53 protein-coding genes and 6 tRNA genes (2 of these 59 running past the window's edge) are annotated in these 57671 nt (G+C 21.4%); 31 read left to right on the forward strand and 28 right to left on the reverse strand.

The window, feature by feature from the left end:
- Positions 1-223, forward strand: the final stretch of a protein-coding gene (gene ptsG / locus M3Y47_RS00755) for a PTS glucose transporter subunit IIBC (protein ID WP_252839581.1). Its footprint begins 1217 nt before the window's first position; 223 of the gene's 1440 nt are visible here — the last part of the coding sequence; the start codon falls outside the window, past its left edge; the stop codon is at positions 221-223.
- 58 nt (positions 224-281) lie between these two features.
- Positions 282-623, forward strand: a complete 342-nt coding sequence (locus tag M3Y47_RS00760) for a histidine triad nucleotide-binding protein (RefSeq protein ID WP_252839582.1) — start codon at positions 282-284, stop codon at positions 621-623.
- Between the two features lie 239 nt (positions 624-862).
- Here M3Y47_RS00760 and M3Y47_RS00765 read toward each other — a convergent pair whose 3' ends face one another.
- The 5 genes from M3Y47_RS00765 to M3Y47_RS00785 all read right to left on the reverse strand — a co-directional run bounded on the left by M3Y47_RS00765 (position 863) and on the right by M3Y47_RS00785 (position 9102).
- Positions 863-1990, reverse strand: a complete 1128-nt coding sequence (locus tag M3Y47_RS00765; RefSeq protein ID WP_252839583.1) for a porin — start codon at positions 1988-1990, stop codon at positions 863-865.
- Positions 1991-2133: 143 nt separating this feature from the next.
- Positions 2134-3495, reverse strand: a complete 1362-nt coding sequence (asnS, locus tag M3Y47_RS00770; protein WP_252839584.1) for an asparagine--tRNA ligase — start codon at positions 3493-3495, stop codon at positions 2134-2136.
- A 144-nt stretch (positions 3496-3639) separates the two neighbouring features.
- The gene (gene trhO / locus M3Y47_RS00775; protein WP_252839585.1) at positions 3640-4587 is read right to left on the reverse strand and encodes an oxygen-dependent tRNA uridine(34) hydroxylase TrhO; all 948 of its coding nucleotides are present in this window, start codon (positions 4585-4587) and stop codon (positions 3640-3642) included.
- Positions 4588-4635: 48 nt separating this feature from the next.
- Entirely contained in the window at positions 4636-7494 is a 2859-nt protein-coding gene (locus M3Y47_RS00780) for a valine--tRNA ligase (RefSeq protein ID WP_252839586.1), read from the reverse strand.
- Between the two features lie 99 nt (positions 7495-7593).
- Positions 7594-9102 carry a leucyl aminopeptidase gene (locus M3Y47_RS00785; RefSeq protein WP_252839587.1) on the reverse strand — a complete coding sequence of 503 codons (1509 nt, stop codon included), beginning with the start codon at positions 9100-9102 and terminating at the stop codon, positions 7594-7596.
- A 294-nt stretch (positions 9103-9396) separates the two neighbouring features.
- Between M3Y47_RS00785 and argF the strand changes: the two genes are divergently transcribed.
- Together argF and M3Y47_RS00795 are read left to right on the forward strand one after the other, a co-directional pair.
- Entirely contained in the window at positions 9397-10419 is a 1023-nt protein-coding gene (gene argF / locus M3Y47_RS00790) for an ornithine carbamoyltransferase (protein WP_252839588.1), read from the forward strand.
- Between the two features lie 104 nt (positions 10420-10523).
- A complete protein-coding gene (locus tag M3Y47_RS00795; protein ID WP_434475809.1) occupies positions 10524-10907 on the forward strand; it encodes a Rid family detoxifying hydrolase in 384 nt (127 codons plus the stop codon).
- A 90-nt stretch (positions 10908-10997) separates the two neighbouring features.
- Here M3Y47_RS00795 and M3Y47_RS00800 read toward each other — a convergent pair whose 3' ends face one another.
- The 12 genes from M3Y47_RS00800 to greA all read right to left on the reverse strand — a co-directional run bounded on the left by M3Y47_RS00800 (position 10998) and on the right by greA (position 24963).
- Positions 10998-12809: a DEAD/DEAH box helicase gene (locus M3Y47_RS00800; protein ID WP_252839590.1), complete on the reverse strand. Its 1812-nt coding sequence runs from the start codon at positions 12807-12809 to the stop codon at positions 10998-11000.
- Positions 12810-13135: 326 nt separating this feature from the next.
- Positions 13136-15214 (reverse strand): polyribonucleotide nucleotidyltransferase, encoded by a 2079-nt coding sequence (gene pnp, locus M3Y47_RS00805; RefSeq protein WP_252839591.1) that lies wholly within the window; start codon positions 15212-15214, stop codon positions 13136-13138.
- 157 nt (positions 15215-15371) lie between these two features.
- Complete coding sequence (gene rpsO, locus M3Y47_RS00810) at positions 15372-15641, reverse strand: 30S ribosomal protein S15 (RefSeq protein ID WP_252839592.1); 270 nt, start codon at positions 15639-15641, stop codon at positions 15372-15374.
- Between the two features lie 57 nt (positions 15642-15698).
- Positions 15699-16628, reverse strand: coding sequence for a tRNA pseudouridine(55) synthase TruB (gene truB / locus M3Y47_RS00815; protein WP_252839593.1), 930 nt, complete (start codon positions 16626-16628; stop codon positions 15699-15701).
- A gap of 34 nt (positions 16629-16662) precedes the next feature.
- On the reverse strand, positions 16663-17028 hold the full coding sequence (gene rbfA / locus M3Y47_RS00820) for a 30S ribosome-binding factor RbfA (RefSeq protein ID WP_252839594.1): 366 nt from the start codon (positions 17026-17028) through the stop codon (positions 16663-16665).
- 20 nt (positions 17029-17048) lie between these two features.
- Positions 17049-19208: a translation initiation factor IF-2 gene (gene infB, locus M3Y47_RS00825; protein ID WP_252839595.1), complete on the reverse strand. Its 2160-nt coding sequence runs from the start codon at positions 19206-19208 to the stop codon at positions 17049-17051.
- A gap of 250 nt (positions 19209-19458) precedes the next feature.
- Positions 19459-20937 (reverse strand): transcription termination factor NusA, encoded by a 1479-nt coding sequence (gene nusA / locus M3Y47_RS00830; RefSeq protein WP_252839596.1) that lies wholly within the window; start codon positions 20935-20937, stop codon positions 19459-19461.
- 242 nt (positions 20938-21179) lie between these two features.
- Positions 21180-21269, reverse strand: a tRNA-Leu gene (locus M3Y47_RS00835).
- A gap of 49 nt (positions 21270-21318) precedes the next feature.
- A complete protein-coding gene (secG, locus tag M3Y47_RS02240) occupies positions 21319-21558 on the reverse strand; it encodes a preprotein translocase subunit SecG (RefSeq protein ID WP_284622218.1) in 240 nt (79 codons plus the stop codon).
- 220 nt (positions 21559-21778) lie between these two features.
- On the reverse strand, positions 21779-23572 hold the full coding sequence (ftsH, locus tag M3Y47_RS00840; RefSeq protein ID WP_252839634.1) for an ATP-dependent zinc metalloprotease FtsH: 1794 nt from the start codon (positions 23570-23572) through the stop codon (positions 21779-21781).
- A 50-nt stretch (positions 23573-23622) separates the two neighbouring features.
- The gene (locus tag M3Y47_RS00845; RefSeq protein WP_252839597.1) at positions 23623-24261 is read right to left on the reverse strand and encodes an RlmE family RNA methyltransferase; all 639 of its coding nucleotides are present in this window, start codon (positions 24259-24261) and stop codon (positions 23623-23625) included.
- 222 nt (positions 24262-24483) lie between these two features.
- Positions 24484-24963: a transcription elongation factor GreA gene (gene greA / locus M3Y47_RS00850; RefSeq protein ID WP_252839598.1), complete on the reverse strand. Its 480-nt coding sequence runs from the start codon at positions 24961-24963 to the stop codon at positions 24484-24486.
- A gap of 277 nt (positions 24964-25240) precedes the next feature.
- Between greA and M3Y47_RS00855 the strand changes: the two genes are divergently transcribed.
- From M3Y47_RS00855 to cgtA, 4 genes are all read left to right on the forward strand, one after another.
- Complete coding sequence (locus M3Y47_RS00855) at positions 25241-25495, forward strand: BolA/IbaG family iron-sulfur metabolism protein (protein ID WP_252839599.1); 255 nt, start codon at positions 25241-25243, stop codon at positions 25493-25495.
- A gap of 238 nt (positions 25496-25733) precedes the next feature.
- Positions 25734-26060, forward strand: coding sequence for a 50S ribosomal protein L21 (gene rplU / locus M3Y47_RS00860; protein WP_252839600.1), 327 nt, complete (start codon positions 25734-25736; stop codon positions 26058-26060).
- 2 nt (positions 26061-26062) lie between these two features.
- Positions 26063-26317, forward strand: coding sequence for a 50S ribosomal protein L27 (gene rpmA, locus M3Y47_RS00865; protein ID WP_252839601.1), 255 nt, complete (start codon positions 26063-26065; stop codon positions 26315-26317).
- Positions 26318-26417: 100 nt separating this feature from the next.
- Entirely contained in the window at positions 26418-27416 is a 999-nt protein-coding gene (gene cgtA, locus M3Y47_RS00870; protein WP_252839602.1) for an Obg family GTPase CgtA, read from the forward strand.
- Between the two features lie 142 nt (positions 27417-27558).
- Here cgtA and rpsI read toward each other — a convergent pair whose 3' ends face one another.
- Positions 27559-27951: a 30S ribosomal protein S9 gene (gene rpsI, locus M3Y47_RS00875; RefSeq protein WP_252839603.1), complete on the reverse strand. Its 393-nt coding sequence runs from the start codon at positions 27949-27951 to the stop codon at positions 27559-27561.
- Between the two features lie 17 nt (positions 27952-27968).
- Positions 27969-28397 (reverse strand): 50S ribosomal protein L13, encoded by a 429-nt coding sequence (rplM, locus tag M3Y47_RS00880; RefSeq protein ID WP_252839635.1) that lies wholly within the window; start codon positions 28395-28397, stop codon positions 27969-27971.
- A 237-nt stretch (positions 28398-28634) separates the two neighbouring features.
- Between rplM and M3Y47_RS00885 the strand changes: the two genes are divergently transcribed.
- The 7 genes from M3Y47_RS00885 to rplS all read left to right on the forward strand — a co-directional run bounded on the left by M3Y47_RS00885 (position 28635) and on the right by rplS (position 32863).
- Positions 28635-29042, forward strand: coding sequence for a chorismate mutase (locus M3Y47_RS00885; protein WP_252839604.1), 408 nt, complete (start codon positions 28635-28637; stop codon positions 29040-29042).
- Positions 29039-29479: a prephenate dehydratase domain-containing protein gene (locus tag M3Y47_RS02245; RefSeq protein ID WP_350030243.1), complete on the forward strand. Its 441-nt coding sequence runs from the start codon at positions 29039-29041 to the stop codon at positions 29477-29479. Before M3Y47_RS00885 ends, M3Y47_RS02245 begins: the two co-directional genes overlap by 4 nt.
- 100 nt (positions 29480-29579) lie before the next feature.
- Complete coding sequence (ffh, locus tag M3Y47_RS00890; RefSeq protein WP_252839605.1) at positions 29580-30923, forward strand: signal recognition particle protein; 1344 nt, start codon at positions 29580-29582, stop codon at positions 30921-30923.
- Between the two features lie 57 nt (positions 30924-30980).
- Positions 30981-31220 (forward strand): 30S ribosomal protein S16, encoded by a 240-nt coding sequence (gene rpsP / locus M3Y47_RS00895; RefSeq protein ID WP_252839606.1) that lies wholly within the window; start codon positions 30981-30983, stop codon positions 31218-31220.
- A 32-nt stretch (positions 31221-31252) separates the two neighbouring features.
- The gene (rimM, locus tag M3Y47_RS00900; protein WP_252839607.1) at positions 31253-31756 is read left to right on the forward strand and encodes a ribosome maturation factor RimM; all 504 of its coding nucleotides are present in this window, start codon (positions 31253-31255) and stop codon (positions 31754-31756) included.
- A gap of 52 nt (positions 31757-31808) precedes the next feature.
- Positions 31809-32498 (forward strand): tRNA (guanosine(37)-N1)-methyltransferase TrmD, encoded by a 690-nt coding sequence (trmD, locus tag M3Y47_RS00905; RefSeq protein WP_436835289.1) that lies wholly within the window; start codon positions 31809-31811, stop codon positions 32496-32498.
- A gap of 20 nt (positions 32499-32518) precedes the next feature.
- Entirely contained in the window at positions 32519-32863 is a 345-nt protein-coding gene (gene rplS, locus M3Y47_RS00910; protein ID WP_252839609.1) for a 50S ribosomal protein L19, read from the forward strand.
- Between the two features lie 94 nt (positions 32864-32957).
- Here the strand turns inward: rplS and tldD are convergent, their stop codons facing one another.
- Positions 32958-34406: a metalloprotease TldD gene (gene tldD, locus M3Y47_RS00915; protein ID WP_252839610.1), complete on the reverse strand. Its 1449-nt coding sequence runs from the start codon at positions 34404-34406 to the stop codon at positions 32958-32960.
- A gap of 154 nt (positions 34407-34560) precedes the next feature.
- On the opposite strand from tldD, the gene aroQ reads away from it, so the two are divergent.
- A complete protein-coding gene (gene aroQ / locus M3Y47_RS00920) occupies positions 34561-35007 on the forward strand; it encodes a type II 3-dehydroquinate dehydratase (RefSeq protein ID WP_252839611.1) in 447 nt (148 codons plus the stop codon).
- Between the two features lie 167 nt (positions 35008-35174).
- Here the strand turns inward: aroQ and M3Y47_RS00925 are convergent, their stop codons facing one another.
- Positions 35175-36113 (reverse strand): RluA family pseudouridine synthase, encoded by a 939-nt coding sequence (locus tag M3Y47_RS00925; protein ID WP_252839612.1) that lies wholly within the window; start codon positions 36111-36113, stop codon positions 35175-35177.
- Positions 36114-36328: 215 nt separating this feature from the next.
- Between M3Y47_RS00925 and alaS the strand changes: the two genes are divergently transcribed.
- The 5 genes from alaS to M3Y47_RS00950 all read left to right on the forward strand — a co-directional run bounded on the left by alaS (position 36329) and on the right by M3Y47_RS00950 (position 40494).
- A complete protein-coding gene (gene alaS, locus M3Y47_RS00930) occupies positions 36329-38965 on the forward strand; it encodes an alanine--tRNA ligase (protein ID WP_252839613.1) in 2637 nt (878 codons plus the stop codon).
- Between the two features lie 143 nt (positions 38966-39108).
- Complete coding sequence (gene csrA / locus M3Y47_RS00935; protein WP_252839614.1) at positions 39109-39285, forward strand: carbon storage regulator CsrA; 177 nt, start codon at positions 39109-39111, stop codon at positions 39283-39285.
- Positions 39286-39454: 169 nt separating this feature from the next.
- Positions 39455-39543: transfer RNA gene (locus M3Y47_RS00940), tRNA-Ser, on the forward strand.
- Between the two features lie 55 nt (positions 39544-39598).
- Positions 39599-39672, forward strand: a tRNA-Arg gene (locus M3Y47_RS00945).
- 90 nt (positions 39673-39762) lie between these two features.
- Complete coding sequence (locus M3Y47_RS00950; protein WP_252839615.1) at positions 39763-40494, forward strand: 16S rRNA (uracil(1498)-N(3))-methyltransferase; 732 nt, start codon at positions 39763-39765, stop codon at positions 40492-40494.
- Between the two features lie 82 nt (positions 40495-40576).
- On the opposite strand, the gene rpiA is transcribed toward M3Y47_RS00950, so the two are convergent.
- The 4 genes from rpiA to M3Y47_RS00970 all read right to left on the reverse strand — a co-directional run bounded on the left by rpiA (position 40577) and on the right by M3Y47_RS00970 (position 41775).
- Positions 40577-41239 carry a ribose-5-phosphate isomerase RpiA gene (gene rpiA / locus M3Y47_RS00955; protein WP_252839616.1) on the reverse strand — a complete coding sequence of 221 codons (663 nt, stop codon included), beginning with the start codon at positions 41237-41239 and terminating at the stop codon, positions 40577-40579.
- A gap of 241 nt (positions 41240-41480) precedes the next feature.
- Positions 41481-41553: transfer RNA gene (locus M3Y47_RS00960), tRNA-Gln, on the reverse strand.
- A gap of 24 nt (positions 41554-41577) precedes the next feature.
- Positions 41578-41663 (reverse strand) — tRNA-Leu (locus M3Y47_RS00965).
- 38 nt (positions 41664-41701) lie between these two features.
- A tRNA-Met gene (locus M3Y47_RS00970) sits at positions 41702-41775 on the reverse strand.
- 257 nt (positions 41776-42032) lie between these two features.
- On the opposite strand from M3Y47_RS00970, the gene M3Y47_RS00975 reads away from it, so the two are divergent.
- The 3 genes from M3Y47_RS00975 to M3Y47_RS00985 all read left to right on the forward strand — a co-directional run bounded on the left by M3Y47_RS00975 (position 42033) and on the right by M3Y47_RS00985 (position 46455).
- Entirely contained in the window at positions 42033-43688 is a 1656-nt protein-coding gene (locus M3Y47_RS00975) for a glutamine--tRNA ligase/YqeY domain fusion protein (RefSeq protein ID WP_252839617.1), read from the forward strand.
- A gap of 472 nt (positions 43689-44160) precedes the next feature.
- Positions 44161-45462 carry a phosphopyruvate hydratase gene (gene eno, locus M3Y47_RS00980; protein WP_252839618.1) on the forward strand — a complete coding sequence of 434 codons (1302 nt, stop codon included), beginning with the start codon at positions 44161-44163 and terminating at the stop codon, positions 45460-45462.
- 99 nt (positions 45463-45561) lie between these two features.
- Positions 45562-46455 (forward strand): 5'-3' exonuclease, encoded by an 894-nt coding sequence (locus tag M3Y47_RS00985; RefSeq protein WP_252839619.1) that lies wholly within the window; start codon positions 45562-45564, stop codon positions 46453-46455.
- Positions 46456-46480: 25 nt separating this feature from the next.
- Here the strand turns inward: M3Y47_RS00985 and yihA are convergent, their stop codons facing one another.
- Positions 46481-47110: a ribosome biogenesis GTP-binding protein YihA/YsxC gene (yihA, locus tag M3Y47_RS00990; RefSeq protein ID WP_252839620.1), complete on the reverse strand. Its 630-nt coding sequence runs from the start codon at positions 47108-47110 to the stop codon at positions 46481-46483.
- Positions 47111-47317: 207 nt separating this feature from the next.
- On the opposite strand from yihA, the gene typA reads away from it, so the two are divergent.
- Positions 47318-49144, forward strand: a complete 1827-nt coding sequence (typA, locus tag M3Y47_RS00995; RefSeq protein WP_252839621.1) for a translational GTPase TypA — start codon at positions 47318-47320, stop codon at positions 49142-49144.
- Here the strand turns inward: typA and gmk are convergent.
- Positions 49130-49759, reverse strand: a complete 630-nt coding sequence (gene gmk, locus M3Y47_RS01000) for a guanylate kinase (protein ID WP_252839622.1) — start codon at positions 49757-49759, stop codon at positions 49130-49132. The genes typA and gmk overlap by 15 nt on opposite strands.
- 89 nt (positions 49760-49848) lie before the next feature.
- Positions 49849-50808 carry a tRNA-modifying protein YgfZ gene (gene ygfZ, locus M3Y47_RS01005; RefSeq protein ID WP_252839623.1) on the reverse strand — a complete coding sequence of 320 codons (960 nt, stop codon included), beginning with the start codon at positions 50806-50808 and terminating at the stop codon, positions 49849-49851.
- A gap of 258 nt (positions 50809-51066) precedes the next feature.
- Here ygfZ and prfB point away from each other — a divergent pair.
- From prfB to M3Y47_RS01035, 6 genes are all read left to right on the forward strand, one after another.
- Positions 51067-52124 (forward strand): peptide chain release factor 2 gene (gene prfB, locus M3Y47_RS01010; RefSeq protein ID WP_252839636.1). Its coding sequence is split into 2 segments (ribosomal slippage): positions 51067-51964 and positions 51964-52124, totalling 1059 coding nucleotides; the frame shifts between segments, so codons are not numbered across the junction.
- Positions 52125-52127: 3 nt separating this feature from the next.
- Positions 52128-53639 carry a lysine--tRNA ligase gene (gene lysS, locus M3Y47_RS01015; RefSeq protein WP_252839624.1) on the forward strand — a complete coding sequence of 504 codons (1512 nt, stop codon included), beginning with the start codon at positions 52128-52130 and terminating at the stop codon, positions 53637-53639.
- A 33-nt stretch (positions 53640-53672) separates the two neighbouring features.
- Complete coding sequence (lysA, locus tag M3Y47_RS01020) at positions 53673-54911, forward strand: diaminopimelate decarboxylase (protein WP_252839625.1); 1239 nt, start codon at positions 53673-53675, stop codon at positions 54909-54911.
- A gap of 342 nt (positions 54912-55253) precedes the next feature.
- The gene (gene miaB, locus M3Y47_RS01025) at positions 55254-56543 is read left to right on the forward strand and encodes a tRNA (N6-isopentenyl adenosine(37)-C2)-methylthiotransferase MiaB (RefSeq protein WP_252839626.1); all 1290 of its coding nucleotides are present in this window, start codon (positions 55254-55256) and stop codon (positions 56541-56543) included.
- Positions 56544-56579: 36 nt separating this feature from the next.
- On the forward strand, positions 56580-57032 hold the full coding sequence (gene ybeY, locus M3Y47_RS01030) for an rRNA maturation RNase YbeY (RefSeq protein WP_252839627.1): 453 nt from the start codon (positions 56580-56582) through the stop codon (positions 57030-57032).
- 80 nt (positions 57033-57112) lie between these two features.
- Positions 57113-57671 carry the 5' portion of a CBS domain-containing protein gene (locus M3Y47_RS01035; protein ID WP_252839628.1) on the forward strand. The gene runs 59 nt beyond the window's last position, so only the first 559 of its 618 coding nucleotides appear in the window; it begins with the start codon at positions 57113-57115; its stop codon lies off the right edge, out of view.

The raw sequence follows: 57671 nt of genomic DNA on the forward strand, positions 1-57671 counted from the left end.
AATTATAAAATATTTAGGAGGTAAAAATAATATCACGAATATAGATGCATGTATTACTAGATTACGAATAACAGTAATAAATTCTCATTTAATAAATAAAGAAAGTTTAGAATCTTTAGGAGCATCAGGAGTTTTTATTTCTGGTTCAGGTATTCAAATAGTCTTTGGAACAAAATCAGATTATATTAAAACTTTAATAGAAAAATATATTAAAAAAAATTAAAAAAACAAAAAAAAAATAAGAAATAATTCTTTAAAAATATTGGAAATAAAAAAATTATATGAATAAAAAAAATATTTTTGAAAACATTTTAAAAAAAAAAATTCCTGCAAATATTCTTTATCAAGATAAAAAAGTAACAGCTTTTACAGACATTTCTCCAAAAGCTCCTGTACATATTTTAGTTATTCCCAATTTTTTTATTAAAAATCTTAATGAAATTAATAAAAAAAATTTAAATATCTTAAGTCATATGATGTACGTTTCAATTAAACTTGCTAAAATAAATAATATTCATGAATCAGGTTATAGAATAATAATAAATTGTAATAAAAATAGTGGACAAGAAATTCAATATCTACATATTCATATACTAGGAGGAAAAAAATTAAAAAAAATATAAAAAAGAACATAAATAATAAATAAATAATTGTAATAAGTTTGTAAGAAATTTATTTCTTACAAACTATTACAAAAGAATTATTCTTTGATAGAAAAAAATAATAGAACTTCTATTCTTTATATGAATTTTTTATAATTCATAAATAAAACTTTTTAATAAAATTCTATGCTGTATTTAAAAAATATTTATTGCAAAAATTTTTAAAAAAATATCTTTTATATATATCTTTATTATACAAACTAAAAAGTATATTTAAAACCCATTCCAAAAGTATTTTCAGAATAATGCAAATACTCTCTATCCGGAGTATCAGAATCTTTCATAAAATTTATTTTGTAATGAAAATTAGCAATAAAATTAGGATGCAACGTATAGTTAACAATGACATTGAAATGATTATTTAATGTTACAGGATTAGAAACAACTAAATTACGCATATAATCATATTTTGTTCCAGAAGATTTCACATATCCTAAAGATGCTTTAACTCCATTTTGAAAATCATACTGTCCAACAACTTCAAATGTGTCTAATAAGTCATATCTTACAGAATCTTTCATATAAGGAAAAGCTGATTCTTTTAAATAACCGTAAAAACCTGAAAGAGTAATATTTTGTATATTATAATTACAACCTATTGCATAAGATTTTGCCCAATGACTTGTTAAATCTGCTCTATTTCTAGAATTATCATATGGACTAAAGAAAGTTGAACCAATTATTGTTAATCCATAATCATTAACATATTTTAAAGAAGCGCCCCATGAATCATTATATTTATTACTTAAATAATAATTTTGTCTTTGATAATGCGTCTGATGTTGAAGAGTTAAACCAAAATCTTTCATAGATCCAAAAAGTGATTTCATTTTATAAGTTAAAACACCATCTGCACGACCAACTAAAAAATTGTTATCTTCATGTAATACTAAATTTTCCGTTTCATCAAAAAATTTTTCAGTAAACTGCTTAGAATAATGTATAACTCCATAATTTCTTCCATAATCTAATGTTCCAAACATACCTAAATCTAATCCAACATATGATAAACTAATACAATTATCAGTTGGATGACTATAACTATTTGGATTATATCGTGTAAATTTTGGAAGATATTCAAATCTTGCATATCCTGCTACAAAAGGATTAATATAGTGTTTAGTAAATATTCCAAACTTAATATTCGAATAATTTCCTAAAGAATTTAAAATCAATGGATCACTAGTATGAGAAGTAAAGTAAAGTGGATTAATATGATAATAAAAATTTATGCGATGCCCATGTTTATAATATATCTCTCTAGCATGAACATTTCCAGAATACAAACACAAAGGAATTAATATCGCTAAAGAACGATGATTTATCATGATAAATATCACTCCCTTATTGTCTTGTAAAATGTAACAAATTGAAAAAAATTTTTTTAATATTTTTTTGTTTAAAATATATATTAATATTTTTTTAAAAAAATTTCATGTTTTCAAAAAAAAAAATTTTTTTTAAAAAAATATTAAAAATCAGCATTTCGAACAGTTCTTGGAAAAGGAATCACATCTTTTATATTTTGTATTCCCGTAATATACATAATTAACCTTTCTAAACCTAAACCAAAACCAGAATGAGGAACCGTTCCATATAACCTTAATTCTCTATACCATTTATAATCATCTTTGCTTAAATTCAATTCTTTTATTCTTTGATCTAAATATTCTACTCTTTCTTCTCTTTCTGATCCACCTATTATTTCTCCTATGTCAGGAAACAAAATATCTATAGCAGAAACAGTTTTTTTATCATCATTTATTCTCATATAAAATGGTTTAATTTCTTTAGGATAATTTTTAATAATTACAGGCTCTTTAAAATATTCATTTACAAGAAATTTTTCATGATCTGTAGATAACTCTATTCCATAAAATATAGGTTGTGAAAACAAACTTTTATTTTTTTTTAAAATTTCTATTGCTTCTAAATATTCAACTTTTTTAATCGTTGATTTGATAAAATTTTTTAATCTCTTAATCACTTTTAATTTTAAAACATTTTGTAAAAAAAATAAATCATTATAATTTTTTTTTAAAATAATCTTAAAAAGATATTTCAAAATTTTTTCAATTAATTCAATAATATTTTCTAAATTAGAAAACGCTAATTCTACTTCAAGCATCCAAAATTCAGATAAATGACGTGTAGTATTTGAATTTTCTGCACGAAATATTGGTCCAAAAGTATAAACTTTAGATAAAGAACAAGCATACGCTTCAATTGTTAATTGTCCAGAAACTGTTAAAAAAACATTTTTTCCAAAAAAATTATTTGAGTCAATATTTTTATTGAGAACAGAAAACATATCTCCTGCTCCTTCTGCATTTAAAGATGTAATAATCGGAGAAGAAACCCAATAAAAATTATTTTTATAAAAAAAATTATGAATTGATTGAAATACAGTACTTCTAATTCTTGCAATTGCTCCAATAATATTCGTTCTCGGTCTTAAATGAGCGAATTTACGTAAATGCTCCATTGTATGTTTTTTTGCTGACATAGGATAAGTGTCAGAATTTTTAAGCCATCCAATTACATTAAGTTTTAAAACATGAATTTCAAATTTCTGTTTTAAGTTCAATGAACTTACTAATTTTCCTTCAACATGTATAGAACATCCAGAAGTTAATTTTAAAACATCGTTACGATTTATCAAATTATTTTTTATAACTAATTGCAATGTATTTAAACATGAACCATCATAAATATCAATAAAAAATAAATTAGATTGAGAACTTCTTTTATTTTTTACCCAACCTTTAATTTGAATGTTTTTACCGATAATAATTTTGTCTTCAAAAATATCTTTTATAAATACATGCAACATACAATTTCCTTCAGAAATAATATTTATATATTAATCTCAATTTTTAAAAAATTTATAATAATATTATAATACAAATCTCTTGTATTTAAATAAATATTTTTCTTATATATAAATTTATTTTTAAAAGATATAAATAAAAAAAAATTATAATAAAGATTGATGAAAAATATGAAAACATTTTTTTGAACAAAAAGATTTATATTTTTTAGAACATGAAATACATTGTATAAATAATAAATTACATTTCGAATTCATACAATTAACATAATAATCTGATTTATTCAAACATTGATTACAATGAGACAGAATTTTTTTAGAAATATATTCTCTTAATCTATAATCAAAAACAAAATTTTTTCCAAAAAATTTAATAGGTATATTATTATTTTTACATTCATTAATATATCCTATAATTCCTCCAAAAATTTGATAAACTTTTTTATATCCTTTATTATAAATTAATGAAGCGGCTTTCTCACATCTAATTCCTCCTGTGCAGTATAAAACTATTTTTTTGTTTTTATAAAAATTAATATAATTCAAAAGACTTTTTAATTGGTCACGAAATGTGAATGTATATGTTGAAATAGAATTTTTAAAATGACCAATTCGATATTCATAATAATTCCTCATATCGAAAAAAATTACATTTTTTTTTTTTAAATATTTATTTACTTGCTTTGCATGTAAATATTTTTTTTTATATATTTTTTGGAAAAAATTATTTTTTAATCCATCCGATACAATTTTTTTTTTAATTTTGATTTTTAATTTAGAAAAAGATCGAGATGTATTGTCTATTCCAATATTAATATTAATATTATTTAATTGTGGATCTAATTGAGAAATAAAATATTTCATTTTGTTAAAAAATTTTTTTAAAATATCACCTTGAGCATTAATTCCTTCATGTGATATATAAATACGCCCAAAAATATTTAACTCATTAAAACATTTTTCTAATTTATTCTTAAATAATAAAGGTTCATCAATATAAAAATATCTATAAAAAGAAAAATTAATTCTTAAATATTCTTTAAAAGAATTATTTATAAATTTTTTATTAGTAATAAAATTTATTATACCAGACATATATAATTTCCATAACATATAAAATAATATAAAAAATTTTAAAAATATTTATAATGATAATAACAAATTTTTATAATCTTTTAAATTTTGTAAATTTTTTCTAAAAGTATTTAATTTTTTTTTCTGAGCAAAAATTATATTTTTTGGTGCATATTTTAAAAAATTTTTATTTAATACTTTTTTTTCAAAAATATATTTTTTTCGTAAGAGAAGATTAATTTTTTTTTCTATTTTCTGTAATTCATCTTGTTTATTTAAAACATCTTTCATAGGAAATAATATTTCAGATTCACCTATATCTCTAATCAGAGAACTGTGTAAAATATTTTTATTTTTTTCAGAAAAAAATTTTATATCTTTTAAATACATAATTTTTTTTAAAAAAAATTGATTTTTTTTTAAAAAACATAAAAATTTATAATTACTATTTTTAAATATAACAGGAATTTCTTTATTATACTTTATTTTAATTAAACTTCTTATTGATCTAACTGTGGTAAAAATTTTTTTTAAATACAGCATGTTTTTTATAGATTTTATATAAAAAAGTTTTTTTTCATAAATTGGAAATATTTCATTAGTAATACTTCTAAAATTAGAAATATCTTTTAAAAGATTTATTTTATTCCAAATATACTCAGTAATAAAAGGAAGGAAAGGATGAGATAATTTTAATAAACATTCTAAAACATAGAATAAAACATATTGAGTATTTTGTTTGTTTTTTAAAAAATTTTCTTTTATAATTATTTTTGAAATTTCTAAATACCAGTCACAAAATTTATTCCATATAAAATCATATATCAAATAAGAAACAATATCAAATCTATAATTTTCAATAAATTTTTTATATTTTTTAATTAATATTTGTAATTCAGATATAATCCATTGATCTAAAAAAGACAATTTTATATCAAATATTTTAATGTTTTTTTCATTTTTATGAAAATTTTTTATAACAAAAACACTTGCATTCCATATTTTATTACAAAAATTTCGATATCCCTGTAGACGATTCATATCCCAAGAAATATTTCTAGAATGATTAGAAAGTGAAGTACATGTAAAACGTAAAGCATCTGCTCCAAAAGCTTTTATTCCATTTGGAAATAGTTTACTTATATTCTTTGATATGACATCATTTTCTTGTAAATTATTTTTTACTTTTTTATTTATTAAGTTTTTTAAACTAATACCATCAATTAAATCAATAGGATCAACAATATTTCCTTGAGATTTTGACATTTTATTGCCTTTATCATCCCGGATTAATCCAGTAATATAAACATTCTGAAAAGGAATTGGAATTTTTTTTTTGTTCTTTAAAATATTTGTAGTTAGCATAATCATACGAGCAATCCAAAAAAAAATAATGTCAAAACCACTAACAACAACATCTGTTGGATGGAAAATTTTTAATGCTTTAGTATTTTTAGGCCAACCTAAAGCAAGAAAAGTCCATAGTCCAGATGAAAACCATGTATCTAAAACATCTTTTTCCTGTTTAAGAAAAATTTCTTTAGATAAATTATTTTTTTTTCTAATATCTTCTTCATTTTTTCCAACATATATATTTTTTTTTATGTCATACCATATAGGTAACCTATGACCCCACCATAATTGTCTTGAAATACACCAATCTTCTAAATTATACATCCAAGATAAATACATTTTTTTATATTTTTTTGGAAAAAATTTAATTTCTTTATTCTGAACAGCTAATATAGCTTTTTTAGACAAAATAGATGTTTTTAAAAACCATTGGTTTGTTAACATAGGTTCTAAAATAGTCCCACTTCTTTCTCCATATGGAATAATTGATTTTATTAATTTATTTTTTGTAATAAAATTATTACTCTCTAATAACTCTAAAATTTTCTTTCGTGCTAAAAATCTATCTAAAAGTTGAAATTCTTTTAAAACAAATCTACTATATACTTTCTTTTTTTCCCCTTTATAATTATATATTAATAATTTTCGTCTTATTCTCCCATCTTTATGAAAAATTTTAATTATCGGAAGAAAATTTTTAATACCTATCTTATAATCAAGAAAATCATGTGCAGGAGAAATTTTTACACAACCAGTTCCCTTTTCTATTTCAATTTCTTGATCACAAATAATAGGAATAACTCTTTGAATGATAGGAACAATAACTTTTAGTCCAACATATTTCATATATCTTGTATCATTAGAATTAACAGCTATTGCAGAATCTCCAAAAATTGTTTCTGGTCTTGTAGTTGCTACTACAAGATAATTTTTCCCTTGATAAAAAATATTTTTATCTAAAAAAAAATATTTTATATACCACATTTTCGTTAAAACATCTTTATTTTTGACTTCTAAATCTGATATTACAGTTTGTAATTGTATATCATAATTAACAATTTTCTTTTTCTTATAAATTAATTTTTTATTATATAACATTAAAAATGCTTTTCTAACACCATAAGAAATATCTGGATCTAAAGTGAATTTTTCGCGTGACCAATCTATTGAGTTTCCTAAACGTTTCATTTGATAAAAAATTTTCTTTTTATATTTTAAAACCCATTTCCATGCTTTTTTTAAAAAATATTTTCTATTGTATTCTTTTTTTAATTTACCTTGTTTTTTATATATTTTTTTTTCTATTAATAACTGTGTAGCTATTCCAGCATGATCAATCCCAACTTGCCATAAAGTATTTTTTCCATTCATTTTATTATAGCGAATTAAAACATCCATAATAGTTTGCTGAAATGCATGACCCATATGTAATACTCCAGTAATATTTGGAGGAGGCATCATAATACAAAAAGATTTTTTCGATGATTGATCATACAATGTTTTAAAACATTTATTTTTTTCCCAAAGGTGATATAATTTTTTTTCAATCAATTTAGGATTATATTTTTTTTTCATTTTGTTTTATTATTTATCTTCTTATATAGTAAAATTAAGTTAATAAAGTTTTTTAAATTTATTTTTCAAGTATATTAATAAAAATTCAAATATAAAAAATTATAATTTTTTATATTTTTTTAAAATATTTAAAAAATATTGACATATTAACGTTACAGGTTTTCCAGTAGCAGATTTTTTTTTTCCTGAATTCCAAGCTGTTCCTGCTATATCTAAATGCAACCATTTATATTTTTTTGCGAAATATGATAAAAAATAAGATGCTGTACTTGCTCCGGCATATTTTTCTCCTATATTTGATAAGTCAGCTACATTCGACTGTAAATATTTCTTATACACTTTAAATTTCGGTAAATTCCATACTTTGTCATTTATATTTTTACTAGCTTTCTTAATTTTTTTCGCTAAATTTTTGTTATTAGAAAATAATCCACTTGCAGCATTACCTAAAGTTGCTACGCAAGATCCAGTTAAAGTAGCAATATCAATTACTATTTTAGGATTAAAACGTTCTACATATGTTAAAATATCACATAATATTAATCTTCCTTCAGCATCAGTATTTAAAATTTCTATAGTTTTTTTAGACATGGTAGAGATAATATCTCCTGGTTTATAAGAATTACCATTAATCATATTTTCACAAGTTCCAATAATACCAATAACATTTAATGGCAAGTTAAGTTCTGCAAGAAATTTCATTATTCCTATGACCGATGCTGCACCACACATATCATATTTCATTTCATCCATAAGGTATGAAGATTTAATAGAAATACCTCCTGAATCAAAAGTAACTCCTTTTCCTATTAAAACAAAAGGACGATGGTTTATTGCATCTTTATTTTTATAATACATAATAGACATATATGCTTTTTGAGAAGATCCTCGAGCAACTGTCAAAAAAGCATTCATACCTAATTTTTTAATATCTTCCTGATTAAATATTTTTACTTCAACATTTTTTTTATATTTTTTAAATATTTTGTAAGATTTTTTTACTAAGTATTTCGGTGTGCAAATATTAGAAGGAGTATTACTAATATCTTTGGTTAACTTTATTCCTTTAGAAATAGATAAACCGTGAAAAACTGCTTTTTTAAAATCTAATAAATGTTTTTTAATATTTATTTTTATAAAAATTTTTTTAACAAAAATATATTTTTTTATTTCTGTCTTATATTTATTAAAAAGATAAAAAACTTCTGTATATGAATCTATAATATTTCTTATTTTCCAATATATGTTCTTTTTATAATATTGAAAATCAGAAATATTGATATAAATATATTCTATGGAATTTTCTTGACATAAAATAAAAATTTTTTTTATTATTGAAAAAAATGAATTTCTACAAAATTTATTTTTATTTCCACAATTTATTAAAATTACACGATTATATTTAGATTTCAAATCTGTATATAATAAAATTATTTTTCCAAAATTTTTTTTCCAATCATTAATCTTTAATATATTTTTTATATCATATGTTATATATTTATTTATTTTATGGAAAATAGAAAAATAATTTTCATCTTCATATATTCCAAAAACAATGCAATTATTTTTTAATATTTTATAAGTTTTTTCATATTGAATAATTTCCATTTAATTTCCTTAAAATACAATATTTTAAAAAAAATTTTTCATGTTATATATTTGATATACATTAAATTATTTTATCTTATTCTAATAAGAAATAATATTTAAAAATATTATTTTTATAAAATTATTAAAAATTTCATTTTCATAAAATAATTTGAAGATATTTATTTAATATAAATTAATAGATAATTTTTCATCTTTTTAATATAATAAACTGAAATGTTCATGCATCATATATATTAATATATATGTTATGAAAACTTAACTAAAAAAAATTTTTAATTAATTAGAGAAAATATGAATTCATGTTACTTAAAAAACCTATTAAGATTATGCGATTTCTGTAAAGAAGATATTTTATTTTTAATAAAATATGCAAAAAAATTAAAATTTAAAAAAAAAATTAATAAAGAAAAAAAATTATTAAAAAATAAGAATATTGTTTTACTCTTTGAAAAAGAATCTACAAGAACTCGATGTTCATTTGAAATCGCTGCCTTTAATCAAGGAGCAAAAACAACATATTTAGGACCTGGGAATACACATTTAGGTTATAAAGAATCCATCGAAGATACAGCTATAACATTAGGAAAGATATATGACGGAATAATTTATCGTGGACATCAACATACTAATATAGAAAAACTTGCACAATATGCAAAAATTCCAGTTTGGAATGGATTAACAGAATCTTTTCATCCAACTCAAATTTTATCTGATTTATTAACAATACAAGAAATTTTTATAAATACTCCGTTAAAAAAAATAAAAATTGCATATATTGGAGATGCTAGAAATAATATTGCAAATTCTCTTGTAGAAGCATCACAAATATTAAATTTTAATTTAACATTAGTTTCTCCAAAAAAATATTTTCAAAAAGAAGAATTTTTTAAAAGATATAATGTGAATAATTCTTATCCAAAAAATATTTTATATACAGAAGATATTGAAAAAGGAGTGAAAAAAGTTGATTTAATATATACAGATGTTTGGATCTCAATGGGTGAAAAAATTGAATTACAAGAAAAAAAAATTGAACTTTTAAAAAATTATCAAGTAAATCAAAAAGTACTACGACTTACTGAAAATCCACTAATTAAAGTCTTTCACTGTCTTCCAGCTTTACATGATCAAAAAACAAAATTTGGAAAAAAAATTATTAAAAAGTTTAATTTAAAAAATGGAATAGAAATTTCACATGATGTATTTGAATCTAACAAAAAAATTATTTTTCAACAATCGGAAAATCGAATACATATAGCAAAAGCTTTATTGATAAATTGTTTAATAAATAATTTTAATAAAAAAATTAAATAATTTTTTTATTAATAAAAAAAAATCTCAAAATATATTTTTATTTAAAAAAAAATAAAATATTTATATTTCAATCATTGTCGATAAAACTAATTATGAAAAACTTTATGCAAATTTATACTAAAAAAGCACCACCAGTACTTGGCCCATATTCTCAAGGAATAAAAATAAATAACTTATTAATAACTTCTGGACAAATTCCTATTAATCCGAAAACTAAAATGATTCCAAAAAAAATATTTGATCAAACAACATTAGTATTAGAAAATATTAAATCTATAATTTTAGCATCTAATTTTCATATCAAAAATATTGTTAAAACAACAATTTTTACAACTCGTTTAGATAAAATTCATAAAATTAATGGTGCATATGAAAATTTTTTTATTAAAAACAAAGTTTCTATTTTCCCTGCTCGATCATGCGTAGAAGTATCTAAACTTCCTTTAAACGTAAAAATTGAAATTGAAGCTATATCTTATAAAAAATAAAATTTATTAAAGAGTGCACAATTTTATTTTTATTGATAAGTGCGCTCTTTAATTAAATATTTTTTAAAATAATTATATTTTTAAAAAAGTTTATTTTTTAAAATGTACTTTTGATTTCATCAAATATGATCTTTTTGTACGAAAATTTTTTATATGCTGGGAACGTTGAAGAATTTTATTTGGAAAATTATTTTTATAGAAAATACGTTTTTTACTTTTTATATTATAATTTGATTTATTATATGACTTTAAGGATTTTAACAACCTTAAATTAATAAATTTATTAAAAATTTTCGTTGTGTTAAAGTTTTCTAAAATTCCCTTTTGAGATAAGTACTTTGGTAATTCTATTGTAGAATAAGAAGAAAATATATTAATATTACCAATTTCTTTATTATTTAAATTTCCCTCATTAGCAATTGCTCCGACAATATGTCTTACTTCAATTTTATCATTTTTTCCTAAATCTAATTTATAAATATCCATATTCTTTTGATAAAAATTTTTAATATGCTTATTTTTATTATAAAGATTTTTTCTACGCTCATTATTAGTCCAACGAGTTCTAATTTTAGGAATTTTAATATCTTCTTGAACGATTAAAACACGTTCTCCTTGAGCTATCTTTAATAAAGCTGCAGCTAAATTATCAATGCTAACTGGATTCTCTTGATTAATTTTTTTTAATAAAGATTTGTAACTTTCTAAATCTTTACTTTTTAATTCTTTCTGTATTTTTTTAGACACATCATTTAAACGACGTTGACATAATAATTTTGAATTTGGTAAACATACTTCCTTGATAGATTGTCTCATAGTTCTTTCAATATTTTTTAACAATCTCATTTCTCTATATTCAACAAACATTAAAGCTTTTCCCTTTCTTCCAGCTCTTCCTGTACGTCCAATTCTATGAACATAGGATTCTACATCCATAGGTATATCATAATTAATAACAAAACTAATACGATCTACATCTAAACCTCTAGCAGCAACATCTGTTGCAATTAAAATGTCTAAATTTCCATTTTTTAATCGATCTAATGTTTTTTCTCTCAGTGTTTGATTCATATCTCCATTCAATGCAGCGCTATTATATCCATTTCTTTCTAGAACTTCAGATACTTCAACCGTAGCATTTTTAGTACGTACAAAAATAATTGCGGCTGAAAAATCTTCTGTTTCAAGAAATCTAATCAATCCATCAGTTTTTTTACCATGAACTAACCAATACATTTGATTAATATCAGGTTTATTTCTAATATTTGATTGAATTTTGATTTCTTTTGGATTCTTCATAAATTTTAGAGATATTTTCTTAATTGGATTAGGCATAGTTGCAGAAAATAAAGCAGTTTGACGTACTTTTGGTATTTGCAAAAGAATATCTTCGACATCTTCAAGAAATCCCATTCTTAACATTTCGTCAGCTTCATCTAATACTAAATAATTTAAACGAGAAAAATTTACAGTTTTTCTTTTTAAGTGATCTAAAAGTCTTCCTGGAGTTCCTACAATAATTTGCACACCTTGTCTTAAAGATCTTAACTGTAAATCATATCTTTGACCTCCATATAAAGGAAGTACTCTAACTCCATAAAGATATTTTGCAAATAAAGAAAAAGCTGAAGATACTTGTATCGCTAATTCACGCGTAGGAGTTAAAACTAAAACTTGAGGTGATTTTAAAAACTTATTCAATTTCTGCAATATAGGTAAAGCAAAAGCTGCAGTTTTCCCACTTCCTGTTTGCGCTGTTCCTAAAACATCATTTCCTTTCATTAAATATGGAATGCATTTTTTCTGAATTGGAGAAGGTTCTTTATAGCCTATTTCTGTTAAAACTTTTAAAATTAAATTATTTAACCCGAAATCTGAAAATTTATTTTGATTACAAATCATGTAACACATATACCTCATTTGATTAATAAGAAATTAAGTATATAAATTTATAAATAAATATTTTTTTTTATATTAATAAATATACTAAATCAAAAATTACATTTAATTTTTTTTAAAACATATTCTTTTAATTCTACCAATTATTTGATAAAAATAAAATATTTCACTAAACTTAATACATTTCACAAATAAAACATAAAATATAATATAAAAAATTCATAATTTTCTTTACATTAAAAGTAAATGTGAAAAGATAAAAAATTTATAAACTCTATAAAAAATAGAATTATAAAATTCTATTTTTCAATAATCTTTATCGTATACTATTAAATATTTTTCATAGTTAATCTCAATCTTTTTTGTCTATCTATATCTAAAACTTTAACTTTCACCACTTGATTCACTTGCAAACAATCATTAACTCTTTCTATATGACTTTTAGAAATTTGAGAAATATGAACTAATCCTTCTTTTCCTATTCCTATAGAAACAAATGCTCCAAAATCTACTATTCTTGTTACTTTTCCGGTATATATTTTTCCTATTTCTATTTCAGAAGTAATCTCTTGAATCCTACGAATAGCATCTTTTGCTTTTTCTTTAATAATAGCTGAAATTTTTACCATACCATTGTCTTCTATCTCAATTGTTGTTCCTGTTTCTTCTGTTAACATACGTATAATAGAGCCACCTTTTCCGATAACATCTTTTATTTTTTCTGGATTAATTTTAATAATATGAACACGCGGCGCAAATCTAGAAATTTTTTTGTTAGGAGCATTAATTGTTTCTGACATTTTCTGTAAAATAAATAAAAGAGCAATATTTGCCTTTTTTAGAGATTCTTGAATTATTTTATGAGATACTCCTTCAATTTTCATATCCATTTGAATCGCAGTAATTCCTATTTTACTCCCAGAAACTTTAAAATCCATATCACCAAAATGATCTTCATCTCCTAGAATATCTGTCAAAACAACATAATTCTGATTCTCTTTGATTAATCCCATAGCAATTCCAGCAATCGGTTCTTTTATTGGAACTCCAGCATCCATTAAAGCTAAAGAAGCTCCGCAAACAGAAGCCATAGATGAAGAACCATTGGATTCTGTAATTTCAGAAACTATACGTATAGTATATGGAAAAATATCTACAGTAGGCATAACAGGTAATATACTTTTTTTAGCTAATCTTCCATGTCCAACTTCTCTTCTTTTAGGAGAATTAATAACTCCTATTTCTCCAACAGAATAAGGTGGAAAATTATAATGAAATAAAAAATTATCAGTTTTATCACCTAATAATTCGTCTAAATTTTGAGCATCTCTTGAAGTTCCAAGAGTAACAGAAACTAAAGACTGAGTTTCTCCACGAGTAAATAAAGAAGAACCATGCGTTCTATGTAAAACATTTGTCTTCATATCTAAATCTCGTATCATATCCTGACTTCGACCATCAATTCTTAAATTATTTTTTAAAATATTTTGTCGAACTAAATTTCTTTCAATGTCTAAAAAAATTCGATTTGCCTGAAAAACATCAAAATCTAAATTTTTAGATAAAAAATAATTAATAACAGATTCTTTATAAATTTTTAATTTTCTAATTCTTTTTTTTTTACTAAAAATTGCATATAAATCTTGAATTTTTTTTTTAGACATTTGATAAATTTTTTTATATATTACACTATTAAAAGAAAAATCAATATGTTTCCATTTCTTTTTTTTAATCGAAAACAATAAATTCTTCATATTTTTAATTAATTTTTTTTGTTTTCGAAATCCATATATCAAACCATTAAAAATAATATCTGCACATAATTGCTGTGCTTCTCCTTCAATCATTAAAATATTTTTCTCTGTTCCGGAAACAATTAAATCTAATGTACTAAATTTCATTTCATCTGTTGTTGGATTTAAAACATATTTATTTTTAATAAATCCAATACGAGCAGCACCAATCATATTATTTACAGGTATTCCAGAAATATATAATGCAGCAGAAACTCCAATCATAGAAACAATATCTGGATTAATTTTCGGATTTAGTGAAACTACAGTAGCAATAATCTGTACTTCATGATGAAAATTTTTTGGAAAAATAGCACGAATAGGTCTATCTATCAATCTTCCAATTAATATTTCATTTTCACTAGGACGACCTTCTCTTCTAAAAAAACCTCCTGGTATTCTTCCTGCTGCATAAGTTCTTTCTTGATAATTTACAGTTAAAGGTAAAAAATTTTTTTCCTCGGGCAATTCTGTTTGTCCAACTATTGTTATAAGAACTGAAGTATCATCAATGCTAACCATAACAGAAGAAGTTGCTTGTCGTGCAATTAAACCAGTTTCTAAAGTCACAATATGTTTGCCATATTTAAATTTAAAAATAAGTGGATTGAGCAAAATAAATGTCCTTTAAATCAATTTTTAAAATATTTATGTAAAAATTCTTAAATTTATTTTTGTGAATTATTGGCAATTCAAAGGGCTATTTCGTGCCCTTGAATAATTTTATTTTTTTTTCTATTAAAAAAGATTATAAAAAATCACTGTTATAAATTTATCGACGAATTTTTAGATTTTGAATAATAAAATTATATTTTTTTATAGATTTTTCTTTTAAAAAATCTAATAATTTTCTACGTTTTGAAACCATTTTTAATAAACCTCTACGTCCTGAATAATCTTTTTTATGATTAATAAAATGATTTTGTAAATAATTAATTTTATTGGTTAAAATAGCAATTTGTACCATAGTATTCCCACTATCTGAATCATTTTTTCCATAATTAGAAATTATTTCTTGTATATTCAGCTGTAATGTATTCATATTTTTCCTATTTATTAATAAAAAATAGCAAATTTACATTTTTATTACACAAATACTTTATTTCGATGTATGAAAATTCATTAATCGATAAGGAAATAAATATTTATTTTTTTTAATTTTTCCTAAACCAAAAAAAACTCCTTTTTTGTTCATCATACATACTAAACAAGATTTTAAATTTTTAAATAATTTTATTGATTGACCATTTTTTATACGCAAGTGTTCATCTTTCGATAAAAATACTTTTTGAAAAGTAGATAACATAGAATGAATAGGGATAATTAAATTTTTCAATTTATGTAAAAAATCTTTCTTGTATTTTTGTTGTAAAAAATTTAATTGATCAAAAGTAATAGATTGATTGATTGAATAAGAAGAAATTTGGATACGTCTTAAAAATATTACATGAGCACCACATTTTAATAATTTTCCTAAATCTCTTATTATAGAACGAATATATGTTCCAGAAGAACACAAAATCTCTAGTTCAATAATTTTTTCTTTACGATATATATTATTTAACTGATAAACATTAATTACTCTACTTTTTATAGGAACAGATATACCCTTTCTAGCATATTTATATAATGGCTGTCCTTTGTATTTTATAGCAGAATAAATAGGTGGAACTTGAACTATTTCTCCACGAAAATTATCCAATACAGATTCATAAAAATCAGAATCAAAATTAATTTTACAAATTTTTTCTACAAATCCATCAGAATCTGCAGTCGAAGTATTTTCACCTAATTTAGCAATAACACGATACTTTTTATTTGCTTGTATAAGATATTTTGAAAATTTTGTTGCTTCTCCAAAACAAATTGGAAGAAGACCAGTAGCTAATGGATCTAAAGATCCGGTATGACCTGCTTTCTTAATATAAAAAAATTTTTTTGTTAATTGTAAAGCTTGATTTGAAGAAATTCCAGTAGGCTTATCTAATAAAAAAATCCCATGAACATTTCTCATTTTATTAAAAAACATTCATAAACCTTATATATTTTAAATTAAGAAAATTTTATTTTTTTGAACATTTTAATAAATTAGAAATTTTTTCACCATCAATAAAAGAAGAATCATAAAAAAATTTTATTTTTGGAACAACTCTTAAATTCAATCTTTTACTTAATAAAAATCTTATATAATTAGATGCATTATTCAAAATTTTTAAAGAAAAAATTGTAAAAGAATGATTTTTTTTATGACAGGAAATAAAAACTTTAGCATATGTATAATCTTTAGAAAGAATTATATCAGAAATAGTAGAGAAACGATTAATACGAGGATCATTAATATATTTTTGAATAATACATGCAATCGCTTTTTTAATTTCTTCAGAAATTCTCTGTAATCTATGAAAATTTTTATACACTTTATCATCCATTATTTATAAATTCAAATATTTTAATTTCTTTTTATTTTTTCTATTTTATATACTTCTATTATATCATTAACGCGAATATCGTTATAGTTCTTTATCCCAATACCGCATTCAATACCACGACGAACTTTTTTCACATCTTCTTTAAAACGTCTAATAGACTCTAATTCACCTTCATATATCACTATATTATTTCTTAAAATTCTAATTGGATCTTTTCTTTCAATAATACCGTCAGTTACCATGCATCCTGCAATTAATCCAAATTTTGGAGATTGAAAAACACTTCTAACTTCAGCTAAACCTACTATCTTATTTTTGTATTTTGGAGATAACATTCCATAAATGGAAGATTTCACTTCATTAATTAAAGTATATATTACAGAATAATACCTTAAATCTAAATCTTCTTTTTCAATAATCTTTTTCGCTGAAAGATCTGCTCTAACATTAAATCCAATAATTATTGCATTTGAAGAACTAGCTAAAGATGCATCATTTTCATTAATTCCTCCGACAGAAGAATGAATTAAATGCACTTGAACTTCTTCATGTGATATTTCTCGAAGAGAATGAGATATTGCTTCTAAAGAACCCTTTGAATTTGTTTTTAAAATAATATTTAATGTAGTTATTTTATTTTTATTAATATCTTCAAATAAGTTTTCAAGATTAATTTTTTTTTGTTTGGAAAATTTTCTTAATTTATTTTTTTCTTTCCTATATAAAGAAACCTCTTTAGCTTGTTTTTCACTATTGACAACCTTTAAAATTTCACCAGAAACAGGTAATCCAGATAAACCTAAAATTTCCACTGGAATAGATGGACCAACACGTAAGATAACTTCTTTATTTTCATTTCTAATAGATTTTATTCTTCCATATTCTAAACCACATAAAACAATATCTCCAATTTTTAATTCACCTTCTTTGATTAAAATATTCGAAACAGGACCTTTTCCTTTATCTAAATAAGATTCTATTACAATACCAGTTGCTGTTCCCTTTGCAAAAACAGATAAATCTAATAATTCAGCTTGTAAAAAAATACTTTTTAATAACTTGTTTATTCCTTTTTTCAACTTAACAGAAATACTTACAAAAAGATTCTCTCCTCCTAAATCTTCAGAAAGAATATTATATTTCATTAATTCATTTTTAATTTTTTCTATGTTAATTTTATTTTTATCAATTTTATTAATTGCAACAATAATAGGAACTTCAGATAATTGTGCATGTTTAATTGCTTCTATTGTTTGAGGCATAATTCCATCATCTGCTGCAATAATTAATACAATAATATCTGTTATTTGCGCTCCTCTTGCTCTCATAGAAGTAAATGCTGCATGACCTGGAGTATCTAAAAAAGTAACTTTTTTTCCATTTATTGTAATATGATAAGCTCCAATACTTTGAGTAATACCTCCTGCTTCAGAAGAAACGGTAGAAGTTTTTCTAATACAATCTAAAAGAGAAGTTTTTCCATGATCTACATGACCCATAATAGTAATAATCGGAGGTCGTAAAATTTTTTTTTGATTTTGAACATTTTGACTTTTCATTAAAGATTGTTCTAATTCATATTTATTTTTAATCTGTACTGAAAAACCCATTTCTTCAACAATTAATTGAGCTAAATCTAAATCTAGTAATTGATTTTTCGTTAAAGAAATTCCTGAATTAAAAATTTTTTTTATTAAAAAATGACTTTTTAAACCCATTTTATTTGCTAATTCAAATACTCTAATTTGATGAGAAAGGATAATTTTTTTAGAAAAATTATTTTTTGGTTTAATAAATTTTTGTTTTAAAAATTTTGTTTGAATACTGTTCTTTAAATAATTATTTTTTTTTTTATTTTTTGTTTTAAAAAATGAAAAATTTTTAGTTTTACTTCTTGGAGATACAAAACGATGATTTTTTTTCTTGACAATACTAGAATTTTTTATATTTTTAGAAGTGTTCTTCTTCTGAGAAAAATTTTTTTTATAAGAATTATTTTCTAATTTATTTTTTTTAGCAAAAAATCTTTTCTTTGAAGAATGATCAATAGGAGAATTTTTTAAAATAGATGATGTTTTAATATTATTTTTATCTTTATAATGCGAATTTTTACTTAAAATATTTTTTTTTTTATTCAAAATACGAACATTTTTTTTTTCTTTAAAATCATTTTTTCTCATTTTTTCTCTTATTTGTTATGTTTATTATGTATTTAATAATAAAATTTTTTTAAAAAAGTATTTTTTTATTTATAAAATTTCTTTATAAATATATTTTTATATATATAAAATATTTTCAATAAATATAAATAAAAAATTTATCTCATATATTTTCTTAATTTATAAAAACAAAATATACATATTTATATATATGTTAATATATATAAATATATATATATAAAATAAAATATTTTTATAAATATAGTTTGTATCAATTTTTTTTAAACCAACAAATATTTCTAGCAAACATAATTAATTGACCAGCTTGTACTTTATTCAATATTGGAATATCTGTTAAATCATCAATACTTTGATTAGCTAATTCTTCTAAACTAAAAATTTTTTTTTTAGCTAATTCTACAATAATATTATTATTAATTCCCTTTACATGTAATAATTTACTTTTGCAAAAACTATCATCGACATCTTTTTTAATAGAATGTAATAAAACAGAATTTTTAGCTTTTTTCCTAATAGAAATACATAAACTTGCATTAAAATTAAAAATTTTTAAAAGTTTTTTATATGATATAGATAATAATCCTTGTATAGAAAAAATATTTTCTTTAAAAAATTTCAATAAAAATTTTTCTTCTATTCCTAAATATTTTTTAAATATTTTATAAGCTTGTTTTTTTTTTTTTTTTAATTTTATCTTTAATTTTTGAACAGTCATAACATTGAGTTCCCATCTACTCAAAATAGATGCTAATCTTACATTTTGACCATTTCTTCCAATAGCTTTTGCTAGGTTTTTTAAATCTACCGCGATATCTATAAACTTATTATTTTTATCAATAACAATATTTAAAACTTCAGCAGGAGCCATTGCATTAATAACAAATTTAGAAATATTTTTCTTCCATAAAACAATATCTAATCTTTCTCCAAAAAGTTCGTTTGATACTGCTTGCACCCGTGCACCTCTCATTCCTACACATGCTCCTACAGGATCAATTCTTTTATCATGCGTTGTTACAGCAATTTTTGCTCTAGAACCAGGATCTCTGGCAATACCTTTAATTTCAATAATCCCCTCACTAATTTCAGGAACTTCAATTTTTAATAATTCTATGAGCATTTCAGAACGAACGCGGCTTAATAGTATTTGAAATCCATTTTTTTCAGAATTAATTGAATATAATATACTTTTAACTCGATCTCCTAATCTAAAATTTTCTCTTGGAAGCATTTCTTCTTTTAATAAATATCCTTGAACATGATCATCTAAATCTAGAATTGCAAAATCTCTATTAATTTTCCTCACTATTCCAGTAACAAGTTTTCCTTTTTTTTTTTTTAATTGTTGAAGAATAATTTCTTGTTCAGCTTCTCGAACTTTTTGCAAAATAACTTGTTTAGCTGTTTGTGTAGTAATTCTATCAAATTTAATAGATTGAATTTTTTCTTCAATATAATCATTTAATCTTAAATTTTTATTATCATATTTCGCAGCTTCTAAAGTAATTTCTTTAGTTGGTTTTAAAACATCTTTAACAATCAACCAACGACGATATGTTTTAAAACTTCCATTTTTTTTATTAATTAAAACTTTAATATTTATATCTTTTTTATATTTTTTTTTAGTTGCGGTGGATAAAGCTTTTTCTAATGCTTCAAAAATAATATCTTGTGGAATAGATTTTTCATAAGAAACAGATTCTACAACTGCTAAAATATCTTTTTTCATATTAAATACACCTTTATATATCTTTTTTTTTAATTTTCAATATAAATAATTTATTTTAAAAATTATTAAATAATTTAACAAAAAATATTTTTATAAAATATTTTTAATAAAAAACCCAGTTTTTACAGGAATTTTATTGAAAATTATAAAATTTTATATTAATGCAAAATTAAAAAAAAAATTTTACAACATAAAATTATTTATATAATTTAAAAATTTTAAATAATATTTATAAAAATTAATACCGAGAACGGGATTTGAACCCGTACGCCTTATTTCATTAAAGGCACTACTACCTCAAAGTAGCGTGTATACCATTTCACCATCTCGGTTCTTAAATATATGATATATAATTAATTATAGATAAAATTTTTAAAAATTTTATTCTATTCCTAACAGGTAATTATTAACACTACATTGAAATATACTTAATATTAAAAAAATACCAGCACATATGATTGTCAAGTGATTTAAAAATTCACTTTTTGTTGCCACATTAAATAAATTTTTTGTTACGTTATTTATTCCAACATTTGTAGAACCTTGACTTTTTTGCAATAAAATTAAAATAATAAACGTTATTGAAAAACACGCATAAACTAAAAAAAAAAAGATTCTCACTGTAAAATTCCTATATTCTATAAACTATGAAACTGATCATAAAAAATCATTTTATTTATCAGAAAATAATTATGAAAAAATAAATAAAAATATTACTTGATAATATACATTAAAAAATTAAATACATAAAATTGATTTCAATTATATTGAATTTTTTTTTTTAAAAAATAACATGATTCAAAATAATTCTTTTCTTAAATAGAATATCAAAAAATTCATATTATGAAAGTAATTTTCTATTCATTAAACAATTTATTTGTGTATAATTAATAGTTTCATATTTCATCAAAGCATCTTTCATAGCGTGTAAAATATCTATGTTTTCTTTTAAAATTCTTTTAGCTCTTTTATAATTTATATCAATAATTGATTTAATTTCTCTATCAATAATCTCTTCTGTCTTATTAGAAAAATGTGAAATTTTAGACGTTGTTTGTCCTAAAAAAAATTCTTCTTCCTCATTTTGATATAATAAAGGTCCTAATTTTTTAGAAAATCCCCATTTAGTTACCATATTTCTTGCTAAACTTGTAGCTAATTTAATATCATTAGAAGCTCCTGTAGAAACATGATCTTTTCCATAAATAATTTCTTCAGCTAATCTACCTCCATATAATGTAGAAATTTTACTTTCTATTTTCTGTTTATCAATACTTAAATGATCTTTTTTGGGAAGAAAAAAAGTCACTCCTAAAGCTCTTCCGCGAGGAATAATCGTAGCTTTATGCACAGGATCGTGTTTAGGAACTAATTTTCCTACAATCACATGTCCTGCTTCATGATAAGCAGTATATTCTTTTTCTTTTTCAGTCATGATCATTGACTTACGTTCTGCACCCATCATAATTTTATCTTTAGCTTGTTCAAAGTCTTTCATGTAGACAAAATCATGTTTATTACGTATAGCGCAAAGAGCTGCTTCATTAACTAAATTTGCTAAATCTGCTCCTGAAAAACCTGGAGTACCACGCGCAATAATACTAGAATTAAAATTTTTGTCTATAGAAATATTTTTTATATGTACATTTAAAATCTGTTCTCGTCCTTTAATATCAGGTAAAGGTACAAAAACTTGACGATCAAATCTTCCTGGACGTAAAAGAGCAGGATCTAAAACATCAGGACGATTAGTTGCTGCTAGTAAAATAACTCCTTGATTTTTATCAAAACCGTCCATTTCAACTAATATTTGATTTAAAGTTTGCTCTCTTTCATCATTTCCCCCACCTAAACCAGTCCCTCTCTTTCTTCCAACAGCATCTATTTCATCAATAAATATTATACAGGGAGAAGATTTTCTTGAATTTTCAAACATATCTCGGACTCGCGATGCACCAACACCTACAAACATTTCTACAAAATCTGAACCCGAAATTAAAAAAAATGGAACTCTTGCCTCTCCAGATATAGCCTTAGCTAATAAAGTTTTTCCAGTTCCAGGTGGACCTATCATTAGAAGTCCTTTCGGTATTTTTCCTCCTAATTTTTTAAATTTTTTTGGTTCTTTCAAATAATCAACTAATTCCTTTACTTCTTCTTTTGCCTCATCGCATCCAGCAACATCTGCAAAAGTTATCTTAATTTCATCTTTTTTAAACATTTTTGCTTTACTTTTTCCAAAAGACATTGCTCCCTTTCCAGCTCCTAACTGTATCTGCCTTAAGAAAAATATCCATATTAAAGCTAATAAAATCATTGGAAACCATGAAATAAATATAGAAACAAAAAAATTCATTTCTTCAGGTTTTTTTCCTATTATTTTAACATGTTTTTGTATCAGATGATCCAATAATTTTGGATCATTTATAGGTAAATAAGTAGAATATTTATTATTATTTTTTTCAATAACGTGCATTTCTTTCCCATCTATCATTACTTCACGAATTTTACCTTTTTGAACATCAGATAAAAAATTAGAATAATTTACCACATAATTATTATTATAGTGAAAATTTTGAAAAATAGATGTTAATATTATTGCAATAATTGACCAAAGAATTATTTTTTTTACTATTCTTCCCAAGAGTTTTATCCTCCATTAAAAATAATGGATATATTAAATTTTCACATTATTATATTATTTTTTATATTTTTTGCTATAAAGAAAATTTCACGAGATTGTGACCTAGAAGCGCATGGTTTATAAACTTTTACTTGAAAAAAATTTTTTTTTATACATTGAAAATATAAATCAGAATCACCTCCTTGAAAAACCTTTGTAATAAAAAATCCTTTTTTAGATAAAAGTTTTTGAGATAAATTTAAGGCAATTTTACTTAAATAAATAGATTTATGTACGTCAATTAAAACATGACCAGTAGTTTTTGGAGATAGATCAGACATGAGTAAATCTACTTTTTTATTCTTTAAATTATCCACAATAGACAAATATGTCTTGTAATTTTCTACATCTCCTTGAATAAATTTAACTCCTGCAATTGGCTTCATAAAAGAAATATCACATGCAATAATATTCTTATTACAGCCAACTTGATTAACAGCGTATTCTGACCAACTTCCTGGAGAGGATCCTATATCTAAAATAGTATTACAGTTTCGAAAAACATTAAATTTTTTATTAATTTCATCAATTTTAAACCAAGCCCTTGAACGAAAATTTTTTTCATGTGCTTTTCTCACATAAATATCTTGAAAATAATTTCTTAACCAAAATTTAGAGCTAGGATTTTTTTTTTTAGTCATAATTTTTATAAATAGAAATAAAATTTTTTATTAAAATATTCTATAAAAAAATAGAAAAAATCAAATCATATATATTTAATAAAATATTATTTTGTAAAAATTACTAAAAATAAATTATTTATTTTTTTTAGTGATTTTTTTTTTAACATACAAGAAATAAAAATATTTTAATTTATAAAATATATTTAATTTATGCATATGCATTATATTAAAAAAATATTTTTATATATACTCTATTTTTTTTACTTGATATTTAACACAACCAGTAGGAGTATGTATTTTTGCTAACTCATCTTTTTTTTTTCCAAGTAATCCTTGCGCCATTGGAGAATTGATAGAAATTTTTTTTTTTTTTAAATTAGATTCATCATCACCTACAATTTGATAAGTATAATTTTTTTTAGATTTTATATTTGAAATAGTTACTTTTGCGCCAAAAAAAACTTTTTCTTTATTATGAATATTTTTTGTATCGATTACATAAGCATTTAACAATTTAAACGAGATTTCACGTATTCTTCCTTCACAGAAACTTTGTTCTTCTCTGGCTGCATGATATTCAGCATTTTCTTTTAAATCTCCATAAGCTCGAGCTTTTTTAATTGCAGAAATAATTTTAGGACGTTTAATTAATTTTAATTCATTTAATTCTTTTCGCAGTTTTTTTTCACCATTTATTGTCATAAAAACTTTTACATTCATATAATCACCTTAAACATATATAAAATATTTATTTTATATAATAAAAAATTCCATGTTTGAAAATAAAATTTTTACATTAAAAATATTTTTTAAAATAAAGTTAAAAAAAATTTAAGAAGAAATACAAATTTTATTATAAATGAATTTATAAATAAAAATAATAAATTTATAAAATACATGATATATTAATTATAATGAACATTTATATAAAATTTATATAGTTTATAGAAACTACATAAAAAATTTTATTATCTCTCTAAAATGAAAATCTATAAATATGAACAAAAAAATTCAAAATATCTTGATAAAAGAATTAAAATTATATTATGTACATGTAAAAAAGAAAGATAACTACTATAAAATAGTAGCTGTAGGAGACATTTTTTTGGGAAAAAATGAAGTTGAAAAACAAAAAAAAATATATTCTCCTTTATTAAAATATATTCAAAATAACAAAATACACGCTGTTTCCATTAAAACATATTCTATAAAAGAATGGCAAAAAATTAATTCACAAGAAGAGAAAAAATAAATATAAAAAAACAAAAAAAAATATATTTTTTAAATTCTTAATATTATTTTCACAATATAAATAAATATAAAATGCATTATATTTCATATAAAATTTCATTTTTAAGAAATAAATGATAAAATAAAAAATATTTTTAACCATTATAAATTATAATATATTGGTTCAATAATAATACATAAAATACTTAAAAAAATTTTCAAACTAAAAAAAAATTATATTATAAAAAACTGGAGTTTTTATGTACGCTGTATTTATGCATGGAGGAAAGCAGTATAAAGTGAAAATAGGACAAACTCTTAAAATAGAAAAAATAAAAAAAAAAGTTGGAAAAATAATATCTTTCCATAATATTTTATTTGTTAAAAAAAATAAAAAAATTTTTTTAGGAAACCCTATTTTAAAAAATACTACCATACAAGCTTTTATTTTTAATCATGGAAAAGCAAAAAAAATTAATATAATAAAATTTAATAGAAGAAAACATTATAAAAAAAAACAAGGACATAGACAAAGATATACAAGTATTAAAATACAAAATATTAATTTAAACAATAAGGATTCATAAATATGGCACAAAAGAAAGCTGGAGGATCGACAAGAAATGGACGAGACTCGATTGGAAAAAGACTAGGAGTTAAATGCTTTGGAGGGGAGTTTGTAAAATCTGGATCAATTATTGTTAAACAAAGAGGAACAAAATTTCATCCAGGAATAAATACAAAACAAGGAAAAGATCATACAATATATTCAATCATACATGGTATTGTTGAATTTAAAAGACATGGAAAAAATAAAAAAAAAATTATTAATATAATTCCTTAAAAATATTAATTCAAATAATTTAAATTTGTTATTGTTCATAATAAAAAATTTTTTATAAATTTTAAAAAAAAATTTTTATAAAAAATTATTTGGAAAACAAATGAAATTTATTGATGAAGCAATAATTACAGTACAAGCTGGAAATGGAGGACATGGAATAATCAGTTTTAGGCGTGAAAAAAATGCTCCTAAAGGAGGTCCGGATGGAGGTGATGGAGGAAATGGAGGAAGTATTATTTTTCAAGCAAATAAAAATCTAAATACTTTAGTAGATTATACATTTCAGAAATTTATTACTGCTGAAAATGGAAAAAATGGACAAAAAAGAAAAAAATCTGGGAAAAAAGGAAAAGATAAAATACTTTTTATACCAATTGGTACAAAAATAATTAACCCTTATAGTAATGAAATTATTAAAGAATTCAAATATCATAAGCAATCTTTTCTCTTTCTTAAAGGAGGATGGCATGGATTAGGAAATGATCGTTTTAAATCTCCTACAAATAGAGCTCCAAAAAAAAGATCTTTAGGAAAAATAGGAGAAAAGAAAACTATAAAGTTAGAACTTTCTCTTCTCGCAGATATTGGAATTTTAGGATTACCAAATGTAGGAAAATCTACTTTTATTAAAAGAATATCTTCAGCTAAACCTAAAATTGGAAATTATTTTTTTACAACATTAATACCAAATCTAGGTGTTTTTTCAACTAATTCTAATAAAAAACTGATTATTGCTGATATTCCTGGAATTATTTCAGGTGCATCAAAAGGAGTCGGTTTAGGATTAAATTTTTTAAAACATTTAGAAAAATGTACAATTCTTTTACATATGATTGATTTATCTGTATTAAATTACAAAAAAATTATTCAAGATATCAAAACTATCATACACGAAATAAAAAAATATAGTTTAATACTATACAATAAACCGAGATGGATTGTGTTTAATAAAGTAGATTTAATTACTAAAAAAGATGCTATTGTTAAAATAAAAAAAATTCAAAAAAAAATTAAAACTATAAAAAAATATTATATTATTTCTTCTATTACAAAATATGGAATAAAAAAAATTTGTCGAGATTTAAGTAATTTAGTATAAATTCTTATAGAAAAAATAAAAAAATAAAAAATAAAAAAAAAAAAAAAAATAAATTATATTTTATACAAGTTAAAAATTAATTTAAAATGTTATATATTGATTATTTAACTTGTATATATTAAAAAATTGATAATACTCTTTATTATCTCTTAGAAAATTGTGGTCTTCGTCTCGCTTTTCTAAATCCAACTTTCTTTCTTTCAACTTGACGAGAATCACGTGTAACAAATCCAAATTTTTTTAATTCTTTTAAGAAAACAGAGTCATATTTTATTAAAGCTCTTGTAATGCCTTGTCTAATAGCTCCTGCTTGACCAGAAATACCTCCACCTTTCACTGTAATATAAAAATCAAATTTATTTTTCAAATCTAATAATTCTAAAGGTTGTACAATAATCATACAAGAAGTTTTTCGACTAAAATATTTTTCTAATCTTAATTCATTAACAAATATTTTACCATCACCAATTCTCAAAAAAACACGAGCAGAAGAAGACTTCCGACGACCTGTACCATAATTTTGTAATTTTTCCATATTTTTTTATTCCTAAATTAAACTTGTAGAAAAATTGGTTTTTGCGCTGTATGATTATGAAATTTTCCAGAATATACTTTTAATTTTTTAAACATACATCTTCCTAAAGGACCTTTAGGTAACATTCCTAAAACAGATTTTTTTATAATCCTTTCAGGAAATTTAATCAAAATATCTGAAAAACTATTTTTCTTTAAACCTCCAGGATAACCTGTATATCTATAATAGATTTTTTTTTTATTTTTTTTTCCAGTAATATTTATTTTATTTGCATTAATAACAATAATATAATCGCCAACATCCAAATGTGGAGTATATATTTTTTTATGTTTTCCACGTAAATAATGTGCAATAGTACTAGATAAACGACCTAATATTTTTCCAGTAGCATCTACATAATACCATTTTCTATAAATATCTTTTGAAGAAACGGAAAAACTTTTGATATTCATTTATATAAGATCTCATATTAATATTTTCAATTTTATAAAACTGAAAATGAATGTTATAATAAATAAAACTAATTTCATAACACTATTATAATAGAAAAAAAAATATTATTAAAAATATTTAAAACAAAATATATCAAACATTTTTTTAGATATTATTTTTATAAATAAAAAATATTTAGCATGCAATAAATTTATTACTTTAAATAAATATATATAATAGAGAAAATAAATATGAATAAAAATAAAAATCTCTTCTTATTAAGAAAAAAAATAAATAAAATCGATGAATCAATTATTTCTCTTTTAGCGAAAAGAAATATAATTTCTAAAAAAATTATTAAAGAGAAAATAAAAATAAATTATCCAATCAAAGATGTTAAAAGAGAAAAAAAAATATTTACAAAAATCATTAAAAAAGGAAAAAATTTGAAATTAAAAAAAAAATTTTTATTAAAAGTATTTAAAAAAATCATTAAAAATTCAGTTAAAATACAAAAAAAAATTTTAAAAAAAAAAAAAGTAAAAATTTCTTTTTTAGGTCCTAAAGGATCTTATTCACATCTTGCTTTTTTGAAATATTCTAAAAAAAAAATAAAAAATTTTGTCCAATTTCATGCAAAACATTTGAGAAAGTTATAAAAAATGTTCTTAAAAAAAAATCTCAATATGCAATTCTCCCAATAAAAAATAATTTTTCTGGAAAAATTTCTGAAACAAACTCTTTATTAAATAATAAAAAACTCTTTATTGAAGATAAAATAAAAATTTCAATCAAACATTGCCTCATATCATATAAAAATACATTTCCTGAAAATATAAAATTACTTTATAGTCATTCTCAGCCTATCAAACAATGTATTTCATTTATAAAAAAATTTCCAAAATGGAAAATTAAATATACAAAAAGTTCTTCTGAAGCAATAAAAAAAATTTCTATTTTAAAAAAAAAAGGTTTTGCTGCAATTGGAAATAAAAAATGTAGTAAAATATATAATTTAAATGTCATAAAAAAAAATATATCAGATAAAAAAAATAATTCTACTATATTTTATATAGTATCAAAAAAGAAAAAATAAATGTTTTAATAAAATTTATATTTATTGAAATTATTAATACAAATAATTATTATAAAAAATTTTTTAAATAATGCGATGCAAATAATTTTGAGTGAAAATTATGTTTAATAATTTAAAAAAAAGTTTTTCAAAAATAATAAAAAAAATCTCTAATCAAGGAAGAATTACAGAAAATCATATTCAAAATATATTAAGAGAAGTAAGAATTTCTTTATTAGAAGCTGATGTTTCCTTATATGTCATTAAAAAACTATTATCAGAAATAAAAAAAAAATGTGTAGGGAAAAATATTAATGATTCTTTAACACCTGGACAAGAATTTATAAAAATATTACATCACGAGTTAAAATCTCTTATAGGGAACGAAAATAATTCTATTACATTTAAAAATAAAAAACTATCAATATTTTTATTTATCGGGTTACAAGGAGTAGGTAAAACAACCAGTGTTGGAAAATTAGCAAAATTTTGTTTAGAACAATACAAAAAAAAAATATTAATTGTGTCAACAGACATTTATAGATCAGCAGCAATTAAACAATTAGAAATCATTGCGAAAAAAATTAAAGTGGATTTCTTTCCAGCAAACAACACTGAAAAACCAGAAGATATCGCAAAAAAAGCAATAGATTATGCTAAAATAAAAAAATATGATGTTTTAATGATTGATTCTGCAGGAAGATTACATATCGATATTAATTTAATGCAAGAAATTAAAAATATATATCAATTAACGAATCCATTAGAAACAATATTTGTTATAGATTCTATGAGTGGACAGGATGCTATTAATGTTATTAAAAAATTTAGAAAATTATTACCTATAACAGGAATCTTTTTAACTAAAACAGATTCAAATACTAGATGCGGAGTTGTTTTATCATTAAAATATATTACAAAAATTCCTATTAAATTTATTGGAAATGGAGAAAAACTAAATAACATTGAATATTTTAATTCAGATAAAATAGCTTCAAAAATACTAGGTATGGAAGATAAAATATCAATAATTGAATCTATAGAAAAAAAGGTTGATAAAAAATACATAAAAAAACTTGATACAGAAATTAAATTAGGAAAAAAATTTAATTTAAATGATTTTTTAGAACAAATAAGACAAATTAAAAAATTAGGAAATATTAAAAATTTATTACAAAAATTCCCTTTTAATTCTTATTTTCAACAAAATGTTTTATTCGATGTAAATAATACTATGTTTACTAAAATTGAAGCAATTATTCAATCTATGACTATTAAAGAAAGAACAAACCCAAAAATAATCCAAAGAACAAGAAAAAAAAGAATTGCTTTAGGATCTGGAACAAAAATACAAGATATAAACAAATTATTAAAACAATTTCAAATGATGAAAAAAATGATGAAAAACATGAAGCAAGGTGGAATAATGAATTTTTTTCAAAAAATTAAAAATATGATTTATTAGTTTTTAAAAAAATATATCTCATTTAAAAAAAATATATAATTGTTAAAAAGAGGAAAAATGGTTAAAATCAGACTTTCTAGACATGGATCGAGAAAAAAACCTTTTTATAGAATTGTTGTCACAGATAGCAGATCAGCTAGAAATGGTCGTTTTATAGAAAAAATTGGTTTTTTTAATCCAATAGGTTATTTAAAAAATGAAAAATTTAAAATAAATTTTAATAAAGTAGAATATTGGAAAAAAATTGGTGCAAAAATATCTCCAAGAGTACAATATTTAATTAAAACTTATCAATAATTGAAAATAAAATTACAAAAAATATAATACAAATGACAAAAATAATTTTAGGGAAAATATGTTCTTCTCATGGAATATTAGGTTGGATGAAAATATTTTCTTATACTGAAAAAAAAAAAAAAATTTTTCAATATAATCCATTATATTATGAAATAGGAAACAAAAAAAATAAATTAAAAATTCAAGATTGGAAATGTCAAAAAAATTTTTTTTTAATAAGAGTCAAAAATATTATCAATAGAAGCGCATCAGATTTATTAAAAAACATCAAAATATTCATTTATCACACACAACTAAAACACATAAAAAATGTATATTATTGGTATGAATTAATAAATTTTGAAGTTTTTAATACTCAAAAAAAATTTTTAGGAACAGTTAAAAATATTATACGAACTCCATCTAATGATATATTAATTATCAATAAAAAAAAAAATTACCAAAATAAAGAAATATTAATTCCTTTTATTGAAAAAAAAATTATCAAAAAAATTAAAAGAAAAAAAAAAAAAATATTAATTAATTGGAATATATAAAAATTAGAAAGGATAAAATATCAATTTTAAAATAATAACTATTTTTCCAGAAATGTTTAATTCTATAATGAATTATGGGCTTATTGCACGTGCAGTTAAAAAAAAACTTATTAATTTATTTTTTTTTAATATAAGAGACTTTAGTAAAAATAAAAATAAGAAAATAGACGATAGACCTTATGGAGGAGGACCTGGAATGATTATGAGTTTTCTTCCACTAAAAAACTCTATTATACAAGCAAAAAAAAATGATCAATCTTTGATAATATATCTTTCACCTCAAGGGAAAAAAATAACATATAAAAAATTAAAAAAATTATCAAAAAAAAAAAGTCTCATATTAATATGTGGAAGATATCAAGGAATAGATCAAAGAATTATTGATAAATATATTGATGAAGAAATATCTATTGGAGACTATATATTAACTGGAGGCGAATTAGCAGCAATGGTTTTGATAGATGGAATTTCTAGATTTATACCAGGAGTCATTAAAAAAAAAATATCTCAACATGAAGATTCATTTGCAAAAAATTTATTAGATTACCCACATTATACAAGGCCAAGAATCATAGATGGAATGAAAGTTCCTAAAGTATTATTGTCTGGAAATCACAAAAAAATTCATACATGGAGATTAAAAAAATCGATTCAACAAACATTATTAAAAAAACCAAAGTTATTTCAAAAAAGAATAAATATTATTCAAAATAAAATTTTTCAAAAAAAATCTAAAAAATAATACTACTTTAAAAAAAAAATATGAATAAAATAATAAAAGAAATAGATGTAAAACAAATTAAAAAAAATATACCAAAATTTCATGCAGGAGATACATTAGAAATTCAAGTGTGGGTAATAGAAGGAGCAAAAAAACGTTTACAATCATTTGAGGGTATTGTAATTTCAAAAAAAAACCGAGGTTTGCAATCTGCTTTTTGCGTAAGAAAAATATCTCATGGAGAAGGAGTAGAAAGAGTTTTCCAAACTCATTCTAAAAATATCGAAAAAATCTTTCTAAAAAGAAAAGGAAAAGTTAGACAAGCAAAATTATATTATCTCAGAAAGAGATTTGGAAAATCTGCTCGCATTACAGAAAGAATGTAATTTCATTATTGCATGTACATAAAAAAAAATATTTACATACACGCAGTCATAAAATAACTTGTGACTGCATGATTGATTTTTTAATATATTTTTATTATTTAGTACCTCCAACAGTTAAATTATTTATTTTGATAGTAGGTTGACCAACACATACAGGAACACATTGTCCTTCTTTTGAACATATTCCTATTCCATTTTCAATAAATAAATCATTTCCTACCATAGAAATTTTTTTCATCACTTCTATTCCGGAACCAATAAGAGTAACATCTTTTATAGGTGTAACAATTTTCCCATTTCTAATTAAATATGCTTCTGAAGTAGAAAAAACAAATTCTCCTGAAGTAATATCTACTTGTCCTCCATTAAAACTAACAGCATAAATTCCATAATCTACACTTTCTATAATATCTTTTACTGTAGATTTTCCAGGTAACATATAAGTATTAGTCATACGAGGCATAGGAACATGACGATAAGATTCTCTTCTTCCGCTTCCTGTTGAAACTGTTTCCATTAAACTAGCATTAAATTTATCTTGAAGATATTTTTTTAAAATTCCATTTTTTACTAAAATATTACGTTGTCCAGGAGTTCCTTCATCATCAATAGATATCGATCCTCGAAATTCTTTTTTTGTTCCATCATCTATTACTGTACATAAACTAGATGTAATTTTTTTATTAATTTTATCACTATAAACAGATAATTTTTTGCGATTAAAATCTCCTTCTAAACCATGACCGACAGCTTCATGTAATAAAACTCCAGGTAAACCAGATCCTAAAACCACTGGAAAATATCCAGAAGGAGCTTCTTTCGCAAATAAATTTAAAATAGAAACTCTAGCAGCTTCTTCAGCTATTTTTTTTATATTAGATATTCCGTTTTTATCTTTTTCTAAAAAATATTTATATGTTCCTCTTATTCCTTGACCGTTTGTTCCCATTTCTCTTCTACTTTTATTTTCAGATAAAACACTAACAGTAAGAGAAACTAATGGTCTAATATCTGCAGATAAAACACCATCTATAGAAACTACTAATATATATTCATATGCTCCAAACAAACAAGCATTCACATGAGATACTCTAGAATCATATTTTCTAGAAATTTTATCTATCTGATGCAATAAATCCAATTTTTCAAAATTCGGAATCGAATTAAGTGGATTTACAAAATTATAATAAGATTGATGTTCACTTCGTAAAATTTTTTTTTTAAAAAATACTTTTTTATTTTTTGAAATATCTTTCACATAAGTAGAAATTTTTCTTAATCCTTGTAGATTAATTTGATCTATAGAAGCGAAGCTAGTTATTTTATTATGTATTGCTCTTAATCCAATTCCTTTATCTATATTATAGATTCCATTTTTAATAATTTTATCTTCTAAAATCCAAGATTCAGATATCTTATCTTGAAAATAAATATCAGAATAATTTAATTCTTTAGTAGAAAGATCTGAAAAAATTGAATATATATTTTCTATACTAATATTATTAGTATTTAAAATTTTTTTTTTTACAATATTAAAACTCATGATTTCTCTCTTTATTATTAAAATTTTTAAAACATACATTTTATATAAAAAAATAAATATATTTTTTAATATAGAACAATTAAATAAAAATTTTTTCAATATTTGTTCTTATATTGTATAATATAAATTATTATAATTAACTAATATAAAAAATATGAAAAAAAAATTTAATATATTATTATTAAATGGTCCTAATCTAAACCTTCTAGGAACAAGAGAAAAAAATATTTATGGAAAAACATCATTTTCTGATTTAATACAAGAATTATTAATATATTCAAAAAAACTAAAAATAAATCTTGTTCATCTGCAATCAAATGCTGAACATATATTAATTGATAAAATACATAATTCAAAAAATATAATAGATTATATTATTATTAATCCTGCTGCGTTTGCACATACAAGTATTTCTCTTAGAGATGCATTATTAGGAGTAAATATTCCATTTATTGAAATACATATATCAAATATTTATGCTCGAGAAAATTTTCGCGCTCATTCTTGGATTTCTGATATTTCTTCTGGAATTATTTGCGGATTAGGATTAGATGGATATAAATGGGCATTAAAAACCGCTGTTAAAAGATTATCTCAATAATTTTTTTTTTAAATTTCATAAATTGAAAAAACGTCAATTTATAAAATAAATTAATCTATTTCATTATTTACATAAAACAAGTTTTAAAAAATATTTTTAATAAAAATAACTAATATATTCAAAATATATATATATTTTCTAAGTACAAATTTGTGAAAAATTTTATTCTAAGAAAGAAAATTCTGCATGTCTTTAGGAAGATTTAATCTTATAACAATTTTTTTTTTTGTTATTGGATGAATAAAATTAATTTTATAAGCATGTAATGCCTGTCTAGGAAAATTTTTTACCTTGTAAAATTCTGAACTTTTTTCTAAACCTTTAAAAATATTATAATTACATCTATATTTTTTATCTCCTAAAATCGGATGTTGAATATATAACATATGCACTCTAATTTGATGCGTTCTACCTGTTTTTAAACGTATTTTTAGTAAAGTATAATATCTATATTTTTTCTTTATAGAATAATAAGTAATCGCATGTTTACCAAATGAACTTACAGTCATACAAGTACGTTTTTTTAAATTTCTACTAATAGGAGCGTTAATACATCCTCCATATTTTATTTTTCCTAATACAATAGCTTGATATTCTCTAGTAATTTCTCTTTTTTTCATCATTTTTTTTAAAAGTAAATATGATAAAAAAGTTTTTGCAATAATTATTAATCCTGAAGTATCTTTATCTAAACGATGAATAATACCTGCTCTTGGAATTTTTTTAATAAATTTATAATAATTAATTAAACCATTTAATAAAGTTCCAGTATCATTTCCAAATCCTGGATGAACGACTAAAGAAGGTTTTTTATTAATTACTAATAAATATTTATCTTCATATACAATATCTAATGACATTTTTTGAGGAGATAAATTATCACTCTGTTTAGAAAAAAATTTAACATTTAAAGAATCTCCTTTCATAATTCTAAAATCTGGAGAATTTACAATTGTGTTATTAACGAAAACACAATTTTTTAAAATACATTTTTTAAAATGATTTCTTGAATATTTTGGATAAGAAAGTGATAAAAATTTATCTAATCTATATTTATTAAATTTTTTTTTAAGAACAACGTTTCTCAAAAAAATTAAATTTTTCATATAACAAATCCTTATATTTTAATAAATAAAAAATAAATTTAAAAAATATTTAATTTTTTTAATATTTTATTTAACAGTTTAAAAAACTACAATCATAAATCCATATCTCTTAATTATAAGAGCTTGATTATTTTTACGAAATTAAAAGAAATGTAAATATATCAAAAATTTTTTATAAAATATACAAATATAAAAATAGGAAATTTTTTATTAATATGTATTATACAACAGAAAATATACGTCAGAAATTTTTCGAATTCTTCAAAAAAAAAAATCATAAAATTTATCCTGGAAGTTCATTAACTATCAATGATGATCCTTCATTATTATTTACTAATGCAGGAATGAATCAATTTAAAAATATTTTTTTAGGATATCAAACTCCTAAATATAAAAAAATTGCTAGTTTACAACATTGTTTAAGAACTGGTGGTAAACATAATGATTTAAATAACGTCGGACATACATCTCGACATCATACTTTTTTTGAAATGTTAGGAAATTTTAGTTTTGGTAGTTATTTTAAAGAAAAAGCTATAACATATGCATGGGAATTATTAACATCTAAAAAATGGTTTAACATTAATGCAGAAAAAATTTTAGTTACAGTTTATGCAAACGACTATGAAACATATAAAATCTGGAAAAATATTATAGGAATTGCAAAAGATAAAATTATTTTAATGCAAGATAAAAAAAAAAAATTATATACTTCAGAAAATTTTTGGATGATGGGAAAATATGGAGTTTGTGGACCATGTACTGAAATTTTTTATGATCAATGTAAAAATAATATTCAAAAAAATTTTCAAAAAAATAAAAAAAAATATAAAAATAGATTTATCGAAATATGGAATATAGTTTTCATAGAATATAATAAATTACCGAATAATACATTTCAAAAATTAAAAACACCTTCTGTAGATACAGGAATGGGACTAGAAAGAATTGCGACTATTTTACAAAACGTAAAATCTAATTATGAAATAGATATTTTTAAAAAAATAATACAAAAAATAAAAACTTTAAAAACAATTAAAAAAAAAAATGATCGTGCTATACAAGTTATTGCCGATCATATTCGATCTAGTGCATTTATTATTGCAAATAATGTTTTACCATCCAACGAACATCGAGGATATATTTTAAGAAAAATAATTCGAAGAGCTATCAGATATGGAAGATCTCTTGGAATAAAAAAATGTTTTTTTTATAAATTAGTTCCAATACTAATTAAAGTTATGGGGAGTTCAAACGCTATTTTAATTAACAAACAAAAAAAAATAGAAAATATATTAAAAAATGAAGAAATAAATTTTTCGCAAACATTAAAAAAAGGTTTAAAAATTTTAAATAAAGAGATTAAAAATACAAAAAATAAAATATTAGATGGAAAAATAGTATTTTATTTATACGACACATTAGGTTTTCCAATAGATTTAACGAAAAATATTTGTTTAGAAAACAATATTAAAATTGATAATGATGGCTTGAAAAAACAAATTGAAAAAAATAAATCGTCTATAAAAAAAAAAATGATCACAAACCAAGAAATAATAATTATACCAAACATAAAACAGACGAAATTTGCAGGTTACAATATATTTAAAACAAAAAGTATAGTGCAATCTATTTATAGAGAGAATACATTAACAAAAAAAATAAAAAAAAATGAAAAAGGGAAAATAATTATTGAAAAAACGCCATTTTATGCAGAATCAGGTGGTCAAATAGGAGATTCAGGTAAAATATATTCAAAAAATGGAATTTTTAAAGTATACAACACCAAAAAATATGGTAATTTTTTTATACACATAGGAAAAATAAAATCTGGAAAAATAAAAACACATGATAAAATCATAGCAGAAATAAATATTAAAAAAAGAAAACTCATAGAAAAAAATCATACATCTATACACTTACTACATTCAGGATTAAGAAAAATATTAGGAAAACATATTTCTCAAAAAGGTTCTTTAATCAATGATAAAAAAATTAGATTTGATTTTTCACATTACAAACCTTTAACGTTAAAACAAATTTATAAAATTGAAAAATTTGTTAATAATATCATACATAAAAATATTAAAATTAAAAGTTTTTTTATAAAATTTAAAGAAGCTAAAGAAAAAAAAATCAGGTTTTTGCCTAATAAAATATATAAAAAAAAGGTTCGTGTAATTTCTATTAAAAATTTTTCTAATGAACTATGTGGTGGAACACATGTTAAAAAAACTGGTAAAATTATTATTTTTAAAATACTACATGAAAAAAATGTATCATCAGGAATTAGAAGAATTAAAGCAGTTACTTATAAAGAAGCTTTAAAAAAGAATTTTAAAACAGAGAAAAAAATTCAAAAATTAAAACAAATAACCAAATCTAAAAACTCGAATTTAATTCAGAAAATAAAAAATATTATCCAATATCAAAAAAAAATATTGAAAGAAAACAAAGAAATACAAAAAAAATATATTTTATTGATTGCAAAAAAAATATCTAACAATGATATAAAAATATGTAAAATCCATTTTATATTTAAAATATTAAAAAACGAAGAAATAAAATATTTCCGATCTATAATAGATATACTACAAAAAAAATTTCCATCAATCATTATTATCTTAATTAATATTTCAAAAAAAAATTATCTTATTATAAAAATTAGTAAAAATTTGCCTTTAAAAATTAAAGCAAATAGAATGATTAAAAAGATATTCAAAATAATTCCTGGAAAAGGAGGAGGAAATAAATATATATCTGAAGGAATATTAAATTCTGAAAAAAATTTAATAAACAAAATTCATAAAGTTAAAAAAAAAATTATCAAAATGGTTAAAAAAAATAAATAAATTTTGCACATTGAATTTTACATATTATCATAGATAATAAGTCATTTTTTTTAAAAATAACTTACATAAAAATAAAAAAAATATTTTTAAAAAAAATTTAATACTACATGATATGGAATTAAAAATTTTTTTAAGGAGAAAAAATGTTAATTTTAACCAGAAGAGTAGGTGAAACATTAGTTATTGGAGATGAAATTACAGTAACAGTATTAGGAGTAAAAGGAAATCAAGTTAGAATCGGAGTTAACGCTCCCAAAGAAATTTCGGTACATAGAGAAGAAATATATCAAAAAATACAAAAAGAAAAAAATAATACATAAATTTCCTGATACAAAAATAAATAATTTTTTATGTTTTTCAAAAAAAAAAAAAAAAAAAAAAAGATAAGAAAAATAATTTTAAAAAATTTCTCTATTAAAATATAGAATTGACATTTTAAAAAAAAAATAGTAAAATTAATAGGATTATAAAAATTTATAAAATAATTTAAGTGAGATGGCTGAGTGGTTGAAAGCACTCCCCTGCTAAGAGAGTATGTGTAGAAATACGCGTCGAGGGTTCGAATCCCTCTCTCACTAAATTTTTTATTTTAAATATAAAAAATTTTATGTTAAGAATATTTCCATTAAAAATGCATCCGTAGCTCAGTTGGATAGAGCACTCGGCTACGAACCGAGAGGTCGTGGGTTCAAATCCTACCGGATGTAATAAAAAATACAAAACAATAATAATTTTTAAAATTATAAATTTTAAAAAATATAAATATTTATACAATTTTTCATTTTTTTATATTAAATATGAAAAAAATTCCAAGAATTTATATAAATAAAAAAATAAATATTCAACAAAAAATTTCTTTAGAAGATGATAAAAAAAATTATCTTGTAAACGTCATGCGTATGAGTATTGGAAATAAAGTTTATATATTTAACAATACAAATTTTTTATTTCTTTCTGAAATTATCCAATTAAATAAAAAAAAAATAACATTAAATATATTAACAAAAGAAAAAAAAAATAATGAATCACCATTGAAAATACATTTAGGACAATCTATTTCTAAAAAAAAATCAATGTCATGGATCATTCAAAAATCTTCAGAACTTGGTGTAGAATCCATTACTCCTATTATATGTGAAAAATCTTCTCTAAAAAACAAACAAATAATAAATATCAAAAAATGGAAAAAAATATCAATATCTGCAAGTCAACAATGTGAACGAAATGTTTTAACAAAAATTTTCAAACCCATCAAACTTAATAAATGGATTTTTTCTTTAAAAGATTATCCAAAAATAATTTTTACGCCAAATAAAAAAACTTCAAAAAAAAAAAAATTACCAAATAAAACAAAAAAATTATATATTTTAATAGGTTCAGAAATGGGTTTTTCAAAAAAAGAAATAAAATTTTGTGTTCAAAAAAAATTTTTTAATATAAATTTAGGAAAAAGAATTTTAAGAACAGAAACGGCTGCTTTAACAGCTATTTCAATTATGCAATATAAATATGGAGATTTGAATGTTTGAAGGAATTATGAAGATATAAATTTTTTTAAATATATTAAGCACTCTGATAAAAAAATATATTTTTTAAAAAATTATTATTAAATTAATTAATAAAAACCTTTTTAACATTTTTCTTTGTGCTAACTAATAAAATATCAGGTTTTCTACGAGAAAATATCCCAACAGAAATAACTCCTGGAATGTTGTTAATTGTATTTTCAATATCTACAGGATTAACAATACATAATTTACTAATGTCTAATATATAATTGTTATTATCAGTAATAATATTACTTCTTTTTTTTACTTCTCCACCAATTTTTTTTAATTCTCTCATCACATAACGATAAGACATAGGTAAAACTTCAATAGGCAAAGGAAATTTACCCAATGTTTTTACTTGTTTGGTTTCATCAATAATACAAATAAATTTATCAGCGGCAGAAGCAAGAATTTTTTCTCGAGTTAAAGCTGCTCCTCCTCCTTTAATCATTTCCATATTATTATTAATTTCATCCGCACTATCAATGTACAAAGGAAGGCGATCTAAACTATTTAATTGAACAACTTTTATTCCATTTTTTTTAAGACTCATAGTTGTTTTATAAGACGAAGAAACAGCTCCTTTTATTTTATTTTTTATTTTTTTTAAATAATTGATTAAATACGTTACAGTAGATCCAGTTCCAACACCAATAAATATTTCATTTGGTATAAATTTTAAAACTTCAAAAGCTACTTTTTTTTTTAAATTTTTTGATTTCATAATATGAATTACACCAATTGATATTTAAATAAAACAACTTTAATACTATTTTTATATAAAAAATTTTATAATTTTTTTGAAAAATTTAAAGTTATGAAGCTACTAAAAAATGAAAAAAATAGAATATAAAGAAATTTTTATAAAAAATTTATTTAAAAAAAAAAAAAAAAAAAAAAAAATAAATTAATTTAAATATTTATATAAATTTTTTTTAAAATAATTTTCGTAATTATAAAAGACACTGGGGTACCTGGATTCGAACCAGGGATCCCGGTATCAAAAACCGGTGCCTTAAACCTCTTGGCCATACCCCAAAATTTTCTATTCTAAAAAAAAATTACGGGAAGCGAGATTTGAACTCGCATACCCAAATAAGGGCGCCAGAACCTAAATCTGGTGCGTCTACCAATTTCGCCACTCCCGCTAAAAAAAAATTCTATATAAAATATTTTTCTAAATAATTAGCTATGATGGGAATCGAACCCATGACATCAGCGTTATGAGTGCTGTGCTCTGACCGACTGAGCTACATAGCTAGAAAATTTTAATAAAAATAAAATTTTATTATATTTAAATCTTTAAAGATTAAAAAATAAAATTATATATAAATATATATCTGAAATATTATATCTTTATATTAATAAATATACTAGTATAATAAAATCTTTATAAAAATTTTTCAAAATTAAAACTGAAAAAAATTATATCATATAAAAAAAAAAAATTCTATAAAGAAAAAATTTTTAAAAAGTATATTTATACTGATAATATATCATCCAAAAAGGATCACTACATGACAAAAAATTTTAAAAACAGAAATTTTATATTTAAAATAATTGATAATTACATTCAAAAAAATAAAAAAAATCAAATACGCACTAGATTTCCTCCAGAGCCTAATGGTTTTTTACATATTGGTCATGCAAAATCCATATGCTTGAATTTTAATATTGCTAAAATATATCATGGAAAATGTAATTTAAGATTTGATGATACTAATCCAAAACACGAAAAAAAAAAATTTGTCAAAGAAATTAAGAAAGATATTCAATGGATGGGATATAAATGGAATAAAAAAAGTTTATATGCATCACAATACTTTGAAAAAATATATAAATATGCCAAGAAATTAATAAAAAAAAAATTCGCTTACGTAGATCAATTATCTCAATCGGAAATAAAAAAATATCGAGGAACATTAAAAAAAAAAGGAATAAATAGTCCATACAGAAATCGTGTTATTAAAGAAAACTTAAAATTATTTAAAGAGATGAAAAATGGAAAATTTAAAGATGGAGAAATTTGTTTACGTGCAAAAATAAATATGCAATCTAATAACATAATCATGAGAGATCCTGTTTTATATAGAGTAAAAAATATATCCCATTATAGAACAAAAAACAAATGGTGCATATATCCAACATACGATTTCAGTCATTGTTTATCAGATTTTATAGAAAAAATAACTCATTCTTTGTGTTCTTTAGAATTCCTTGATAATAAAGAGTTATATACATGGATTTTGCAAAAACTTGATGTTAAAAATATACCACAACAATATGAATTTTCTAGATTAAATTTAGAATATACTGTTTTGTCAAAAAGAAAATTAAAAAAAATAGTAAAAGAAAAAATTGTCACAGGATGGGATGATCCAAGAATGCCTACTATTTCTGGTTTAAGAAGAAGAGGTTATACACCTCAATCTATTAAAAATTTTTGTCAAAAAATCGGAATATCGAAAAAAAATCATTTAATTGAACTAAAACTATTAGAATATTGTGTTAGAAACGATTTAAATAAAATTGCAAACCGTTTTATGGCAGTTATAAATCCTATAAAAATTATTATTATAAACATGTCTGAAAATCATAATGAAAAAATTATCGTTAATAATCATCCTTTTTTTCCTAAAAAGGGAAAACATAAAATTTATTTTAGTAAAGTTATATATATTGATAAATCAGATTTTAAAGAAAAGAGAACAAATAAATATAAAAGATTATCACTAAATACAGAAGTGAGATTAAGACATGCATATATAATAAAAGCTTTAAAAATTGAAAAAAATTCTACAGGAGAAATCAAAAAAATATTTTGTACATATGATAAAAATACTTTAAATAAAAATCCTAAAAACAGAAAAGTAAATAGTGTGATTCATTGGATTTCAAAAAAAAATTCTATTCCAGCAAAATTTAGATTATTTCAACCTATTTTTAAAATAAAAAATCCGAATTATGAAAAAAAATATTTAAATTATATTAATAAAAATTCTATACAAATAAAAAATGGATTTATAGAAAAAGATCTTATGAATAAAAAAAAACTAAAATTTTTTCAATTTGAAAGAGAAGGATATTTTATTATTGATAAAAAAGAAACATTAAAAAATAAAAAAATTACTTTTAATGAAACAATATCTTTAAAAGAAAAAAAATATTTTTAATTTTTTTAAAATAAAAATTTTTTAATAAAATTAAAAAAAACAATAAAAATATAAAAAAATTTTAAATTTATAAAATTTTTTTTTGAAAAAAGAATTTAAAAATTCTATAAAACTTTGAATAAAATATAAAAAAAAAATATTAATAAAATGTTACAATCAAATATTCAAAAAATATTATTTTTATGAAATTTCAATAAATTAATCATGAAAAAATAAAAAATTAATTTATTTAATCAAAAATTTCTTTAAGAACATAAATAAATTTTTATATAAAAAAAATATATTCGTAAAATTTCAATAAAAACCTTATAAAACTATTAAAAAATTTTTTTTATATTTTATTTTATTAATATACAAATATTATTCAATCTTTAAAAATATTTAATATTTAATATAAAATATATACAAAGATAAAACATACCACAAGATAAATTAAAAAAAAAAATCATAAAAAATAAAAAATGAGTAAATTATGTCTATAATTGAAAAAATAATTGGAAGAGAAATAATAGATTCTCGTGGAAATCCAACAGTTGAAGCAGAAGTACATACACGTACAGGATGTATTGGTATTGCTTCAGTTCCATCTGGTGCTTCAAAAGGATCTAAAGAAGCATTAGAAATAAGAGATTTAGAAAGAAGATTTTCAGGAAATGGTGTTCAAAAATCTGTCTCATTAATTAATCATTTAATATTTAAAAATTTAAAAAACAAAAATTCTATAGATCAACAAGACATCGATAAAACAATGATTGAATTAGACGGAACAGAGAATAAATCTATATTAGGTGCTAATACTATGCTTGCTGTTTCTTTAGCAAATGCAAAAGCAGCTGCAATATTTAAAAAAATATATCTTTTCGAGCATATTTCTGAACTGAATAACACGCCTAAAAAATATTCTATGCCACTACCAATGATGAATATCATAAATGGTGGAAAACATTCTAATAATAATATTGATCTTCAAGAATTTATGATACAACCTATATCTGCAAAAAACTTTAAACATGCAGTACAAATAGGATGTGAAATTTTCCACTCATTATCTCAAATATTAAAAAAAAAAAATATGAGTACAGCAGTTGGAGATGAAGGAGGTTATGCTCCTAATTTATATTCAAATGAAGAAGCAATACTTTTAATACTAGAAGCAATACAAAAATCAGAATATGAAATTGGAAAAGATGTAACTTTAGCAATTGATTGTGCATCTTCAGAATTATATGATAGAAAAACAAAAAAATACTTTTTACACGGAGAAAATAAACAATTTAATTCATATGAATTTACTAATTATTTAAAAAATCTTATAAAAAAATATCCTATTTTATCCATCGAAGATGGACAAGATGAATCAGATTGGAAAGGTTTTATACATCAAACAAAAATTTTAGGAGAAAAAATTCAAATTGTTGGAGATGATTTATTTGTCACGAATGATAATATCCTAAAAAAAGGAATTCAAAAAAAAATCGCAAATTCTATTTTAATTAAACCAAATCAAATTGGAACATTAACTGAAACGATTAAAACAATACAAACAGCTAAAAAAGCCAATTATAATGTGATTATTTCTCATCGTTCTGGAGAAACAGAAGATGTTACTATATCAGATTTAGCAGTTGGAACTGCAGCAGGGCAAATTAAGACTGGATCTTTAAGCAGAACAGATCGAATCGCTAAATACAACCAATTGATTAGAATAGAAGAAAAATTAGGATATAAAAAAGCTCCTTACTATGGAGCAAAAGAATTAAAAATTAAAAAATAGAATGAATTTAGTAGTAAAATAATATATTTATTCAAAATATTATATTTTACTACGTAAAATATTTTAAGAAAATTTATAAAAAAAATTATATAAAAAAATATGAAAAATAAAAAAAATATCTTAATAATTGTTGATGGAACAAATTATTTATACAGAGCATATTTTGCATTTAAAAATTTTCAAAATAAAAAAAAAGAACCTATAGGAGCGATATATGGAACTTTAATTATGCTGAAAAAAGTTTTTAATAAATATATGCCTAATAAAATAATTATTGTATTTGATCATAAAACAATTAATTTTAGAAAAAAAATATATAAAAAATATAAAGCAAATAGACCAAAAATTCCACAAGATTTAAAAGTTCAAATTAATCAATTAATCAAAATAATTAATTATATAGGTATTCCTGTCATTCAAATACCAGGATTCGAAGCTGATGATATTATAGGAACTTTAGTTTATAAAAAAAATAAAAAAAATATTTTAATATTAACTAATGATAAAGATATGATGCAATTAATTAATAAAAATGTAAAAATATTAAATCATCATGAAACAATAATTGGAGAAAAAGAAGTTAGAAAAAAATTTGGAATTTCTCCAAAACTTATAAAAGATTTCTTAGCACTTGTAGGAGATCGCTCAGATAACATTCCTGGAATACCCGGTGTAGGAATTAAAACTGCACAAATACTTTTAAAAAATTTTCATTCTTTAAAAGAGATTTATAAAAATTTAGATAAACTTTCTTTATTAAATATTAGGAATGCAAAAAAATTACCAAAAATTTTTTTAAAAAATAAAAAAATTGCTTTTATATCAAAATACCTATCAACTATCCAAATACGAATACGCTCACCAATTCTAAATGCATCTTTTAAATTGAAAAAACCTAAAAAAAAAAAAATATTTGAATATTTTAAGAAAAATAATTTTAAATCCTTAAAAACATCTTTTAAGAAATCTCCTTGGTTTAATAATTTAAAATAAATAGTTTAAAAATTGCTCAAAAAATTCAAAAACTACACTTTTTATTTTTTTTATACACATCTGAATACCAATTACTTAAAGTTTTTTTTAATTCAAAAATTCCAATTTTTTTAAATGAAGAAAAAATTTGAATACAAGGTGAAATTTTTAAAGAAATAATTTTCTCTTGAGCAGAAATATATTTTTTTTTTCTTAAAAAAAAACTTAATTTATCACATTTATTTAATAAAATAATAAAATTAATTTTTTTTTTATTTAAAATATTTATGATAATTAAATCATTTTCTTTAAAAAAGAAATTTATATCTACTAATAAAACAACTCCAATTAAACATTTTCTATAAAATAAATACTTTTTTATTTCTCGTAACCAATTTATTTTTTTTCTCTTGTAAAAAGAAGAATAACCATAACCTGGAAAATCAACTATTCTGCATTTATTATCAACATTAAAAAAATTAATTAATTTTGTACTACCAGGAAATTTACTTACACGTGATAATTTTTTTTTATTAGATAAACTATTCACTAATGTCGATTTTCCTGAATTAGAATATCCTAAAAAAGCTATTTCATTCCCTACATGAATATTAATTTGATCAATATTTATAAAACTTTTCATGAAAAAAGTTAAATCAAAATTTAAAATTTTCATACTTATCCTTAAAAAAAATATGCACAAAGAAAAAAATAAATATTTAAAAAAAAAATAAATATAAAAAAATATTATATATGAAAAAGTTAAAAAAAAACTTTTAAATACTGATTAAAATAAAAAAATATACTATTATATAAATAGTAATATTTATTATAAAAATAACATAAAAAAAAAAGTTTTGTAAAAAAATATAGGTTAAATGAAATGAATCAAAAATTTAGAAATATAGCAATCATTGCGCATGTTGATCATGGTAAAACTACTTTAATTGATAAACTTCTACAAGAATCAGGAATTTTTAAAATACATGAAGAAAAAACTGAACGTATTATGGACAGTAATGATTTAGAAAGAGAAAGAGGAATAACAATTACTGCAAAAAACACATCCATCAAATGGAATGAATATAAAATAAATATTGTAGATACTCCAGGACATGCAGATTTTGGAGGAGAAGTTGAAAGAGTATTATCTATGGTAGATTCAGTATTACTAGTTGTTGATGCTCTTGATGGACCGATGCCACAAACAAGATTTGTAACTGAAAAAGCTTTTAGATATAATCTAAACCCTATTGTTGTTGTGAATAAAATAGATAGAAAAAATTCTAGACCAAATTGGGTAATTGATCAAATATTTGATTTATTTATTAATTTAAATGCAACTGATAAGCAATTAGATTTTCCTATAGTTTATACATCTGCTTTATTGGGAAAATCAGGATTAGAGTTAAATAAATTAGAAAATAATATGTCTCCTTTATTTAATATAATTATTAAACATACTCCAGCTCCACAAAAAAATATTCATAAAAAATTCAAAATGCAAATTTCACAATTAGATTATGACAATTATCTCGGAATTATTGGAATAGGAAGAATTCATTCAGGATCAATAAAACCAAAACAAAAAATTAAAGTTATCAATCAACAAGGAAAAAATAACAATGGTGAAATAAAAAAAATATTAAAATATTCTGGACTCAAAAAAATGGATTCACAAATTGCTTTTTCAGGAGACATAATTGCTGTTTCTGGAATTGAAAATATTAAAATTTCAGATACCATCTGCGATATCAAAAGTAAATCTCCTCTACCAAAATTAAATATTGATGAACCAACTGTAAAAATGTTTTTTTCAGTTAATTCTTCACCATTTGCAGGTACTGAGGGTATACATGTCACTTCACGAAAAATACTCGAAAGATTGAATAAAGAAAAAATGCATAACGTCGCATTAAAAGTAGAAGAAACAAATGACTCAAGTACTTTTTGTGTATCAGGTAGAGGAGAACTACATTTATCTATATTAATAGAAAATATGCGAAGAGAAGGATATGAATTAGAAGTCTCTCGACCAAAAGTTATATTTAAAAAAAAAAATGGAATTGAAAAAGAACCTTTTGAACTTATTGTATTGGATATAAAAGAAAAATATCAAGGTGTAATCATGCAATATATAGGAGAAAGAAAAGGAGAAATGAAAAATATGATTTTAGATAATAGAGGAAGAGTAAGATTAGAATATATTATATCAAGTCGTGCTTTAATTGGTTTTCGTTCAGAATTTACAAATATTACCGCTGGAACTGGTCTTTTTTATTCATCATTTAGTCATTATGATAATATATCAAAATTTAATATCTCCAATAGAAGAAATGGTGTATTAATTTCTAATAATACAGGATATGCAGTTGCTTTCTCATTATTTAACTTACAAGAACGTGGAAAATTATTTTTAGGGCATGGAGCTAAAGTATATGAAGGTCAAATAATTGGAATACATAGTAAATCTAATGATTTAACTGTAAACTGTTTAGCAGGGAAAAAATTGACTAATATGCGTGCTTCTGGAACAGATGAAGCGATTAACTTAATTAAACCAATAAATTTAACTCTTGAGCAAGCAATGAGTTTTATTAATGACGATGAATTAATAGAAATTACACCTAAAGAAATACGTCTAAGAAAAAAGTTTTTAAAAGAAAATCAAAGAAAATCTGCTTCTAGAAAAAAACTAATCTCTACATAATAAATTCTGAATTAATTTTTTATATTTCATACTTTGATAAGAGGTAGATAATCTATAAGAACAAATAATAGTCTTTAAATGAGAAATTGCATCATTAAAATTATCATTTATGATTAAATAATCATATTCTAAATAATGACTAGTTTCTTTAATAAATTTTTTCATTCTATGAAAAATCACCTCTTGATCATCTTGATTTCTTTTTTTTAATCTATTAAATAATTCGTCTTTAGAAGGAGGTAATAAAAAAATGCTTTTAGCATTTAAAAAAATTTTTTTAATTTGTCGTGCGCCTTGCCAATCTATATCTAATAAAATATCTTGTCCTTTAAATAAAATAGATTGTGTGTGTATTAAAGGTGTTCCATAATAATTATTAAAAACTTTCGCGTATTCTAAAAACTTTTTTTTCTTAATCATTAATTTAAATTTTTTTTTAGAAATAAAATAATAATCAATACCATGTCTTTCTCCCGGTCGTATCAAACGAGTAGTATAAGAAATTGACATTTTTACTTCTAAAAATTGCTCTTTTTTTAAAAATGATTTTATTAAACTAGATTTTCCAGTACCACTAGGAGCTGATAGAATAAAAATTCTTCCTACATTTTTCATATAATTTATACCTAAAATTTTTATATCAAAAAAAAAAAAAAAAAAGAAAAATTAAAAAAATAAATTTATTCCACAGAAAATATAAAAATTTATTTTTTTACATGAAAATAATTACTTCTTATTTTATAAATTTTTTCTTTATTATAAATTTTATTTAAAACAACTTGTGCATAAATTTTATTATGAACAGTTACAGAAGATAATAAAACGCCTTTTTTAATCCATTTTTTTTTAATTTTTACATATACAAGATCTCCAGGAAAAAATGAATTTTTATCATCATAGATACAATATAAAAATTTTAATGATCTTTTATTAAAATTATTATATTTTATTTTAACAATTTGTTCTTGTCCAAGATAACATCCTTTTTTATAACTTATACTATTTTTAAATTTATCTAAATTTATTTCTTGAGGGAAAAAATTTAATAAATTCTGTGACTCTATAATTGGAATTTTTTCTTCAATATCTATTGATAACCATTGATTGCTAGAATTAAAATAAGAAATATTTGTATTTTTTTTTAAAATTTTTACAAGAACTTTATATGAAGAAACCAAAATAAAACGTTCAATAACATTATATATAAAGATTACAGTGATATTGTTTTCATGTATAACAGAATTATGTTTATTAGGTAAAATTGAAAAAAAATTTTTCAAGAAATTACGTGCATTTTTTCCAAGAACTCCAAAAAAAAATAATTTTTTTTCTTTAGAAAATTTCACTATAGAAAAAATAGAATATTTTTTTATTTCTTGAATTTGTTTTTTAGCAATATTTTTTCTTAAAATATAAAAATAATTTTTTTTTCTTTTAAAAATTAATAATGTACTATAAATTTTTCCTTTGTTATTACAATGTCCGCATAAAATATATTTATTAGATTTTAATAAATTTATATCTGCTGTAATTTGACTATTTAAATATTTTTTTTTATCTTGACCTGAAACTTTTATTAACTCCCATTCGTCTAAAGAAACTATAGAAAGAAATATTTTATTTGCAGGCAAAATCTCATTTTTTGGAAAAATAAATTTGGTCATAAAAATTATCCTATTTGAAAATTATTACTAAAAAATTTTTATTATTTATAATATATAAATAAACAACCTGAAATAAAAAATATTTTAATTAAAAAAATATAATAAGTAAGAAATTTTTAAAAAAATGATAAAATATAAAATTTTAATAATTAAAAAAAATTATCTAAAAAAATAAAAATTTAAAATAATTTACATTAAAATACAATTTTATGAAAAATATGAAAACAATAAAAAAACTTTTAAAAAAAATAAAAAAATATTATTCAAAATATAAAAAAATTAGGAGATGTCTTTGAATTAAATAAAAAAAAAAATAGATTAATAGAAATAGACAATATTGTACAAAATAAAAAAAATTGGAAAAAGAAAAATTTTTTTAAAAAAATTAATAAAGAAAAAAAAAATATTTATAAAAAAATTAATATTTGTAAAATAATAGAGAAAAATATAAGAGAGAATCAAAAATTATTAAATCTCTCTATAGAATTATCAGATTTATCTCTTATAAATGACATCAAAAAAAAAATTAAAAAAATTAAAAAAAAAATTAATAAATTATATATCCAAACACTATTTAAAAAAAAAAACGATAATAAAAATTGTTATATTGATATTCAATCTGGATCTGGAGGAATAGAAGCGCAAGATTGGTCTAATATGCTATTAAAAATGTATTTAAAATTTTTAAATAAACATAAATTTTATGTAAATATAATTAACATTATATATGATGAATTTAATGGAATCAAATCTGCGACATTACAAGTTAAAGGGGAATATGCTTTTGGTTGGTTAAGAACAGAATCTGGAATACATAGATTAGTTAGAAAAAGTCCATTTAACTCAGGAAATAAAAGGCATACATCTTTTAGTTCAATTTTTGTATATCCTGTCTTACAAAATAAAGAATTTTTTAAATTAAATAAATCTGATTTGAAAATAGAAGTATATAAATCTTCAGGATCAGGGGGGCAACATGTCAATAAAACGGAATCCGCAGTAAGAATAAAACATATACCTACTGGAATTACAGTGACATGTCAAAGTGATCGATCACAACATAAAAATAAAAAAAATGCAATGAAACAAATTATTTCAAAAATATTAAACCAACAAAAAAAAGAAAAAAATTTAAAAATAAGAAATATAAATAAAAAAAAAAAAATATTGAATGGAGTAATCAAATTAGATCATATATATTAGATGATACTAGAATTAAAGATATTAGAACAGGAAAAGAAACAAGAAACATACAAAAATTTTTTAATGGAAATATAGAAGAATTTATTAAAAAAAGTCTACAATTAGGATTGTAAAAAATGGCCAAAAATAATAAAAACACAAACATGACACAAAATTCTGAAAGGGAAAATAGAATACAAAAATTAAAATTATTAAAAAAAAATGGATTTAATTTTCCTAATCATTTTATGACAAATAATTCTTCTGAAAAAATTTTTTTAAAATATAATAAAAAAAATAAAAAAGAATTAGAAAAATCAACGTTTCAAATAAAAATTGCTGGAAGAATTGTCAAAAAAAGAATTATGGGCAAAGCTACCTTTATTATTTTACAAGATTCAGAAAATGAGATACAAATATATGCAAACCAAAATTCTTTTAAATCTAAAAAATATAATTATTTTTTTTTTAAAAATTTAGACTTAGGAGATATTATAGGTGTCAAAGGAAATATTTTTAAAACAAGAACGAATGAAACTACTATTCATTGTAAAGAATTTATATTATTAACAAAATCGCTTAGACCATTACCAGAAAAATATCATGGATTAGTAAACAAAGAAATAAAATATAGAAAAAGGTATATTGATTTAATTTCTGATAAAAATTTAAAAAAAACATTTAAAAAAAGAGCTATCTTAATTTCTTTCATTAGAAAATATATGAAAAAAAAAAAATTTTTAGAAGTTGAAACGCCTATTCTGCATAATATTCCAGGAGGTGCTATCGCTAAACCTTTCACTACATATCATCATTCATTAAATAAAAAAATGTATTTAAGAATTGCGCCAGAATTATATTTAAAAAGATTAATAATTGGAGGATTTGAAAAAATTTTTGAAATTAATAAAAATTTTCGCAATGAAGGAATATCTTTCAAACATAATCCAGAATTTACCATGATGGAGATATATATTGCCTATAAAAACTATAAATATATGATGAGATTTTTAAAAAAATTAATAAAATATATTAACAAAAAAATAAATAAAAATAAACCTTTAAAATATCAAAAAAATCTCTTTGATTTTAATCAACCATTTCAAAAATTCACTATGAAAGAATCTATTTTAAAATTTAATAGATTCATAAAAAAACAAGATTTAGAAGATATAGATAAAATAAAAAAAATTGCTCAAAAAATAAATTTAAAAATAAAAAATACGTGGAAAATAGGGAAAGTTCTTACGGAAATATTTGAAAAAACAGTAGAAAAAAAATTAATCCAACCAACTTTTATTACAGAGTATCCATCAGAAGTTTCTCCTTTATCTAGAAGAAAAAATGATAATAAAAATTTTTCTGAAAGATTTGAATTCTTTATTGGAGGATATGAAATAGGAAATGGTTTTTCAGAATTAAATGATCCACAAGAACAAAAAAAAATTTTCAAAAAACAAATAAAATTAAAAAATATCACAAAAACAAACAAAACATATGATCAAGATTATATCATAGCATTAGAACATGGAATGCCTCCAACAGCAGGTTTAGGAATAGGAATAGATAGATTAATCATGATATTTACAAATCAAACAAACATTAAAGATGTGATCATCTTTCCAACTTTAAGTATTTTAAAAAAATAAATTTTAAAAAAATAGAAAAAAGAAAATAAATCAATGAATATATTAAAAAAAATTCCAGTCAAAAAAAAAAAACTTTTATCTTTAATAAAAAAATATAAAACACCATTATGGTTATATCATGCAAAAACTATTAAAAAACAAATATTTAAACTAAAAAAATTTAATATTATACGATTTGCTCAAAAAGCTTGTTCAAATATCCATATTTTAAAATTAATGAAAAAATACGGGACAAAAGTAGATGCTGTTTCATTAGGAGAAATCGAAAGAGCAATTAAAGCAGGATTTAAAAAAAATAGTAATGATATTATATATACATCTGATATCATAGATAACGAAACTTTAAGAAAAGTTATAGAATATAATATTCCAATTAATATTGGTTCAATAGATATGATTAAAAAAATTGGAAAAAAATCTAAAAATCACAAAATATGGATTAGAATTAATCCTGGTTTTGGACATGGACATAATAAAAAAACAAATACAGGGGGAAAAAATAGTAAACATGGAATTTGGAATACAAAATTAGCTCTAGATTTAATTAAAAAATATAAATTAAATTTAATTGGATTACATATGCATATTGGTTCTGGAGTTGATTATAGACATTTAAAAAAAGTTTGTAATGCAATGATTCAAGAAGCAGAAAAAATAAACTGTAAATTATCTTATATATCAGCAGGTGGAGGATTAACGATTCCTTATAAAACTTCAGATAAAGAAATTAATATCAATAATTATTATGAAATATGGGAAAACGCCAGGAAAAGAATTTCAAAAAAATTAAACTGTAAAATGAAATTAGAAATTGAACCAGGTCGTTTTTTAGTAGCAGAATCTGGATTTTTAATTTCTAAAATAGAGAGTATTAAAGAAGTTGACAAAAGAAAATTTATATTAGTCAATGTAGGTTTTAATGAATTAATCCGACCTACTTTATATGGTAGTTATCACTATATTTCTATTTTACCTAAAGACAACAGAAAAATAAATTATTTAGATACCTTTGAAGCAATTATTGGTGGTCCATTATGTGAATCAGGAGATATATTTACACAAAAAAAAGATAACAGTATATACACTATTAAAATACCTAAAGTAAAATACGGGGATTACATAATTTTTCATGATGTAGGCGCCTATGGATCGTCTATGTCATCAAATTATAATAGTCGTCCACTAATTCCAGAAATTTTAATAAAGAATAAAAAAATTATTCAAATTAGAAGACGTCAAACAATAGAAGAAATGCTATCATTAGAAATATAAATCCTCTAAACTGTTGAAAAAAATATTTTAATAAAATAAAAATTCTTTACATAAAAAAATACTTTCTTTAAATAATACATCTTTAATAAGATAAAAAGTATTTACATGTTAAATAAAGTAATTTTATTATAAATAAATAAAATTATACAAAAAATGAAATAAAATTATAAAAATAATTTTTTTTGAATAATCAATTAAGATTCTTATATAAATTGATATTCAAAATACATGTATGAAATACGTCTTAATAATTTTTACAATTCATTTTAAAATATAAAATATTAATTATTTTCCATTTAAAAAACAATGAAAAAAATATATATTAAAACATGGGGATGCCAGATGAATGAATATGATTCATCTTTAATCTCTAATATATTAAAAAAAAAATTAAATTATAAAAGAACTAATGTATCAGAACAAGCTGATATTCTTATTTTAAACACCTGTTCCATTAGAGAAAAAGCTCAAGAAAAACTATTTCATCAACTAGGTCGTTGGAAAACGTTAAAAAAAAATAAAAAAGATCTAATTATTGCGGTAGGTGGATGCGTCGCTACACAAGAAAAAAAAAAAATCTATAAAAGAGCACCTCTAGTAAATATAATTTTTGGTCCAAAAACTATTCATCGTCTACCAAAGATGATTGAAGAATTAGAACTAAAAAAAAAAAAAATTTGCAATGTTAATGCAAAAAAAATAAAAAAATATTCATATTATAAAAATAACATCACTCAAAAAATTAGTGCTTATATTTCTATTATGGAAGGATGTAATAAATTTTGTTCATATTGTATTGTTCCACGTACTCGCGGAAGAGAAATTAATCGAACTCCACAAGATATTTTATTAGAAGCAAATTTTTTAGCAAAAAACGGAACAAAAGAAATCACACTGTTGGGACAAAATGTCAACTCATATATAAGTAAATTTTCAAACGGAAGTATATGTAATTTTTCCCAATTAATAGAATTAATTTCTAATATTCAAGATATTAAAAGAATAAAATTTTTAACTAGTAATCCAATGGAATTCACAGATGATCTAATTAAGATTTACAAAAATATTCCAAAACTTTCTAACTCTTTACATTTACCAGTTCAAAGTGGATCTAATAAAATTTTAAAAAAAATGCGAAGAAAATATACTATTTCTGAATATAAAGAAATTATCAAGAAAATACGTAAATATCGTCCAAATATTTATATTACATCTGATTTTATTGTAGGATTTCCTGGAGAAACACATGAAGATTTTAAAAAAACATTAAAATTGATTAAAGATATTAAATTTGATATGAGTTTTAGTTTTATATATTCTCCCAGACCGGGAACTCCAGCATATCGATTGCATGATGAAATTAATTTACAGGAAAAAAAAGAAAGATTATATCTTCTACAAAAAAAAATAAATAAAAATACTAAATTTTTTAGTCAAAAAATGATTGGTACTTATCAAAAAGTATTAGTAGAAAAACAAATTTATGTCAATAAAATAAAAAAACTATGTGGAAAAACAACAAATAATAGATTAGTAATATTCGAAGGATCAAAAAAACTTATTGGAAAATGTTCCTACATAAAAATTTTGCAAGCAAACATGCAAACTTTACAAGGAAAATATGTCAAATAAATTAATAAAAAAAATTAATAAAAATTATGTTATAAAATGTTAAAATTAAATATAAAATATTCCTGTACAAATAAAAAAAATATTCCAAATAAAAAATTGATAAAAAAATGGATTCAAAAAATATTAAACAAATCTATTAATTACATTATCACAATAATCATTGTGAATGAAAAAAAAATATGCAATTTGAATTTTCTTTATAGAAATCAAAGAAAAAAAACGAACATTCTATCTTTTCCTATAATAAATATCAATACAGAAAATAAAAAATTAATATTAGGAGATTTAGTAATCTGTAAAAATATTCTTGAACAAGAATCTAAAAAATATAAATTTAAAATAACAGAATATTGGGCTCGTATCATTATTCATGGAATTCTTCACTTAATTGGTTACACACATGATACTACTAATAACAGAAAAAATATGGAAAAAAAAGAAATAAAAACAATGCTGTCTTTTGGATTTAAAAACCCATATTTTATTTGATAAATAATATATCAAATATCTCTAAAAGAGATAAAAAAATTAAAAAAATTTCAATTTCATAATACATGAGAACATACAATATGTCTAAAAATAATAAAAAAGGTTTTTTTTCTTTATTGCTCAGTCAAATACTGTATAACGAACCACAAGACCAAAACGAACTATTAAATTTAATTCAAGAAGCAAAAAATAATAAATTAATTCGTGATAACACATATCATATGTGTAAAAATATAATTCACATAGAAAAAAAAATAGTTAAAAATATAATGATTCCTCGTGTAAAAATGACTTCTTTAAAAATTAAAGATAATTTAAAAACATGCTTAAAAGTAGCTAAAAAATCTTTATATTCAAGATTCCCTGTTTTTAACCAAAATAATTCTTATTTAAAAGGTTTTTTAATATCTAAAGACTTATTTAAATTTGTTGATAATTTAAAAAAAAAATTTATCTTAAAAAAAATTCTTAAATCACCAATCATTGTTCCTGAAAGCCAAAAACTAGATAAAACATTACAAGAATTTTATTCTAAAAAAATTTATATTGCTGTTGTAGTTGACGAATTTGGAATGATTACAGGATTAATTACACTCAAAGACATTCTAAGAAAAATTTTTAAAAATATAAATAACACTA

The sequence above is a fragment of the Buchnera aphidicola (Sipha maydis) genome, from assembly GCF_024029855.1.
In the GTDB taxonomy this organism is placed as follows: domain Bacteria; phylum Pseudomonadota; class Gammaproteobacteria; order Enterobacterales; family Enterobacteriaceae; genus Buchnera_J; species Buchnera_J aphidicola_BI.

What these genes read in the sequence shown, in the direction of transcription:
- M3Y47_RS00760 (WP_252839582.1), top strand. Translation starts at nt 282, where the DNA reads ATGAATAAAAAAAATATTTTTGAAAACATTTTAAAAAAAAAAATTCCT.
- M3Y47_RS00765 (WP_252839583.1), bottom strand. Translation starts at nt 1,990, where the DNA reads ATGATAAATCATCGTTCTTTAGCGATATTAATTCCTTTGTGTTTGTAT.
- asnS (WP_252839584.1), bottom strand. Translation starts at nt 3,495, where the DNA reads ATGTTGCATGTATTTATAAAAGATATTTTTGAAGACAAAATTATTATC.
- trhO (WP_252839585.1), bottom strand. Translation starts at nt 4,587, where the DNA reads ATGTCTGGTATAATAAATTTTATTACTAATAAAAAATTTATAAATAAT.
- M3Y47_RS00780 (WP_252839586.1), bottom strand. Translation starts at nt 7,494, where the DNA reads ATGAAAAAAAAATATAATCCTAAATTGATTGAAAAAAAATTATATCAC.
- M3Y47_RS00785 (WP_252839587.1), bottom strand. Translation starts at nt 9,102, where the DNA reads ATGGAAATTATTCAATATGAAAAAACTTATAAAATATTAAAAAATAAT.
- argF (WP_252839588.1), top strand. Translation starts at nt 9,397, where the DNA reads ATGAATTCATGTTACTTAAAAAACCTATTAAGATTATGCGATTTCTGT.
- M3Y47_RS00795 (WP_434475809.1), top strand. Translation starts at nt 10,524, where the DNA reads ATGCAAATTTATACTAAAAAAGCACCACCAGTACTTGGCCCATATTCT.
- M3Y47_RS00800 (WP_252839590.1), bottom strand. Translation starts at nt 12,809, where the DNA reads ATGATTTGTAATCAAAATAAATTTTCAGATTTCGGGTTAAATAATTTA.
- rpsO (WP_252839592.1), bottom strand. Translation starts at nt 15,641, where the DNA reads ATGAATACATTACAGCTGAATATACAAGAAATAATTTCTAATTATGGA.
- truB (WP_252839593.1), bottom strand. Translation starts at nt 16,628, where the DNA reads ATGTTTTTTAATAAAATGAGAAATGTTCATGGGATTTTTTTATTAGAT.
- rbfA (WP_252839594.1), bottom strand. Translation starts at nt 17,028, where the DNA reads ATGGATGATAAAGTGTATAAAAATTTTCATAGATTACAGAGAATTTCT.
- infB (WP_252839595.1), bottom strand. Translation starts at nt 19,208, where the DNA reads ATGAGAAAAAATGATTTTAAAGAAAAAAAAAATGTTCGTATTTTGAAT.
- nusA (WP_252839596.1), bottom strand. Translation starts at nt 20,937, where the DNA reads ATGAAAAAAGATATTTTAGCAGTTGTAGAATCTGTTTCTTATGAAAAA.
- M3Y47_RS00845 (WP_252839597.1), bottom strand. Translation starts at nt 24,261, where the DNA reads ATGACTAAAAAAAAAAATCCTAGCTCTAAATTTTGGTTAAGAAATTAT.
- greA (WP_252839598.1), bottom strand. Translation starts at nt 24,963, where the DNA reads ATGAATGTAAAAGTTTTTATGACAATAAATGGTGAAAAAAAACTGCGA.
- M3Y47_RS00855 (WP_252839599.1), top strand. Translation starts at nt 25,241, where the DNA reads ATGAACAAAAAAATTCAAAATATCTTGATAAAAGAATTAAAATTATAT.
- rplU (WP_252839600.1), top strand. Translation starts at nt 25,734, where the DNA reads ATGTACGCTGTATTTATGCATGGAGGAAAGCAGTATAAAGTGAAAATA.
- rpmA (WP_252839601.1), top strand. Translation starts at nt 26,063, where the DNA reads ATGGCACAAAAGAAAGCTGGAGGATCGACAAGAAATGGACGAGACTCG.
- cgtA (WP_252839602.1), top strand. Translation starts at nt 26,418, where the DNA reads ATGAAATTTATTGATGAAGCAATAATTACAGTACAAGCTGGAAATGGA.
- rpsI (WP_252839603.1), bottom strand. Translation starts at nt 27,951, where the DNA reads ATGGAAAAATTACAAAATTATGGTACAGGTCGTCGGAAGTCTTCTTCT.
- M3Y47_RS00885 (WP_252839604.1), top strand. Translation starts at nt 28,635, where the DNA reads ATGAATAAAAATAAAAATCTCTTCTTATTAAGAAAAAAAATAAATAAA.
- ffh (WP_252839605.1), top strand. Translation starts at nt 29,580, where the DNA reads ATGTTTAATAATTTAAAAAAAAGTTTTTCAAAAATAATAAAAAAAATC.
- rpsP (WP_252839606.1), top strand. Translation starts at nt 30,981, where the DNA reads ATGGTTAAAATCAGACTTTCTAGACATGGATCGAGAAAAAAACCTTTT.
- rimM (WP_252839607.1), top strand. Translation starts at nt 31,253, where the DNA reads ATGACAAAAATAATTTTAGGGAAAATATGTTCTTCTCATGGAATATTA.
- trmD (WP_436835289.1), top strand. Translation starts at nt 31,809, where the DNA reads ATGTTTAATTCTATAATGAATTATGGGCTTATTGCACGTGCAGTTAAA.
- rplS (WP_252839609.1), top strand. Translation starts at nt 32,519, where the DNA reads ATGAATAAAATAATAAAAGAAATAGATGTAAAACAAATTAAAAAAAAT.
- tldD (WP_252839610.1), bottom strand. Translation starts at nt 34,406, where the DNA reads ATGAGTTTTAATATTGTAAAAAAAAAAATTTTAAATACTAATAATATT.
- aroQ (WP_252839611.1), top strand. Translation starts at nt 34,561, where the DNA reads ATGAAAAAAAAATTTAATATATTATTATTAAATGGTCCTAATCTAAAC.
- M3Y47_RS00925 (WP_252839612.1), bottom strand. Translation starts at nt 36,113, where the DNA reads ATGAAAAATTTAATTTTTTTGAGAAACGTTGTTCTTAAAAAAAAATTT.
- alaS (WP_252839613.1), top strand. Translation starts at nt 36,329, where the DNA reads ATGTATTATACAACAGAAAATATACGTCAGAAATTTTTCGAATTCTTC.
- csrA (WP_252839614.1), top strand. Translation starts at nt 39,109, where the DNA reads ATGTTAATTTTAACCAGAAGAGTAGGTGAAACATTAGTTATTGGAGAT.
- M3Y47_RS00950 (WP_252839615.1), top strand. Translation starts at nt 39,763, where the DNA reads ATGAAAAAAATTCCAAGAATTTATATAAATAAAAAAATAAATATTCAA.
- rpiA (WP_252839616.1), bottom strand. Translation starts at nt 41,239, where the DNA reads ATGAAATCAAAAAATTTAAAAAAAAAAGTAGCTTTTGAAGTTTTAAAA.
- M3Y47_RS00975 (WP_252839617.1), top strand. Translation starts at nt 42,033, where the DNA reads ATGACAAAAAATTTTAAAAACAGAAATTTTATATTTAAAATAATTGAT.
- eno (WP_252839618.1), top strand. Translation starts at nt 44,161, where the DNA reads ATGTCTATAATTGAAAAAATAATTGGAAGAGAAATAATAGATTCTCGT.
- M3Y47_RS00985 (WP_252839619.1), top strand. Translation starts at nt 45,562, where the DNA reads ATGAAAAATAAAAAAAATATCTTAATAATTGTTGATGGAACAAATTAT.
- yihA (WP_252839620.1), bottom strand. Translation starts at nt 47,110, where the DNA reads ATGAAAATTTTAAATTTTGATTTAACTTTTTTCATGAAAAGTTTTATA.
- typA (WP_252839621.1), top strand. Translation starts at nt 47,318, where the DNA reads ATGAATCAAAAATTTAGAAATATAGCAATCATTGCGCATGTTGATCAT.
- gmk (WP_252839622.1), bottom strand. Translation starts at nt 49,759, where the DNA reads ATGAAAAATGTAGGAAGAATTTTTATTCTATCAGCTCCTAGTGGTACT.
- ygfZ (WP_252839623.1), bottom strand. Translation starts at nt 50,808, where the DNA reads ATGACCAAATTTATTTTTCCAAAAAATGAGATTTTGCCTGCAAATAAA.
- lysS (WP_252839624.1), top strand. Translation starts at nt 52,128, where the DNA reads ATGGCCAAAAATAATAAAAACACAAACATGACACAAAATTCTGAAAGG.
- lysA (WP_252839625.1), top strand. Translation starts at nt 53,673, where the DNA reads ATGAATATATTAAAAAAAATTCCAGTCAAAAAAAAAAAACTTTTATCT.
- miaB (WP_252839626.1), top strand. Translation starts at nt 55,254, where the DNA reads ATGAATGAATATGATTCATCTTTAATCTCTAATATATTAAAAAAAAAA.
- ybeY (WP_252839627.1), top strand. Translation starts at nt 56,580, where the DNA reads ATGTTAAAATTAAATATAAAATATTCCTGTACAAATAAAAAAAATATT.